This window comes from Mesorhizobium carmichaelinearum (genome assembly GCF_900199455.1).
Taxonomy (GTDB): Bacteria; Pseudomonadota; Alphaproteobacteria; order Rhizobiales; family Rhizobiaceae; genus Mesorhizobium; species Mesorhizobium carmichaelinearum.
On record NZ_FZQR01000034.1, the window covers coordinates 1 to 43491 of the forward strand.

General features: G+C 55.6%; 37 protein-coding genes and 2 pseudogenes. 11 read left to right on the top strand and 28 right to left on the bottom strand.

What is annotated here, in order from left to right:
- Positions 1-125: 125 nt before the first annotated feature.
- The 6 genes and pseudogenes from CKW40_RS36540 to CKW40_RS36570 form a co-directional block, all read left to right on the top strand.
- Positions 126-284 (top strand): annotated as a pseudogene (locus CKW40_RS36540) (MucR family transcriptional regulator); the annotation flags it as partial.
- A 72-nt stretch (positions 285-356) separates the two neighbouring features.
- Positions 357-713 carry a sunset domain-containing protein gene (locus tag CKW40_RS43320; protein ID WP_143748445.1) on the top strand — a complete coding sequence of 119 codons (357 nt, stop codon included), beginning with the start codon at positions 357-359 and terminating at the stop codon, positions 711-713.
- Positions 714-1418: 705 nt separating this feature from the next.
- Entirely contained in the window at positions 1419-2471 is a 1053-nt protein-coding gene (locus tag CKW40_RS36555) for an ABC transporter substrate-binding protein (protein WP_095204547.1), read from the top strand.
- A 31-nt stretch (positions 2472-2502) separates the two neighbouring features.
- Positions 2503-3384, top strand: coding sequence for an ABC transporter permease (locus CKW40_RS36560; RefSeq protein ID WP_095204548.1), 882 nt, complete (start codon positions 2503-2505; stop codon positions 3382-3384).
- The gene (locus CKW40_RS36565) at positions 3360-4106 is read left to right on the top strand and encodes an ABC transporter ATP-binding protein (protein ID WP_095204549.1); all 747 of its coding nucleotides are present in this window, start codon (positions 3360-3362) and stop codon (positions 4104-4106) included. Before CKW40_RS36560 ends, CKW40_RS36565 begins: the two co-directional genes overlap by 25 nt.
- Positions 4107-4154: 48 nt before the next feature.
- Positions 4155-5501 carry an LLM class flavin-dependent oxidoreductase gene (locus CKW40_RS36570; protein WP_095204550.1) on the top strand — a complete coding sequence of 449 codons (1347 nt, stop codon included), beginning with the start codon at positions 4155-4157 and terminating at the stop codon, positions 5499-5501.
- A 470-nt stretch (positions 5502-5971) separates the two neighbouring features.
- Here CKW40_RS36570 and CKW40_RS36575 read toward each other — a convergent pair whose 3' ends face one another.
- The 7 genes from CKW40_RS36575 to CKW40_RS36605 form a co-directional block, all read right to left on the bottom strand.
- Positions 5972-6208 carry a hypothetical protein gene (locus tag CKW40_RS36575; protein ID WP_143748446.1) on the bottom strand — a complete coding sequence of 79 codons (237 nt, stop codon included), beginning with the start codon at positions 6206-6208 and terminating at the stop codon, positions 5972-5974.
- 75 nt (positions 6209-6283) lie between these two features.
- On the bottom strand, positions 6284-7597 hold the full coding sequence (locus CKW40_RS36580) for an O-antigen ligase family protein (protein WP_095204552.1): 1314 nt from the start codon (positions 7595-7597) through the stop codon (positions 6284-6286).
- Positions 7594-8733: a tetratricopeptide repeat protein gene (locus CKW40_RS36585; RefSeq protein WP_244571428.1), complete on the bottom strand. Its 1140-nt coding sequence runs from the start codon at positions 8731-8733 to the stop codon at positions 7594-7596. The genes CKW40_RS36580 and CKW40_RS36585 overlap by 4 nt, the downstream gene beginning before the upstream one ends.
- 7 nt (positions 8734-8740) lie before the next feature.
- A complete protein-coding gene (locus CKW40_RS36590; RefSeq protein WP_244571429.1) occupies positions 8741-11062 on the bottom strand; it encodes a GumC family protein in 2322 nt (773 codons plus the stop codon).
- A 99-nt stretch (positions 11063-11161) separates the two neighbouring features.
- Complete coding sequence (locus CKW40_RS36595) at positions 11162-11935, bottom strand: polysaccharide biosynthesis/export family protein (protein ID WP_095204555.1); 774 nt, start codon at positions 11933-11935, stop codon at positions 11162-11164.
- Entirely contained in the window at positions 11935-12747 is an 813-nt protein-coding gene (locus CKW40_RS36600) for a tyrosine-protein phosphatase (RefSeq protein ID WP_095204556.1), read from the bottom strand. Before CKW40_RS36600 ends, CKW40_RS36595 begins: the two co-directional genes overlap by 1 nt.
- A gap of 328 nt (positions 12748-13075) precedes the next feature.
- On the bottom strand, positions 13076-13585 hold the full coding sequence (locus CKW40_RS36605; protein WP_095204579.1) for a hypothetical protein: 510 nt from the start codon (positions 13583-13585) through the stop codon (positions 13076-13078).
- Between the two features lie 900 nt (positions 13586-14485).
- Here CKW40_RS36605 and CKW40_RS36610 point away from each other — a divergent pair.
- Positions 14486-16219: a hypothetical protein gene (locus CKW40_RS36610; RefSeq protein WP_095204557.1), complete on the top strand. Its 1734-nt coding sequence runs from the start codon at positions 14486-14488 to the stop codon at positions 16217-16219.
- Between the two features lie 3 nt (positions 16220-16222).
- Here CKW40_RS36610 and CKW40_RS36615 read toward each other — a convergent pair whose 3' ends face one another.
- From CKW40_RS36615 to nusG, 19 genes are all read right to left on the bottom strand, one after another.
- Positions 16223-17506 (bottom strand): hypothetical protein, encoded by a 1284-nt coding sequence (locus tag CKW40_RS36615; protein ID WP_143748447.1) that lies wholly within the window; start codon positions 17504-17506, stop codon positions 16223-16225.
- A 319-nt stretch (positions 17507-17825) separates the two neighbouring features.
- Positions 17826-18272 (bottom strand): hypothetical protein, encoded by a 447-nt coding sequence (locus CKW40_RS36620; RefSeq protein WP_095204559.1) that lies wholly within the window; start codon positions 18270-18272, stop codon positions 17826-17828.
- Positions 18269-19612, bottom strand: coding sequence for a DUF4910 domain-containing protein (locus CKW40_RS36625; RefSeq protein ID WP_198421179.1), 1344 nt, complete (start codon positions 19610-19612; stop codon positions 18269-18271). Before CKW40_RS36625 ends, CKW40_RS36620 begins: the two co-directional genes overlap by 4 nt.
- Positions 19605-20405, bottom strand: coding sequence for an AAC(3) family N-acetyltransferase (locus CKW40_RS36630; protein WP_095204561.1), 801 nt, complete (start codon positions 20403-20405; stop codon positions 19605-19607). Before CKW40_RS36630 ends, CKW40_RS36625 begins: the two co-directional genes overlap by 8 nt.
- Positions 20406-20584: 179 nt before the next feature.
- The gene (locus CKW40_RS36635) at positions 20585-20980 is read right to left on the bottom strand and encodes a hypothetical protein (RefSeq protein WP_095204562.1); all 396 of its coding nucleotides are present in this window, start codon (positions 20978-20980) and stop codon (positions 20585-20587) included.
- Positions 20981-21264: 284 nt separating this feature from the next.
- Positions 21265-22458 (bottom strand): glycosyltransferase family 4 protein, encoded by a 1194-nt coding sequence (locus CKW40_RS36640; protein ID WP_095204563.1) that lies wholly within the window; start codon positions 22456-22458, stop codon positions 21265-21267.
- A gap of 10 nt (positions 22459-22468) precedes the next feature.
- The gene (wecB, locus tag CKW40_RS36645) at positions 22469-23599 is read right to left on the bottom strand and encodes a non-hydrolyzing UDP-N-acetylglucosamine 2-epimerase (protein ID WP_095204580.1); all 1131 of its coding nucleotides are present in this window, start codon (positions 23597-23599) and stop codon (positions 22469-22471) included.
- A gap of 109 nt (positions 23600-23708) precedes the next feature.
- Entirely contained in the window at positions 23709-24647 is a 939-nt protein-coding gene (locus tag CKW40_RS36650; RefSeq protein ID WP_095204564.1) for a dTDP-4-dehydrorhamnose reductase family protein, read from the bottom strand.
- A gap of 133 nt (positions 24648-24780) precedes the next feature.
- A complete protein-coding gene (locus CKW40_RS36655) occupies positions 24781-25809 on the bottom strand; it encodes a polysaccharide biosynthesis protein (RefSeq protein WP_095204565.1) in 1029 nt (342 codons plus the stop codon).
- 18 nt (positions 25810-25827) lie between these two features.
- Entirely contained in the window at positions 25828-26994 is a 1167-nt protein-coding gene (locus CKW40_RS36660) for a glycosyltransferase (RefSeq protein ID WP_095204566.1), read from the bottom strand.
- Positions 26995-27064: 70 nt separating this feature from the next.
- Positions 27065-28528, bottom strand: a complete 1464-nt coding sequence (locus CKW40_RS36665; RefSeq protein ID WP_095204567.1) for a capsular polysaccharide export protein, LipB/KpsS family — start codon at positions 28526-28528, stop codon at positions 27065-27067.
- Positions 28525-29589: a pseudaminic acid synthase gene (gene pseI / locus CKW40_RS36670; RefSeq protein ID WP_095204568.1), complete on the bottom strand. Its 1065-nt coding sequence runs from the start codon at positions 29587-29589 to the stop codon at positions 28525-28527. Before pseI ends, CKW40_RS36665 begins: the two co-directional genes overlap by 4 nt.
- Position 29590: 1 nt before the next feature.
- Complete coding sequence (gene pseH, locus CKW40_RS36675) at positions 29591-30145, bottom strand: UDP-4-amino-4,6-dideoxy-N-acetyl-beta-L-altrosamine N-acetyltransferase (protein WP_244571431.1); 555 nt, start codon at positions 30143-30145, stop codon at positions 29591-29593.
- Positions 30142-31269: a UDP-2,4-diacetamido-2,4,6-trideoxy-beta-L-altropyranose hydrolase gene (pseG, locus tag CKW40_RS36680; protein WP_095204569.1), complete on the bottom strand. Its 1128-nt coding sequence runs from the start codon at positions 31267-31269 to the stop codon at positions 30142-30144. Before pseG ends, pseH begins: the two co-directional genes overlap by 4 nt.
- Positions 31270-31276: 7 nt before the next feature.
- Positions 31277-31978 (bottom strand): pseudaminic acid cytidylyltransferase, encoded by a 702-nt coding sequence (gene pseF, locus CKW40_RS36685; RefSeq protein WP_095204570.1) that lies wholly within the window; start codon positions 31976-31978, stop codon positions 31277-31279.
- A complete protein-coding gene (gene pseC, locus CKW40_RS36690) occupies positions 31975-33135 on the bottom strand; it encodes a UDP-4-amino-4,6-dideoxy-N-acetyl-beta-L-altrosamine transaminase (RefSeq protein ID WP_095204571.1) in 1161 nt (386 codons plus the stop codon). The genes pseF and pseC overlap by 4 nt, the downstream gene beginning before the upstream one ends.
- Positions 33136-33165: 30 nt before the next feature.
- Entirely contained in the window at positions 33166-34458 is a 1293-nt protein-coding gene (locus CKW40_RS36695) for a lipopolysaccharide biosynthesis protein (RefSeq protein WP_244571433.1), read from the bottom strand.
- A gap of 42 nt (positions 34459-34500) precedes the next feature.
- Entirely contained in the window at positions 34501-35784 is a 1284-nt protein-coding gene (locus tag CKW40_RS36700; protein WP_244571432.1) for a sugar transferase, read from the bottom strand.
- Between the two features lie 439 nt (positions 35785-36223).
- Complete coding sequence (nusG, locus tag CKW40_RS36705; protein ID WP_280175423.1) at positions 36224-36787, bottom strand: transcription termination/antitermination protein NusG; 564 nt, start codon at positions 36785-36787, stop codon at positions 36224-36226.
- An 871-nt stretch (positions 36788-37658) separates the two neighbouring features.
- Here nusG and glmS point away from each other — a divergent pair.
- Entirely contained in the window at positions 37659-39482 is a 1824-nt protein-coding gene (gene glmS, locus CKW40_RS36710) for a glutamine--fructose-6-phosphate transaminase (isomerizing) (protein WP_095204574.1), read from the top strand.
- 82 nt (positions 39483-39564) lie between these two features.
- Positions 39565-39921 (top strand): VanZ family protein, encoded by a 357-nt coding sequence (locus tag CKW40_RS36715; RefSeq protein ID WP_095204575.1) that lies wholly within the window; start codon positions 39565-39567, stop codon positions 39919-39921.
- A 156-nt stretch (positions 39922-40077) separates the two neighbouring features.
- Here the strand turns inward: CKW40_RS36715 and CKW40_RS46205 are convergent, their stop codons facing one another.
- Positions 40078-40335 (bottom strand): exopolysaccharide production repressor protein, encoded by a 258-nt coding sequence (locus tag CKW40_RS46205; RefSeq protein WP_095204576.1) that lies wholly within the window; start codon positions 40333-40335, stop codon positions 40078-40080.
- Positions 40336-41353: 1018 nt separating this feature from the next.
- Positions 41354-41749 (bottom strand): hypothetical protein, encoded by a 396-nt coding sequence (locus CKW40_RS36725; RefSeq protein WP_095204583.1) that lies wholly within the window; start codon positions 41747-41749, stop codon positions 41354-41356.
- A gap of 164 nt (positions 41750-41913) precedes the next feature.
- On the opposite strand from CKW40_RS36725, the pseudogene CKW40_RS36730 reads away from it, so the two are divergent.
- Together CKW40_RS36730 and CKW40_RS36735 are read left to right on the top strand one after the other, a co-directional pair.
- Positions 41914-43006: pseudogene (locus CKW40_RS36730) on the top strand (IS5 family transposase).
- Positions 43003-43347 carry a hypothetical protein gene (locus tag CKW40_RS36735; RefSeq protein WP_095204577.1) on the top strand — a complete coding sequence of 115 codons (345 nt, stop codon included), beginning with the start codon at positions 43003-43005 and terminating at the stop codon, positions 43345-43347. Before CKW40_RS36730 ends, CKW40_RS36735 begins: the two are co-directional and overlap by 4 nt.
- Positions 43348-43491 lie beyond the last annotated feature (144 nt).

A 43491-nucleotide genomic window follows, 5' to 3' on the forward strand; every position in this document is an offset into this window, starting at 1 on the left:
CGGCTGCCGAATAATCCGTCCGCATCTTGATCGCTGAGCCCATGGCGCGAATCCTCCTCGCGCAATCGAATCACGGATCCGCTCATTCCGAAATCCCAAGAGAGTCAGCCGTCAGATCCTTTGGTATAAGAGCCAATTACGGCCTGACACCCGACGATTATAGAGCCAAATGGGGACTTGGTCCTGACTACCCGATGGTGGCGCCGAATTATGCGTCTCGGCGGTCCCTCCTTGCGAAGTCCGCGGGTCTCGGCCGTAGGCCAGCCGTCAAAACGCCGGGGTAAAGCCTCCCCGCTTGCTCGCGAGTTCTGGACTTTTTGCTTTGCCGGACGCATCCTCTCTTCGGGGAGATGGCGATGGGGAATGCGGCTCAGCCATGGCGCAAACGGCGCACACCATGGTGGCGAACGCCGAAAGGCCGGCTTGCAATCGTTCTTGCGCTGCTTGCGATCTCGTCTGCTGCCTATGTTGCGGCTGACAACCGGCCCCGGCTCCCGGCCGTTCACTCCTATGGCGCGTCATCGAGCGAGGTCGCTGCGCGCAAGGTAGGTTGTGACATCAAGGGCAACATCAATGAGCGCGGCGAGCATATTTATCACGTGCCGGGCCAGGAATATTACTTGGCCACGCGGATCAACACTGCGCGTGGGGAACGGTGGTTCTGCTCCGAATGGGAAGCATGGTGGGCCGGCTGGCGAAAGGCTAAGGTATGAAGAAGCCTGGAACATCCTTTACCGGAGAGGAAATCGCGGCCGAGTTGGAACGCCGCCGGAACGCTGAGAGCCAGATCGAACATGATCGAGCGCGGGTAGCCCAACGTCTCCGTGAGTCCCGGAACGATATGCAGTGCATTCATTGCGGGCAGGGATTTTCGAGCGTCGAATCCTCTGCCGCTGAGGTTGGACTATGCGACCATTGCCTTCATAGGGACTGACGCTGACGTCGTAGTCGAGGTGAGTAAGGCCAACGTGCAAAAATAAACGCGTCCTCGTTTCCCGCCTGCTCCGGCCTAGGGACCTCTCGCCTCCCCGGCGGCCAGCCGCGCCAACGCCTCTCGCCGCTGCTCCTGTGGGAGCTTGGGCTTGCGACCGAACTTAACGCCCATAGCCTTGGTGTCCAAGATCGTCACGGCAATGATGCCCTCGATCTTGAGCAACTCCTCCACGCGAGGCCAGAAGGGTTCGAGCGGATCGGGACGTGTGCGCCAGTGGCTCAACCGGACACCGTAATTGTCGCCGCGCAGGCGACGGCCCCTCCCGCCTCTGTCGAGGACGCATGCCCCCAAATGGGCATCGGAGGCGAACAGCGTTTCCCTCCGGCGGCAAAGAACAGCATCCGATACTTTATCGTCTACAAAATTGATAGACATAATAAACAGCGAAAGTAGGAAGCCATTTCCAAATTGGAGCAAGACCAGGATGTTAGCTGTGGAGAGATTTTCGAGAAGAAGGTTTGGGGCCTTCGTGGCCGCTTTTGCGGTGACCTTGGTCGCTTCTTCCTCGCCTTTCGGGGCTCAGGCGGGTAGTTCGGACGCGGGTAAACTGCCGACCGAAATCCCGCAGGGCACCGTGCTTCGCATCGGCGATCCCGAGACGCAAAGGGCGCTGGAACTCTCGGGTCTGATCGATCAACTGCCGTTCAAGGTCGAATGGGCCAATATCAGCGGCGGTCCACAGACAATAGAAGCTTTTCGCGCCAATGCGTTGGACGTTGGATCGGTCGCCGACATTCCGCCCATCCACGCGACCTGGACCGGGCTCAAGGTCAAGATCATTGCCGCGAAGTTCCGCAAGGATCCGGTTGCGCACCCGATTTATCAGCTCGGCATTGCACCCGGCGTCGAGGTCAGGACGCTTGCGGACTTGCGCGGCAAACGGATTGCTTTCAGCCCGGGTCAGGCGCAGGGCGCGCTGGTGCTGAGGGTGCTGCAGGCCGCCGGCCTGAAAAAGGAGGATGTCAATCTCATCGAACTGCCCAGCAACGGCGATGCCTATCCGGTGGCACTTGCCAGCAAGCAAGTCGATGTCGCGCCGATCTGGGGCGTCCTCATCAAACACTATCTGCACCAGTATGGTGCCGACGGCGCTACCACCATCCCGCATGGCTTGCGCGATGATCCAGCCCATCTCTATGCCCCACAGGCCGTGCTTGACGACCCGGCAAAAGCTGCCGCTCTCGGCGAATACGTGCGCTACTGGGCACTCGCGACCCGATGGGTGGAGGAGCATCCGAAAGAGTGGATCGAAGGCTACTATGTCGCCACGCAGGGGCTCAACAGCGAAGATGGCCAGTATCTCGTCGACGCCGACGGCCAGTTCGACATCCCGCCCGACTGGAACGAGGTGATCGCGCGCCAGCAGGCGACGATCGATCTCCTGGCCCGGGAACTGAACAGGCCCCCGATCAAGGCTGAGGATCTTTTCGACAGGCGCTTCGAGAAGATCGCCACAAATGCGCTGAACGCGTCATGACGCCCGTTTCTAAAGACTGGAGACGACGCAGATGAACGCATTCTCACACCCCGCCGCGGTCGCGCCCACCATTGGGTATGCATCTGATGAAAGGGCGTTGATCCCGCCCGCCGTAAAGCCCCGCAAGACCGGGACGAGGCGTCGCCTGGCGCTTGGGCGTGCGATCCCGTTTGGCGCGCTGATTGGGCCCGCACTTCTTCTTGTTGTCTGGTCCATCGGCAGTGTCGCCGGCCTGATCGATCCAAGAACGCTGCCGGCGCCTTGGTCGGTTGTCGGCACCGCCGTCGATCTTATCGCAGAAGGCAAGCTTCAGGGTCATCTGATGACGTCTGCCTGGCGGGCAGCGCAGGGGCTGGTGTTCGGCGTCCTGATCGGGACCGTGCTTGCCCTCATTTCAGGGTTGTCCCGGCTTGGCGAGGCGATCATTGACGGCCCTGTTCAGATCAAGCGGGCGATCCCGACGCTCGCCCTGATCCCGTTGCTGATGCTGTGGTTCGGCATCGGCGAGGGCATGAAAGTGACGACGATCGCGCTGGCTGTCCTGATCCCGATCTATATCCAGACCCACAGCAGCTTGCGCAGCATAGACAGCCGTTATGTCGAACTGGCCCAGACCCTGCGAATGGGCTATGGCGAATTCATCCGCGAGGTCATCCTGCCAGGCGCCCTGCCCGGCTTCTTCCTGGGCCTGCGTTTCGCGGTGACCTATGCCTGGCTGTCCCTGGTGGTGGTCGAACAGGTCAATGCCACGAGCGGCATCGGCTATATGATCGATCTCGCACGCAACTACGGCCAGACCGACATCGTCATCGTGGGCCTCGTCCTCTACGCGCTGCTCGGTCTCGCCTCAGACGGCATCGTCAGCTTCTTCCAGGAAAGGTCGCTGTCATGGCGTCGCACCTTGGCGGATTGAGCGGCGCACCCGTCGTGCGGGTCGAGAGCCTTATCAGAAGCTTCGGGTCGCGAACCATTCTCGATGGGCTCAGCCTCGACATCGACAAGGGGGAGTTCGTCGCCCTTCTCGGCCGTAGCGGATCGGGCAAGAGTACGTTGCTGCGCGCGCTCGCGGATCTCGATGACAAAGTACCCGGGTCCGGCCGGCTCGAAACGCCCGATAAGAAATCGGTGGTGTTCCAGGATGCCCGACTGTTGCCATGGAAACGAGTGCTGGAGAATGTGATTCTTGGTCTCGACCTACCGGACGCCGCCAAACGCGGGCGGGCTGCTCTCGAAGAAGTTGGCCTGGGCGGCCGTGAGAACGCTTGGCCGGTCGAGCTCTCTGGTGGCGAGCAGCAGCGGGTGGCATTGGCGCGCTCGCTGGTCCGTGATCCCGAACTGCTGCTAGCGGATGAGCCGTTCGGCGCACTCGACGCGCTGACCCGCCTGCGCATGCACGATCTGCTGCGTCAGCTTTGTGCCCGTCACCAACCGGCGGTCCTATTGGTCACCCATGACGTTGACGAAGCTGTGACGCTGGCGGACCGGGTTTTGGTGATCGACAAGGGCGGGATCGTCGCCGACATCGCAATCGATATCCCAACGCCACGCGATCATGGCGATCGCCGGTTCGGCGAGATTCGCTCCGAACTTCTGCGTCATCTCGGCGTCGAAACGAAGCCTGTGCTGCCGGTCTGACCGGTCGAAAACCTGTCGCTCAGAGTCACCACCCAAGAGGACCCACATATGCCCGCCGAATCACGACAGTTGAAGCTCAATCTTTTCATCTATCCTGGCGGCCATCATGAAGCCGGCTGGCGCTACAAGGATTCCGCCCCTGAGAGAGTGCTGGACATCGCCTATTATCAGGAACTGGCGCAAAAGGCCGAGGCGAGCAAGTTCGACGCGCTGTTCTTTGCCGATGGGCCGGCGCTCGCAGACAACATCCGTTACGCAAGCCGCTTCAGGCTTGAGCCGCTAACCTGGATTTCGGCGCTTGCCGCCGTGACGCAACGCATCGGCTTTATCGCGACCGCCTCGACCACCTACAACGAACCCTATAATCTCGCCCGGCTGTTCGCTTCCGTCGATCACCTGAGCGGTGGGCGCGCCGGTTGGAACATCGTCACGACGGGTGATGCGTCCGCGGCGTTGAATTTCGGCTTTGACCGACATCCAACCCATGCCGACCGTTACGAGCGCGCCGGCGAATTCGTTGATCTGGTGACCAAGCTCTGGGACAGTTGGGAGGACGACGCGCTCGTCTCCGACCGGGACTCTGGAATTTTTGCCGACACCGACAAGATCCACTCAATCAATCACATCGGCAAATATCATCGGGTGAAGGGCCCGCTCACGCTTCCGCGCTCACCACAGGGGCGTCCGGTCTACGTCCAGGCGGGTTCATCGGAAGACGGACGATCATTCGCAAGCCGCTATGCCGAGGCGATATTTACAGCCCATCAGACACTCGGCAACGCGCAGGAATTTTACGCTGACATCAAAGCGCGCGTGAAGTCGGTTGGCCGCAACCCTGACCACGTCAAGGTCTTGCCCGGCATCAGTCCCTTCATCGGTTCAACCGAGGCGGAAGCCCGGGCACTGCATGACGAGTTCAATGAGCTGACGCAGCCGGAATACTCTCTTCACCAGCTACGCCGCATCGTAGACGCCGACCTTTCCGGCCACGATCTGGACGGGCCATTTCCGCGCGAGCTCATCCGCGTCGAGGGCGAGCGCGGCGCGAGCAGCCGCTTCCACGTCGTACTCGACATCATTGAGCGCGAGAATCCAACCATCCGCCAGTTGCTGCACCGCCTCGCCGGGGCGCGCGGGCATTGGGTCCAGGCCGGGACACCCGAACAGATCGCCGACAAAATCCAGGAATGGTTCGACAATGGTGCGGCGGACGGCTTCAATATCATGCCGCCCTATCTACAGGGCGGGTTCGACATATTCGCCGAGGAGGTGGTGCCTATCTTGCGCAGGCGCGGACTTTTCCGGCACGATTATGACGGGGAAACCCTACGGGACCATTTCGGTCTGCCGCGTCCGCAAAACACATTCAGCGGACTGCAAAGGGCGACCGCTTGATGCATCATGAAGATCGGAGACCTGCTGTTTCCTTTTTTCAGGATTCGCTGAGAAGTCTTCAGCTTAAACCCAATTATTGTGGTCCATCTGTCATATTTTCCAAGGCCACTGCACGGTAGAGTAACAGCAACGTAGGTAAGACGGCGCAGACCGTCATGTTCTTTACAAGAGGCAAATCTCCCGAGGGATCGTCAACATGATCCGGCGGTCGGAAGGATCCGCCGGCTGAAAGAGGTCGGTGCCAAATGAAGCGGTCAGGAGATGGATTGGATGATCCACGCCAGGCATCTGCACGGATTACCTCCCCAAAATGGCGAGCCGGTCACGGAATTGAGCCACCGTCGCGAGCTTTTCGAGGCAGTGGAGGCTTCGCTGTCTGCTGTCCGCAGGGCGAAGCGCGCAGCAGATGAGAACCTGCGGCGAGTGCACGGTGCGCCGGATAGCGCGTATCGAGCAGCTCGGCTCGCTCCTCATCGTCGACGATGCCATCTCGCATCTCGCAGGATTTCGTTTGTGCGCTCGTAGAGAGCCCGAATGATTGGCTGGTCGCTGATGTCGGCGTTGGTGGCAAGCCAGCTCTGCAGGAACTCAACCTCGGCTTGATTGATCAAACCGTCAGCCGCGAGGCCGCGAGCAATCCCGATCAACTCGTCGATCTGGCACGCCGCCATACGTTCGCCGCCGAGAAGATCAAAGTCTTTCCCCATGTCGCCCCCCCACAGTGTCAAGTTCTGCTCTTGGAACTTGGAACTTACGTGCACCATTCACTGCCTGTGCGGCGCCTACGGAGACGCTGCAACGGGAACAAGCAGCTTGTCGCCATTGTGGTCAACTTCTACCAGTACCGGCTTTTGGTCCATGCGCTCCGTGATCCCGCGATGAAAGATGATGGCATTCATATAGGCGAAGGTCATCACGAGCGCGGCGGTGCGCAACGGGTAGTCGACCAGAGAATGCACAAGCAAGAACGCTACAGAAAGAAACGCTGCTTTCTGAAAGGAGTCCCGGCGAATTCTGGCAAACGCAAACAGAAGAAGGAATAGGTACAAAGCCATCAAGAGGGCAGCGATCACGCCGCCCTCGAAGGCAATTTCAAGATACTCGTTATGGGCATGGTTCACATACGATCTGAATATCATCCCTTCCTTTTCGTATATCTGGTAGGCCTTCTGAAAATTCCCAAAACCGACTCCGGCAACCCAATTCTCTTCTATTCCATCGATGGTCGTGCGGGCAAACTCCGCGCGTCCGAAGGCAGAATCTAGCTCCTTTGCATCGATCGTCGTCCATGCTCCTATCGTGTAGACGGAAAGCCCAACGAAGAGTGCAAATACGCTAAAGCCCCTTATACTCGAGCGAGCCGAGAGAAAGATGACGGACACCAGGGTGATGGCCAACCCGATAAGAACGCCGGCACGAGACCCTGCCGCCAAAAGGAGCAGCAGAAGTGCGATCAGACCAATCGCCCCGGAGAGGAGATGTCCACGGAACAGGCCGTAGTAGATAACGAAGGGAATGGAGACGAAAAGCAAAGCCGAAAAATGGTTTCGGTTGGCGAAAAGTCCTGCATTGATCGTGAATGGCAACAACCCCTCGATCGCGATGTTATCTGAGAGCGAATATTGAATCGCTCCTGCCAATCCATTGCAGATTGCACCCATGAAAAAGAAGGGGAGCAGACCGTAGACTTGGTCGGAGCGCAAACGCATGACACCCAGGAAAAAAGCTGCCGATGCTACCACGTACAGCAGACACTCGATCGTTCGCCCCACCCCGACGCTGATGAACCGAGTTTCATCAGTCAGCCAGGGACCACCGAGCAGCAGTCCCGGCCGCAGACCAACAAAAAGGCTTGCCGGCAGCGGAACGATTTGAAGTATAAGCAACGCCGCCGTCAGGAAAAGCAGCCAGAGAACTGACCCGGGCGTTGTTTGGGTTGACGTTCGAGACAAGGCAACCGCCGCAGAGATAAATGCCATGATCTCGATCAGCGTATCGGTATACAGGCCGCTGGCCGTACCGCCACCTATCAGCAAGGACGTGAACAGGACCGAGCCGAGGAGATATTTGTCCCATTCCGACGGTCGCGCGCTCAAGGTGAGATTCTCTCAATGTTCAATTTGTGCATGACCAACGTACCGATATAGCGAAACCGCCAACTGTCAGCTATTGCCGCGGTTTCCAACCGCAACAACTGCATGGGGCATACGTCCGGTCCAACAGAAAATTCCTGGCTCAGACTCTGACGATTGAACGTGCCTTCAGGAATGTTAAACCGCGCTATTTCGCCCACCGAACCCACACATCTAATGGTCCAGAACAGTTCTTTGGGGAGCTTCAGGTTTCGTCCGGATGCGACCAAGGAAATTCTGTAGGAGCCGGGCGGCAGCTCGATATATTGTTGGAGAGCAGTGTTCTTCACCGGCGTGTCCAAAAACCGAACCGTCGCCCCTCCCTCCCCTTCAACAGCATCCTGGGATGTCACGAACGTCACTTCGAGGCCTGACTGGTCGCGAACCTGCCAATCGAAAGGCTTCCCCCCGTACCCGGGTTCAAAGGTACTGTTAAAAACATATCCACCCAGCTTTCGCTGGTCATCGGTCAGACTGAAGAGAAACAGCCGATAGGCCTCTTCATATTCCTTCTGCGCGATATACCCGGTGATTACGGAGGACAGTTCGCTCGATTTCGGTGGCGCACCGGATCCGACCAAGTCAAGGAGCAGCTGATTTGCAAAATCGAGCCCCGGGCGTGTTTTTCCAAGAGCGGAAAACAAGCTGGCCCGCCACGGTGCTCCCGCTGCAATTGATGCCAGCACGGCGTGATATCCGTCAGGGTTAGAAAGCATTGCCGGAAGGCCCTCGGCGACGGCCGGAAACTGATCCGGCCAGCGCCGCAGAAGTGTATCGAGCTCGTTTACAGCCTTCGACAGATCACCGATCTCGATCGAATGACCTATGGATCTCTGGAGCGCATGGATCTCCGTTTTCGACAGCCTTCGTGCCTGATCGAAGAGCGCGTACGCGTCATCCTTCTTGCCCTGCCGGTATTCTATCTCGCCGATTAAGCTATAGAGGCGTGCATCTCCGACATTAAAGCGAAGTGCGCCTTTTGCCCTGGCGGCAAGCGCGTCAAGATCAGGGGGATTGGCGGTATCGTTCAGGTCATCGGAAATTTCGCCTATCAACGCGTCGACATTCACCGGATCCAGCACCATTGAAACGGCTGGCATATCTGTCTCAAGGAGTCGACTTAGCCCTATCGACGAAGCCACTAATACTAGAACGGATGCGACGAACCAAATGCCTGAACGTCGAAGATCTTGGGCGAGTGGGCTGGTCTGCGCCGTCATCAACTTTACCCTCAAGTTTCGGGGCACTCGTGCCATAGTTATAATATTGATAGTTCATGTACTTATAGGCATAATTGTAGTCAAACTTGTTCACCGCAAACTTCGACATTGCTGCTCCAACCACGTTGGCGCCGGCAGCACGCAGACGCTTCAGGGCTGTCTTCGCCGACTTGCGGGTGACCTGCTTCGTCGAAACGACCATCAACGTACCCTCGGCTAGCCGGCTGAGAATAGGAGCATCCGACAGGCCGACGATCGGTGGAGCGTCGATTATCACCAGGTCGTACCGTTTACTGAGATTGGTCACGATCAACGCCATTTTCGGCGAAGACAGAAGATCCGCAGGATTGGGTGGAATGGTACCAGATGTCAGAACCGTCACATTGGGATATTTAGTTGACCGGAAGAGGCCAGCTAGGTCTTCCTTGCGGACAGTGTTAGTCAGCAGGTTGCTCAACCCGATCGTATTGTCGAGACCAAACAGTCGGTGAAGGTTCGGCTTTCGAAGATCGCCGTCGACAAGCAGCACTCTTGCTCCAAGTGCCGCAAAATCTTGACCAAGCTTGAACGCCGTCGTCGACTTGCCCTCCGCCGGCTCAGAACTCGTGACCAGAAGCGAACGCGGCGCACCTTCAGCGCCGGAGAACTGTAAAGATGTTCGAAGCGACCGATAGGCTTCGGACAGACCTGACTTATGGTCCGCAATGCTGGCTATGAGCTCGCGATCATCGACGTGGGGCAAGATACCGAGCATCGCCAGTCCGAGTTCCTTTTCGATCTGCTCGGGATTGGTAAACGTGTTGTTCAGCAGCTCGATCACATAAATAATCGAGCTGCTGATCGCCATGAAGAGAGCCAATGCAATTGCGAGATTGATGCTCAGGCGCGGAGAATAAGGCGCCGTTGGCTGCGTCGCAAAATCCACGATCGCGGCGCTCTGTGTCTTGAGCTCGGAACTGACCCCGACCTCATTCAACTTGGCAATAAGACTGTCATACTGAGACCGGTTCGAGTCGACTTCACGCTTCAGGATCGTATATTTGATATTCTTGTCATTGAAATCGACCTGCTGCCTTTCCATATCGACAAGTTTGGTTCTAAGGTCCGCTTCCTTGTTTTGAGCTTCCTGGTACTTGAGCCGCAGCGAATCAGAAATCGCCAGCACGCCGTTGTTATAAACGCGCTGCAGTTCTCTGATCTGGGCCTGCAATTGCTGCATTTCCGGAAAACCGGGCTTCAATATGCCGAGCTTCTGCTGATACTGGCTGTTGAGATCAGCCAACTTATCACTAAGTACCTGCAGGCCCTTGCTTTCGAGCACCGGGCCAAGGCTCGCACCGCGTCCCTTGTCGATCTGATCCACAACCGATCCGGCGTCGGACCGCTCCTGGGTTGCCGTCTGGAGCGCCGCATTGAGGGCCTCGATGTTCGTTCCGATAAGCGACTTGTCGCTACCGGTGATCGTAATACCCGCATCCCTCGCGTAAGCGACGAGATCCTCCTCGGATTTCTGGAGCTTCTGCTTGACCTGTAAGACCTGCTCTTGGATGAATTGCCGCGCTAAATCAGACGTCGCGCTGGTTTGATCCAACCGCTGATCGATATAACTCTGTGCGACTTGGTTGGCCACGTCACTAGCATATTTCGGCTTCTGGTCCAAAAAGGTGATCGACAACAGACTTGTGTTGGTTACCAGATTAACCGTGAGATCGCTCAAAACGCGCTTGATCGCAATGGCTTCACGTTGTTCCGGAGTTTTCTCTTCGATTGAGGGAGCTTTTGAGATTCTGAATGCACGATAGAAAATGTTGCTTATCGAAAAATCCGGTGTCGGAAACAGAAAGTCCGGCTTTTCGCTAAGGCCCAGTTGGAAGACAACGCGTTGCGCCAATGCTCGGCTCTTCAACTTTTCACGGGCGGTCTGAAAGGCTCGGATATCGCTGCTTTCGGAAACCACCTCGATGTCCTGGAAGACCTTCGCCGAAGGGACTAAGACCTCCAGCTGCGTCGTTGCCTGATATTTGGGTGTCTGCATCATCGTCACGACGACGCCGGCAACAAGCCCGGCAGCCATCATCATGGCGATCAGCCATCGATAGTGGACAGCGTAGAAGAGCAGCTTGAGCGGATTAAAGCCCTGATCCTGTTCAGCATCGCGGCCGTAGGGGCTATAGTTTTGGCCGCCGTCATAGTAAAGATCCGAAGACAAGGCTTGGCCATGTCCCGGACCTGCTATTTGGTGTTGCCTGCTACGATCGAGCATAGTGCGGGCGGTCCTGGTTCATAAGGAGTTGACATGCCACCCGCGTCACGGCGCGAGTACGCCAATTCTCACTGCAGTTGACGCAACTCCGAGGGCGTCCTTCAGGTTGTTCAAGGCGATTTTCGATTTTGAAGGAAACACGACCACCTTGTCGCCACCGTAGATGCGTGGATTGGGGCTTTTACCAGCGCGAATGTTCTCGACATTATAGTTCGTCACGAGCGTATTGTAACCAATATTGCGATAAACAAAGACTTTTCCTGCGTCGCCAATAGTATTGAACCCACCGGCAAGAGCAATCGCGTCGATCAATGAAGCGTTGCTCGATACGGGGTAGATGCCGGCCTTGGTGACTTCGCCATCAACGGTTATGCGCTGTCCAATCGATTCCTTGACGAAAATTGTCACGTCCGGGGATTGCAGATATTGCGCGCCGTAAGCCGCTTCGATTTCCTTCTCCAACTGACGGACGGTTTTTCCTGCCGCCATCACTGTTCCGATCAGTGGAAGCGAAATTTGCCCGCTGGCGTCGACCTGAACCGTCCTGTTCAGATTGTCGACTTGGAACACATCGACCTCGAGCACGTCATTCGGCGACAACGGCTGCTCGCTGCCGTTCTGGCTATTTTGAGGAGCAGGAAGATCCTTCACAACTCGCAGAGCGCCACCGCCCGATAAGGGAACCGACGACGATGATGTGAGTTGCAGCGCGTCGATCGACGTCGGTGCCGTCGGCGAGGTGCTGGTGCAAGCCGACATGGTGAGGGAACCGAGCATCACGGCTATAGCGGTCATGGCGCAGTTCATCAAATCGCGCATCACGAGGATACGCCCTTTAGCAAACGACTTATCCCCCCGAAGCGGCCGACCTTGTCGGGGCTTGGCGTCTTTGCAAACGTAGTTTTTCCAACAGGCTCAAGCGGCCGGTTCGCCAGTATGTCGCTCGGCCGCCTCACTACCATATTGTAAGCCTCATCTTCCCCACACCGCTTCGCGGCGACATCAAACGCTTGCGAAAGGCCAGGCCGACGGCGCTTAGCACCATGAGTATCAGATGCGATAATATCGACCCGGCCTTCGCCTATCAGCTTTTCCGAGTAGTAGTGGGCGGTACGCCCGAAAGCGCCAACAACCGAGTCTGCAGTAAGCTGAATAAGGCACCCGAGCCTATTCAGCCGTTCGACCACGTCATAATTCGACTTGATCCAGGTTAAACGCTCCGGGTGAGTGAGGATGGGGACGAACCCGGCCTCTATGAGGCGCATAGCAAGTTCTTCCAACCGCGGCGGTAACACGTGGTGAGGCGGCTCGAATAGAAAATAGCGCGACCTGTTTAAAGTCGGCACCTTGCCGAGGGTCAGCTGATTAGGAAGATCTGGAGTTATATGGACGTCGGCACCCACATAGAGAGCGAGCGGTATGTCAGCGCGCCGCAACGCTTGCTCCAACGAATGGACCGCTCGAACTATATTCTCTGTCCCGTTTTCGTACATGCCGGGTACGACATGGGGCGTGCACGCCATATGGGTCGTCCCGTCGGCCACCGCCAACCTCGCCATTTCCAGCGATTCGGCAATATTGGGCGAGCCGTCGTCGAGACCAGGCAAGATATGAGAATGCAGGTCGATCATAAGCGTTTCTGGCCACGTGGGGGCAATACTGCGATTTCGCTGCGAAAAAATATAAACGTATCCGCAATTGACAAGGCTGATGACCGCAGAGTGGCGGCCGCGAAATTCCAGCTACCTGCTGACAGACTTTTCGTCACCTTGAAGGCTTAGGAAGGGTGCTGCTGCACAACCCACAGCTACATCGCCCAGCAGAACGGGCACGAGCCGAGGGCTGGTACTAGCAGGAGTGACTGTCGCCCCTGGAGCATTGGGCGACACGCACATACCGGCCTGCATTTGATTGACGTTCACTGACGCAAGACAATGAACTCATTGCCTCACAATCGCCCTATCGGCTCACGCCATTATTATCATCCTGCGTTGCCGCAAGAACTCCGGCAGTGAGAAGCGCGCCTGCAAAAAATTGCGCAGGCAAGCCAAATGCAAACTTGCGGGACGGGTCAATGGCACCCGTCTGCTCGGGACTTACCGCGGTAGCAGTGTGTTCGGGATTCACGACCTTGAGACAGACATTGTTTTCGATACGCGAAATGTCGAGACTTGCATTCGCCGGCACGCTCAGCCTGCAATCACCAACCTGAACGGACGCCGAGCCCTTGGCGCCAACCACCAAGCGACTGCCGAAGTCCAAAGCGCTTCCGGCTTTGGCAGGCACATAACCGGCCGTCTGCGAAACCATCACGTTGCCAGTTACATTTCGGATCGATCCGATCGGATTTGCTGGACCCTGATAAGCCGTCGCACAACTGCACGCTGCATCCTGAGCGAAAACTGGGACTGAGCCAAAACCGACCAATGTGACCAAACCGGCCAACGCACACTTTAAGATAACGTTCATCTGCTTCGATCCTTTGTTTGCGTCGTCAAGACGCTCCCAAGTCAATGTTTGCGATTAGCGCGTAACAGTTTTTGGTTCTGATTCCAACCTATTTCGCACGTGCGAGATAATCTTTTGATTTCAGCCGTGCCTGTTTGAGCACACTCTATTAGCCATAATGAATTAGACATTTCTTTGTACACATCAAGTAGATAACGCTTTTTCTCGGCTTGGTATAACGGCTTTTCACTGCGATCATTATAATGTTAAAATTTCGAAGCATCAAAAACGTCGCATTTCGATAACGATTCACGCTACAGACAGTTATGTTTCAGTTATTCACCTAGATGCGGCCTTTTATGGACTTAGATTGCTTATCGTAAACGTGACAATTAAGCAGTATATCATTTTATTAGAAATTCGCAGGACTTTCCTGTAATCGCGATGCGCAGCGCGGCCAATTTTAGTGGTTACTATTCTTGATATATTCTCGGCGTCATTTTTGGCACTCACCGGGCTGCATCGCCGGTATTCTTCACCATACGCGCGTTGGCGAGACGGAGCCTCTATTCAACCAGAAGCCAAGGGGGAACATCTCACAGAATGTCGTCGTGGAGAGCTTGTAGACGCTCCCGCGAGCGACGTCCGACTAAGATCTGCCTAATTCCAAGGAACATACTATGGGTATTGGGCATCGGGCTGCCGAGCGGCACTTGGACGGCGAAGCGCCATCATTATGTACTGCGCTCGCCTCACAAACCTGCGACAAGGGAACGAAATATGGACCGTCGGCAATTTCTCAGCGCTACGCCGGCTCTTGGTCTAGCGACGTCGATCCCGACTGGCCCACCGGAAGCCACAAACGCGAAGACATCACCCCCATCCAGCTTTGCGACTGTCGCAGCCTGTCTGGCTGATACCATGCTTCGGTATTCAGACGGCGTTGGCAAGGCGCAGATCCGCGCCGGTGAAATCGTTCGGGCTCAAGGCTTCCGCTACCAGGTAGCGCCGTCTACTGCCAGGGACCAGCACATAACAACAGCAGGCGGAGTGAATCTATATGTTCTTCCAGGAGAGGGAGGTTTCAATGTCCTAGCGTTCGGGGCCACGGGCGACTACAACAATTTCACAGGTATCGGCACGGACGATACATTGCCAATACGGGCAGCCTTCAAGGCCGCCATGACGCTCGGCCTTCACGTCCACCTCCCAGGTCGCCAATACCGGATCACCGACACCATATCCATGCCGGACGCTGATTATAAGCTCGCGTTCAAGGTCACTGGCGAAAGCGGCAACTCGACCCGCATCTGGTTTGACAATGCGGTGGCCCACAAGAACATGTTTTACGGTGACCTCGACGTCAACTACATCAATTTTGAAGACATTGAGCTCCTGGACAAGACTCCCGGTACATCAAGGGCAATTCAGTTGGTTGGCACCGTGTCGGGCGGCCCGGCGTGGAAGCACCTCTTCAAGGGTATTCGTATTGTTGGGTTCCGTGAGGGAGTGCGGTTCGACGGCGGGGCAACTATCGTTGCAGATGCATATCAGTCAGAGGTGATGTTCCTGCACAGCAAGTTCAAGAATTGCAGGAAGAGCCTCATCTACAATAACATCCAGGCCGTCAATCACCAGTTGATTGGCCTCGACATCGAGAACGATGAGGCGGACGACGCAACCGAAAAATGGCCGATGATCGTGTTCGAACGCGGTACCTTCATCAACCACGTAGGCGGCTCGGTGATCGGCTATGGTCCTTATGTGTCCTTTACTTACCCCGATTTCGGTGGTGCGTTCCAGGTAACCGGACAGTTTGCAAGCAGAGGTGTTCGGATGGAGGCCCGTGGGGACGGCCCCTTTATCGACCACAATACCGCGAGCGTGATCACGACAAGCAACGCCTTCCGGCTGCACTTCGAAGACATGGGCATCATGGGGAGCCACTCCACAGCTCCCGTTCTGGCTAGGTTTGGCGGCCGTGTGTATGCTCGATTTGACAATGTGCACACCAACGTTTCCATGGAGGTGCAGGCCTACATGACCGTTAACCTCGGCGCGAACTCCGAGAACGGTAAAATTGAACTCAATCGGTGCCGGCTCTTGAATTACAAGCGCGTGGCAGACCAGACGGCCTATGGAAGCGGCGCTGTCCTCGCCTCCGATCGACGGGCTATTCCGGCTGAGATCAGCATGCAACAGGAGGGCCATGCAGGGGCCGTGGTGGATGGCTATTACCAACTCATTGCCGACCGGAAGACAATCTACTCCGGTAACTGGCAAGTCGCCGAGCTCAAAACCTTGACGTGGGCACCAAACGACGTCAGCGGCTTTGGTAGTGGAAGCAACCCTGCCACGTTACAGGTTGTCCTCCCGAAGTACGCACGGCCCTGTAAGTTCCGGCTGTTGCGTGATGACGTTAACGCCGGCTTGACCTACGTATTGGAACTCTACTTTGTTGTGGCCGGCAAAGACATTTTGGTGGCCACGCTCGAACCAACGGATGGAGGACACTTCGAAACGAACATCAGAGGCGCCTCAAAGGCTCTGGTGAACTGGATCGCCGACGGCCTTGACTGGGACGGCAAAATGAAGATTGTCAAATCAGGAGCGCGCGACGGTTTTGTCGGCCTGATCATGGTCGACTATATGTAGTTTCTATCCGATGCGAGGCCGGGGCTGCCGGCCGCCTGGCTCCCAAACTTTTCCTAAACGTGAGAGGGCCAAGATTGGGAAAATTACGAACCACGCACGGGCCCCAAACGCAGCCATGCCGCCCCAAAAATAGGTTAGAAGGGTCGCATCAAATGCGATTAGAGCCGCTACGCTGTCATTTCCTGAAAGCCAAGCGATTGCTCTCCTCGTCAGGATAATTGCTGTAAGTATAACCATCAATCCTATGGGGTAGGCATCGCCCAGGGTGAACAGCTGATCACCTACAAACCCTAATGACACATTGTAATCGTCCCCTACACCAATACGACCCCAAAGGAGGTCAACAGAATAATATCCAGCCCCTACTGGTTTGCTAAGCCATTCGTCGCGCGGAAACCAATTTAAAAAAAACAATTCCAGTTGCTTAAGATAAGGTACCATCCCAACGTCGCCATAACGCAAACCCGATCGAAGATACTCTGTGAACCTCATATGGTCAGTGACACCGATGGCGGCGGCACTGGTTATGCTGTTAACCTCTTCACCTCTCACTACCATTGCCCACCCCAGCAGAGCAGGCATAGCCAGCACGAGATATGAAAACTTGATGCCGATCCGGTGGTACGAACACAACATCGCAAACGGCATAATAAGATATGCGGCAACGGCAAGCCTCCCGTAGCCTCCCCAATACAAAAGGAGGTTCCCAAAAATGGCGATCTCAAACAGTAGAAATACGAAAACGGATCCACGCCTTTCCTGACCGCGCTGAATCAGCGACTCCTGGAAATACAACGCAATACCAATGGGTATCATCAGGCTCATTTCTGGCCGAGGTGCTACAACTCCCACCAATACGATGGACAACAGGCCAACAGCGAGTCCGCACCACTGAAGCCATGTATTTCTCTCGTATAAGATCGGGATAACGTCAGGCGTATTATCGAACCGGCGCAGAACGTCAGTAAAAATAACGAAAATCGAAATAATTAGCGACGCATCTATTCCATCAAAAATAAGAAGGTTCGGAGCGAACGGCACGTACAACAGCAGGAACGAAACTCCAATCGCCAAATCAAGAGATGATCGAAAGTACCTGAGACAAAGCCTGGCGGTTTGGAACGCAATTAGAGCGAATAAATACTTAGATGTATATATCTCGATGATTGACTGCCCCACAAAGCAAAGTGCAATCGTAACGTAGGTTAGTATAGTGAATGCCGAACTGAGCGCCGATCCCTCATCTTTGTTGCCTACACCGGTAGGATTATACATTGCTGCTGACACGCCTGCCGTCCCTCAATCGCTTTTAGCCGGTTCGAACATAGGCCTTCGTTATCGTCCAGCAGGGATCCAAGCAAACAGCGGGCGGAAAACGCCGTCGCCGGAGCCACCGCTTGCACACCAAGCCACCCGGAACCTCACTGCTGCGGCATCAACTCCGAAAGACCAACAGTTCGAGGTCCAGCTTTTTGACCTTGGCGCAATAGGCTCGATTGCAATTTTCACCTCAAACACCAAGCGAGCTCGCGTGGTCGGCGTTGAACAAGGAAAGTGTCCGTAGCTTCCCTTTTCGTCGTTCCGCCGCTCTTCATATCAATCGAGATTAGCAAGCTTTGTAAATCGCCCCAATCTGACCAGGTTGGCCACAGAGTAGGCCCTTTTGAGTGAAAACAGCAGCCAAGTCACCACCGTCCGGCATTAAACACTGGACGACCACTGCATCCCCCAACATGGTTCCGGTCTTCCCATCGCAGGGAGTTCCTGAGCCGACCGGCTTGCAATTCAAAACCATTCCCTGAAAATCTCGCCGCGCTGCGTCCGTAACCATTCCACGTAAGGCCATCGGTTTTGTTGACGCGGCACCGCACAGGACAATCTTGCGGCCCCCAACCCGAAGATCGTCTATCGAAGGAATGTTTAGGTGCCCGGTGAATGGCGAAAGCGTGACGTATGGCGGTGGACGTGGTCTGCCTTTCTGCGAGACAATGACAGCCATGAAGCCAACCACAAACACCAGCCCGACAATGGGAATAGCGATCAACTTATTCATCGATCTTCCGTGGTGCAGGCGATGCGATGAGCATCCAGTCTGGCCCCGTGAAGCCGGAGAGGATTCCCCAACACAGGCTTGATAAGATCATGCTTGTGAAAAATATCCGCCAACTCAATGCATGCGCCGGGCGCCACACCGATCAGATCCGAAATGGCGATGATGTCATTCGTTCCATCGCAATAAGCCAAGAAGTTCATCCGTGTCCGCACCTCATCTTGTGCACTGCCGACACGAGAAAGACTCGGATAGAGCCCCCGCTTCCCGAGTTGCGGTTCGCCGAAAGTGGTAGCTCGCCATCGCTCGTTGTTCTCAATCAGTTCGATGCAACTGCGGTAGGCTTGAAAGCTTTCCTCCAGCCCATTTTGGGTTACAAACTTTAGGTCATCTAGAGAGGTGTGGTATTCTTGGAAGGTTCCGTATTTCGATCGCATGATCGATGCGACCGGAAGGTTTACAGTCGGCGCGCAGTATTGTCTTTCGTCACTCCCTCGTTCTAGAAAGCTGTAAACCTTGTGTTCGCGATCCCGTAAGACGGCCAGCGCTGCGCGATCAGCAAGTGTATTCCCCGATCGAGAGGGTAAGAAGGACCACGCGCGCTCGTCGCCTACACAAGTGACGATATAGCCTGCAATCGTCCGTTCCTGCATCGCCTCCAAGTGTTGGCTGAGGTAAATTATCGACCCGATCGTCTCTGGGATGAAGACGATACGATAGGTGTATTTGCGATTGGGAAGAGACGCAAGCCAGCGGGCCAGCGCTGTCGTCACCACCGGCCCGGATAGTTCGTTATTAGCCATGGACGGATGGCAAATATAGGTGGAAAGAAGAACTTCCTCTTTCCGTTCACCAGGCAGGATGACGTCGGCGAAGTCGAGGACACCATCGCGCAGATCGCTGTCGATCACGACCTTGTATCGGTCGTCGGTCAGTGCGGCTCTTTGGACTTCGGACAGGCAAAACCCCCATCGCTCGCTGTAATAGCTGGTGACATATGGGATGGCGGAGGGCTGATCGGGCAGCGTGTAGAGATGCTTGTCTAAGTCATGGCGCGAAATGACGGCGTTGATGGGGGTCGAATAGCCGAGCACGTGCAGATTATTGCGCTTGAAATCGATTGCTCGGTTGCCGCTCATATCCTCGATGTACGCATCGCGGATCGTCCACTCTTTCGGCACAGTCCAATCGAATGCCTGATAGCCTGTCGGAACAAAATGTCGCCGCATCCCCGGTATTAGCTTGCCAAGGTAGTCCAGTGTATCCCGGACACCCTGGCCGGTCAGACTCCGGCACATAGGCCAAAGATCCTGCGCCCACTGATGCATACTCTGGTTATTCACTGTCGGTTTCCTTGCGGTAAAGCATACCGTGCGCGCGGCCTGAAGTGATGACGGACTCGGTTGCATCGAACATTGCCCTGGCGCTAATTACCCGAAGCCCGGTGCCCTCGTTCGGGCGGGAACCTGAATACAGGCTGCTATTCCAAAGCTCCTCGCCCATGGGATCGACGTACGTCTTGACGCCTTCCTCGATGTTCCTAACAAAAAGGCCGAAAGTTCGGCTTTCAGTTACGCCCGCGGCATCGGTATAAGGACCAGTGAAGGCTTTGTGGTATCTATATGGAACGGCGCACATTTCCTCGACGTAGTGGTAGAAAGTCATCGAATGCTGATCGGGGAGATCGAGAGATGCGATTTTTGCATCCATCTCTCGTAAGACGGCAAACGGGCTGTCAGGGCCGTACCCGCTGAAATTTGTGATCCCTTCGAACTCGGCAGCTCTCTTCCCAATGGCAACAAACGAATAGATAGGATGGCCTGTTCGAACCGCGCCCGGATGAAGCCTAGCAGCTTCCGTCAAAGCCCCCATTTTGCTCGGGGACGACCTGATATCGAACGGCAAGCCTGTCGTGAAATCGAAATTGAACAGCGGGAACACCAACGTTCCTTCGAGGCCCACGGATTCTAAAAAGCTCTTCAGGATAATCTCCGTTGAAGGAGAGACTCCGGCAGCCTTAAGTCGCCCGAGAGTGCGCCTTGCGCTGGAATGAATTAGTACTACATCACGATTTTCGAGGCCGCTAGATCGCCATCCGTCAGCTAGACTACGCGTCGCAATATCGATTGCAGACATAGAGTTCCCTCTCCTCGTGTTTAAACATCCATCTGACGCGGCTTCGGATTAAAGCTGCTTGGGAGGTGCTTGACAGCGGCGGGTCAGGGCGCCCGCCGCTGGCCAAGAAGAGTTGAGAGCCACCGCATAGCTTGATCACGGATTCGGGATCCACGACAGCAATTTGGCTCTAGGAGTCGCTATTTGCCGTACCGGCGCTCCAGCGCGTCGGCGATGCGTTCGCAAAGCAATTCTGACGTCACGACTGTGAGGTGGAGGCGGAGACGGACTCCGTCTGGATCAACCAGGGTAGCGACAATACCACGATCAGAGTACTCGTCGAGGTCGTGAACATCGTGGAGGATGAAGTCTTGTATTTCTCGAAGTCTCTTAGGGCGCTCATCCACCGTGTTCTCCCCCCAAATTGGTGGCTTTCCGGGCAGGCCGAGTCTCATTCGCTGGAGCTCGGCGTAGCTCTGGGCAAGGTCTTGAGCGTTGAATAAGCGCAGAGTTACTTTGCCGTTTTCGACGACCTGAACAATCCATTGACCGTCGACATTTTTCAGCCGCACGTCATTCGGTTCTCCGGCAACCATACTGGCGATCCGTCTCAGCGATCAAAAAAGAGAAATGACAGAGGAAGCCCCAAGTCGCTGTGAAGACGGCATCGACAAAACCTCGGCATGTCGTTGAGCGCAGGGCGCCTGGTCACGCACCGCCGAACCCCCCCCGCAGAAAATCGTCTCCCGAAATCATAGTTCGCCGCAGGCCTGGCCTATAGCCGAATGGTCGCGGTCGGCTATTGCGGGAGACAGGGAGCAGTCCGACCGCGAAGGGGAAGCCAGCGCCCTCCCCTTGAGACCAAGATCGCGCGCAATAATTATGGCTTGGAAAGGGCTTCTGCGATTTGAGACACCGCTTGCTCGGCGGAAAACTGGCGATCGAACAATTGCCTGCAACGTCCGGGCAGGTCGGCATCCGTTTCAACTTGTACCAGTAGCCTTTCCGCCTTTCCCACCAGTTCATCCAGTTGATCGCTCTGGCACTCTTCGCCAACCCGCTCGTTTCGGATCAGCTCGGCCAAGTCGTTGCCTGGGTTCAAGCGCACGAGTGCAGGGAGGCCGTTTTGCATATATGTCAGGAACTTGCCCGGTATGTTGTGCGATCTATGGCGAAGATCCAACGAAACGATCCCAATCCGGCACTGTGCGTAGAGATCCGGAATTTCGTCGGGGTGGATCTCGTCGAAAAAGACCACGTTGGTGAGGCCGAGAGCTTGCGCCTTTTCCCTAAGTCTTCGGGCCTCACTGCCCCGACCGACCAGCAGGAAACCTACGTCGATCCGTGAGGCCATTCTCTGCGCCAAGTCCAGTACAATGCCGACGCTTTGAGCCACCCCCATGTTGCCCGCGTACACGAACAGCTTACGCCCGGCCAACGGTGTCTCGCTGACGCGGATTGAACAACGTACGTTTGAAGGCTTGTCCAGCCAGTTCTGCAGCACCTCGAGGACGCGCCCCGACTTCCGCCGCCACCGGTCGAAGTAAACAAGGTTGCCCGGCGTCTGGACGCCGATTACGTCAGCAACCGAGTACTGGTAGCGCGCGATAGAATCAAAGAAACGGTAGGGCAGACCGCGGCCCATCAGGCCCATATCAACCGCCCATTCGGGAAAGATGTCGCGAATGATCAGATATCCCTTGCAGCCGCTTTCGCGCTTAAGTGCGCTCGCCATAGGCCCATGGAAGATAGAGGGAGCATACCAAACGATCCCGTCCCATCGCTGCCCCGCCAGCGGGCTTTTGCGCAGATTGCGCAACATGGCAAAAGGCATGACGAACTCATTCCAGGTCCGCCTCACATAGCCAATTTCCTTGGTAGGCGGCGCTCGCAGGCGCAGCACCGTTACACCGTCAAGCTCCTCAATTGCCCAGGGGCGGCCCAGATCGGCCGCCGGCAGCATGACCGTCAGCCGATGCCCTTGCCGCGCAAATTCGCGCGAAAGATCCCTCAGTTGTACCGCGCCCGACGTTCGCAGCGGCGGGAAAGTATCCGCAATCAAAGCGATCCGCATCTGGCGCCGCTCAGTACTTCTTCCACACAACTCGATTCACATAGTCAGTATAGCTGTGGATTATGCGAACCACCTTTTCGCTGACATTGGGGATGTTATAGTCGGCAACCAGGCGAAGCCCACGCTCCGCGCCACGCGGTTGGTTTTCCAAGATTGCAAGGCCCTGACATACCCGGTCGACGTCCAAGCCCACCATCATTACCGTACCTTCCTCCATCCCCTCGGGACGCTCATGCGCCTCGCGCAAGTTGAGCGCCGGAAAATTCAGGATGGAGGACTCTTCCGTGATCGTACCACTGTCGGACAGAACCGCTTTTGCATTCATCTGCAGATGCACATAGTCCAAGAAGCCGAAGGGCTTCATAAAGTGGATCCTCGAGTCCATTTGGAGGTTCAACGAGTTCAGCCGCGAACGGGTGCGCGGGTGCGTCGAACAAATCAGCGGAACGTCGTGTTCCTGCGCTATGTAATTGGCGATGTCAGCAATCCGGGTCATTTTATCCGGTGAGTCGACGTTCTCTTCGCGATGAGCACTGATTACGAAGTACTTCCCTCGTTCAAGAGAGAGCTGACCCAAGACATCCGATTTGTTGATTTCATCCATATAGTAATTTAGGACTTCAAGCATCGGGCTGCCCGTCTTTATGATCTGATCCGGGGCAATCCCCTCTCGTAGCAGATAGTTTCGCGCGATGTCACTGTACGTGAGATGAATGTCGGCTACATGATCAACTATTCGGCGGTTTATCTCCTCCGGAACCCGTGAATCGAAACAACGATTGCCGGCTTCCATATGAAAAACAGGAATCCTCAATCGTTTGGCCGCAATTGCCGCGAGACAGCTATTTGTGTCCCCAAGCAACAAAACCGCCTCTGGCTGGCGCTCTCGGAGCACTTTGTCGGTCGCCTCGATTACGCGACCAATCGTTTCGGCGGCAGTGTTTCCTGATGCTTCAAGAAACACATCGGGGCGGCGAATCTTAAGCTGCTCGAAAAAAATTCCATTCAACTCATAGTCATAGTTCTGGCCCGTATGCACGAGACATTGGTCGCACGATTGATCCAACCGGTCGATGACACGCGACAATCGGATGATTTCGGGGCGCGTCCCGACGATTGTCATAACCTTCAGCTTGTTCACCAATCCACTCCCCACTTGAACTCTCCGGGCCGAGCGATGTTTTAGACCACCAGCCGAGGAAGCGAGCTACGTCGCAAATCCCCAAAGAGAAACAGCTGTAATTCGCTTCCTAGGAGCGATCCTGACCTGTCAAAGCGTCAAGCTCTTTACTGCCGACGACCTGCTGGTTGTACTTGAGATAGCTCTTATGCATGGTCGACACGAGGTCCGGCCACGGATCGGGTAGAAAGCCCGTCGTCCTCCTAAATAGGTCAGAATTCAGGGAGCGATCGACCCTGACGGACGTGTCGGCAATAATATCTATTTCCTTGCCGTAGACCCTCGAGACCAACGACAGAAGATCGAATTTGTTGATAGGATCAGCTGAAACATGAAAAAGACCCCTCAATTCGGCATTTGACACGACAAAATCTTTGATCACGCGCGCTATCTCTACCGCGGGCAAGCCAGAAAAAACAGCATTCTTGTAGCCCTTCACCTGGCCTTTCTGACTCAAAAACCAGTCGACCAGACTTTTTGAGCTCTCCAGCTCGTGACCGATGATTGACGTGCGGAGTGTCACCGCATTCGGGTAATCGACCTCACCCAGAAACTTCGTTCTCCCGTACAAATCGTTGGCATCGGCAAAATCGGATTCCAGATAATTACCCTTGCTACCTGAGAAAACACAATCCGTGCTCACATGTACCAAACGGGCCCCGGCCACGCGGGAAAGCTGCGCCAAGCGATGGGGGAGAGAAGCGTTGATTGACAGCGACGTGAGATGGTTTCGCGAAGCCTCAAGCTGCTTGATGACTCCGACGCAGTTTACCACGACATCCGGTTGGATTTCGGCGAACACGGCCGTCAGATCTCCGTCATTCCGAACATCAAGATTGGATATGAGGGTACCATGCTCGTGAGGCAGAAAATGGCGCTTTTTGGTCGATGATCGGAGGGTTCCAACGGTTGCGTAACGATGATCGGCCGAGAAGAACCGGAAGACCGCGTTTCCCAGCATACCTCCAGCGCCCAAGACAAGGATTCTGTTCGTTTTCACGTTACGCATCGCCTTTCTGGTGCGAACCTAAAACCATACCGATAAGAGATCTTAGTCTTAGACGCAGGCGGTTTGGTCCTCGCGAGCAAACAGCCAGCTTTCAACGACCTTTTCAAACGGAACCAAGGGCATGTCATCTGGCTCACTCTTCGGGTTCGACATGCTCGCCACGGACAATAGCTTGCACAAACCGAAGTTTCATCAATAAGGCCTGCATCTCCGCGACGTCCAATCTTGTGGTGTTGTGCGAGTTGTAATCTGTCGATTGCGAAATCTCGATCTCGCCTTGCTCGAAGAACTTTCCATAGTTCAGATCGCGCAAATCTGGTGGAACACGGAAGTAGTTGCCCAAGTCCTGCGCAGCCACTCTTTCCTCTCGGCTGAGCAGAGCCTCGAACAATTTCTCGCCGTGTCGCGTACCTATAATCCTGATCGGATGCTCAGGGGCCCCCAGCAGGCCGGTCAGGGCCCTGGCCAAGGTCTCAATCGTAGCTGCCGGGGCCTTCTGCACGAAGATCTCACCGGGATTGCCATGCTCGAAAGCGTAGAGCACCAGGTCGACCGCGTCGTCCAATGTCATCATGAAACGGGTCATGGCCGCGTCAGTGATTGTGATGGGCTGGCCGGCGCGAATTTGATTTGTGAACAATGGAATTACCGAGCCGCGCGAAGCCATCACATTGCCGTAGCGGGTAGCGCATATGGCGGTTTTGTTGCTCGATCGCGACTTCGCGACGATGACCTTCTCCATCATCGCCTTGCTGATACCCATGGCATTGATTGGATATACCGCCTTATCCGTGCTCAGGCAGATCACACGCTCCACACCGCAGTTTATGGCGGCTTCCAGGGTGTTCTCCGTACCCAGCACGTTGGTCTTGACGGCCTCGAGCGGGTAGAATTCGCAGGACGGCACCTGCTTGAGTGCGGCGGCGTGATAAATGAAATTCACCCCTCGAACGGCGTTGAGGACGGACTGATAGTCGCGCACGTCCCCAATATAGAATTTGACCTTGGGGTTGTTGTATTTCTTGCGCATGTCGTCCTGCTTCTTCTCATCCCGGCTGAAGATGCGGATTTCAGCTAAATCGGAATCGAGAAATCGGCGCAAAACGGCATTTCCGAATGAACCAGTGCCGCCGGTTATGAGGAGGGTCTTGCCGGTAAACATCGAGCATCCTTTTCTACTTCAACTGGCTGCGACAGAACGGAACATTGCCAGAGTGTCAGATCGCGCCGCGTCTGATGCGGCGTAGCGTTTGGCGAATTCAATCGCGGCCATTTGGAGCAATCGTTGCTCTTGGGAATCTCTGTCCGCCGCGACCGACAGTTGCTGTCGCCATATGTCGATAGAACCGAGCGGGACTACTGTGATTGCGCCAGATGAAACGGCCCGCCAAGGGGTCCGATCACTAACCAAAACGGGCGTACCGGCGCGCAGAGCCTCAAAGATCACATGCCCGAAATTTTCCCCCAGCGTGGGAAAGGCGAACAAATCAAATGCCGCAAACGTTGCGGAAACCTCATCGGGCTCCAGCATTCCCCGATATTCGACCGCTATGTGGGACGGGAGGCGTTCAATCATGGCCTGGCAATTCTGCCAGTAGGCAGCGTCCTCTATAGGGCCAAAAATGGTGAGTTTGATTTTGCGGTCGACTCGGGAAAGTATCTCGAGTAGGCCAGCCAGATTCTTCATTGGTGATATACGCGATATGAAGGCGATCGCCAGTTGGCCCGCTGTTTTTCGCGAATGTTCCGGGGGCATGGAGTATTTACCTGCTGCGGACACCGGATCGGCGGCAAGATGGATTTTCCCTCTTGAATAAGGAAACTGACGCTGAATATCGTCAGCCTCCAATGGGGTGGAAGCGTGCCAATGCACACTACGATACAGTCCCACCAGCTTGGCGCAGCTTAGATACATCCGTTTTTTGAGGCGCTTGATCGAGAGGGCACCGGCAGAAAATTCGCCTCGTGGCGCAATGCAGACATTCGCGCCATTTCCCTGGACCAAACGTTGTTTGAGATAAATCGAAATAGACGATCGGTATCCAAAGAAGCTGTTCAGATACAGAACATCGAAGCTATGCAACTCCGTTGCCTTGACCATATGACTGGCGTTAAATTTTCTTGGGTCGGCATAATAAATAAAACCATTTGGTGAGCGCAGCCACTTATTGGCACGGACTCCCGGATATGGCTCATCGGAGCCCAAATCACGATCCCGTGTAAAAATGAAAAACTCAACGTTACTGCCCAGAGCTTCACACATATTGGCAAGCGTGCGAATCGGCCCGCCACCCCTGAAACCCGGCAGATAAAAGTCGACGACACAAAGAACTTTGATCTTTTTCATTTCCGCACACGCAACGATATGCCTGCCTCCGCACCTTAAGGCGGGAGCCGTAGCTACTTAGGCGCGCCCTTTAAGCTGCGCTCTTTACCGGTGGGTATCCGTGCAATCGCCCAGACTTTAGCAACTCACGATAGATGTGCTCGGCAGCTTGAGCGGCTGGCTCACGATCGAGCATAAGATTAAGTGCTCCTGGCAAGGTCGACAGCCAATAGGCGCAGACGAAGTCATGATTATACTGGTCGTCCCAGCTCGTCGTAGAGGCCAGGCTGTCTGATATAGTGCGACGGAGATTGGCAGGATTTACTACCGGGACGACGCCCTTGTGAAATTCGTAAAATACACGCCCATAGAGAAACACCTGCTTTTTAAGCAGAAGCGCCTCGTAACCGACAGTGCTTGTGAGAGTGATGACTCCGACAGACGATTTGATCAGTTGCTTTGTCGGTTCGTCCGGCCCCAGCAACCTTACATTGGGAAGAGACCGAATACGTTGGTAAAATTTGAGCGAGGGGTATGCCCAAGCGCTCATATGATCCTTGACATACAAGCGGACGCCCTCGGGCAGACTGAAGGCAATGTTGCGGATGACTTCATATTCGTCGAGGTAGGCCCCAGCGAGGATGGATGTCGAGGCTTCAGGGTGGAAGTGGATCGGGTACAAAAGAAACCGTTCACCAGCCACCGCTTTTTGATACATGCTGCGAACCCTGCCGACTTTGAGACGACGACGCACATTGCGCAGAAAGAGGCTTACATGTGTGCGCAGGGGATTGCCGATCTGGAACGAATTGGTACGGCTGTCGGACGCGTGGCGTACGAGTGCCTTGATCCTACCGAAGCGGCCACGCCGAAAGTACCGCTTAATCAAGGCGATACGTTCCAGCCCATTGATTTTCATGTAATCGGGAACGATCGTTTCTATGTTGGTGATGTAGTTCTCTACCCACTGGTGAACATCCGGCGCCACTGTCTTTTGACCATTTCGAATTCCAGCAAATGCTTTCTCGACAGAGTCATCCGCCAAAGGATCTGCAGAAACGGAAAAGCGACCGGGTAGGCGAGAGCCGCCTAAACCAAAATAAACGGCGTGCCGTTCCTGGGCTACGAAAAGCGCGAAATGCGCAAACGTGTTGGAGACATTTTCATACAAGACGAGCTCTGTGCCATGCTTGTCGAATATCTCCTCGAAATACGTTAGCAGGGCGCTTTTTAGGTGATCGAAGAAATCGAGGTCGGCACCCTCTCCCCAGATCCCGTAGACCTGCGCACGCTCGAAGTCGGATAGTAGGGCAGAGTTCAAATCATATCCGGCATAGCGGGCTAGAATATCGAAATCGACATGATGGTTCGCAAAGAAGGACGAGAAGTCATAGATCGCAGCAAAGCCCGCGGAATCCAAGCCGTTCTCTTCGCGAGAAAACGCGCTGTCTACTGCAACAGCTACGGTGGCGCCGTCGTTGCTGAACCGCGCCGCGAGTGCGTTGAAGAAATGAAAGTAGTTCGGCGCGCTATTTGACAGAAGGAGAACGTTCATCGTGGCGGCCAGCTATCGATCAGTTCAGGGAGTACGGCCGTCGACGAACGAATGTCCCGGGTCACTGTACGGCCCAACACTGCTTCGAGATTCTTAGGCGCAAGCCCAAACCCGGGTCGGACGCTGCGTACGCTGTCTCGCGTAATGACATCCCCTGCCTTTAGGTCCCGTACAAAATACAGCGACCGGCGAAACTTGACGTTCCCCTGCTCGCTCGATTTGCGCCCGTAGTCCACTTTGCCGAGCGCCTGCCAGGCCGTTTTCGCGCCGGCGCACAAGGCCGCCATTTCGGTAGGTTCCAGCGAGAAGCTATCGTCTGGCCCACCGCCGCCGCGGTCGAGGGTGAAGTGCTTTTCGATGATCGAGGCCCCCAAGGCCACACTGGTAATGGCGGTAGTATTGTCCAGCGTATGATCAGAAAGGCCCGTGACCAGTCCGAACCGCTCAATCATGTCGCGCATCGTGTGCAGATTGTAGTCATCAGCCGGAGCCGGATAACCGCTGACGCAGTGCAGAATGGCCAATTCCCTGCAGCCGCCTTCCCGCGCAGCGTCGATGGCTTCCCGAATCTCCTCCGCATCCGCCATGCCGGTCGAGATGATCATCGGCTTGCCTGTGCTGGCGGCGTATTTGATCAACGGCAGATCGACAGCTTCGAACGAGGCGATCTTGTAAGCTGGCGCATTCAGGTCTTCCAGGAGATCAATCGCCGTACTGTCGAAGGGCGAGCTGAAGATGGTAATGGCCGCCTTGCGGGCATGATCGAAGAGGAGCTTGTGCCAATCCCAGGGCATATGCGCTTCCTGATAGAGATCATAGAGCGTGCGCCCATCCCACAAACCGCCCTTGATGCGGAACTCCTCGCCGTCGCTATCGAGCGTGATCGTGTCGGGTTTGTAGGTCTGCAGCTTGACGGCATCTGCTCCGGCCCTCTTGGCCTCCTCGACGATGCGTAACGCCGTTTCGATTCTGCCGTTGTGGTTGGCTGACAGTTCGGCAATGACATAGGGAGGCTGATCCGGGCCGATCCGGCGCCCGGCGATCTGGATTTCGTGGCCCATTTCACCGCCCCGTTTGAGTTTCAGATAGCTTGGCGTACAAGTTGTTACGGATGCTTGACCATTCCGGCGCGAGTAACCCTAACCTGTAGATATCGACATATTTACCATCGATCGAATGATGCTGGTGAAATACACCTTCGACCCGAAAACCAAACTTCTGATGCAACTTGATCACCGCCTCGTTAAAAGCCAGAACCTCGCAGTACAATTTGTGCAATCCCATCTGACCAAAAACATACTCTAACGCGAGGTATTCCATGCGGGATCCTACGCCCTTTGGCGCGTCCGTTGACGCATAAAAGGCCCACGAACAATTGGCATTAAGAACATCTATTGACGTGATCCCTACAATACCATGTCCGATGCCGTTGCACTCGTACATAAAGTATTTTTGATCGTCACATCCGCTAGTTTGTTTCCACCAGGAAAGATGCTCCGCTTGTGAGATTTCATGTCTGGTATACATGTTGGCGCGTACAGCAGGTGCATTGCGCCAAGAACGCATGAGTTCAAGCTCGTCATCCTCTATGGCTCGGAGTTTTCCCAAGCTGCTCACGTGCCCTCCAACGTTTCGAGCGAAAGTCGCAAGAGATGGTCCGCTACGGTTGCCGCTCCCCCGCCGGCGCAGACCAATGCTGAAGAGCTTACGAGTGATTTTAACTGATCTGTGCCGAGTATAGATAGCAAGTTTGGAAGATCGGCTGAAAGGTCCTCTTTAGAGGCGGTGCCGATGACCGCACCTCTTTTCGCGAGGACTGCGGCCATTTCTTTTTGGTTGTCAGCTAACGCGATCTGTATTGTAGGCAAACCCAGACTGCAACGTTCCCAAGTGGTGCTCCCCGCCGCACCGATCGCCAGATCACTGCCCACCATCAGCCGAGCCATGTCACGTACGCCTGTCAGTACTTGGGTGGGCCTCTGCATTCTAAGGGCTCTGGCACGCACCTGCGGCAACCAAGGCGCATGCGGCCCCATGACGACCGTGATCCGCAGATTAGAGGGTGAGGTGCAGAGATCGAGCGCATCCAATACAAGGCCCGTGACGTTCTCCCTGTCTACACCGCCCATGGTTACGAGTACGTGCTCGAGTTTCGGTTGAAGCCGACGAGCAAGACTTTCTCCGCGCAGCTCTGCGAACTCAGGCCGCAGTAGCGCATAGTCCGGTCCGAGCAATGTGATGGCGTGGGCACTCAGCAGGCCATTGTAGTCCTGTTCGGTGCGACCGAGGCTCTGGTCGAGCAACAGATCGCAATTGTGCGGGCGGTCAGCCAGGTCGTCAATGATCATCAGGTGCCGACAGGCAGAACGAAGCTCTTCCTCCCAGCGGCGGTCTAGCCCGTAGTGATCTACGATCAGACAATCCACAGCCGCGATGGCCTGGCACGTCTCTTGCGCATCTCGAGCCCAGTCCGTCCCCAGCCAGTAGGCATGGGGTGGAACCGCACACGTCTTAATGGCCTCCTTAGGCGGCTTGGGCAGCGCGACGGCCATGTATCCGCGCTCTGCTATGAGATCCATAAGGTGGCCATTGTGTAGACGGCAAATGAACTGGCATTCCGCCCCGCGCTCGCGAAGCGCGTCAGCCAGCGTAAGACAGCGCATGACATGACCAGTGCCAATCTCGATCGAGGCATCAGTTCGAAAGGCGACCTGCACGCGTTTCAATCGCCGCGGGGACATTTTTGGATCATTCCGGTCCCGTGTCCTGGTTTAGGATCTGGAACATAAGTTCCGCCCGCTTCCAATCCTCGGGTGTGTCGATGTCTTGCACACGATGGCGTGGCAAGAACACAGGGACGCTGCCCTGCCCCAACACAGGCTTGTTCTCGAGCCAAGCCTCAGCGCGACCCCAGTAGAATTGACCCGCATCGTGCCAGGCCTTCTCAAGGTCTTGCGAGCGGCTCCCAAGATGCTCCGGCTGGAACATCGCCACGCGTTGACCTGACGTGATACGCAACGCCCTGTGAATGGGAAAGGCGTAACTCGTCACCGAGAAGGCGAAGTCGGCCTCGGTCGCCCAAAGGATCTCTAGACCCTGTCGCAGGTCGCTCGCCTGCACAAATGGCGCAGTGGCATAGATGCAACAGACCTGTCTGGCAGGAGCACCCTCCGTCGCATGCCATTGGATGGCATGTGCCACAACGGGAACAGTTCCAGTGTGGTCGTCAGACAGTTCGCTCGGGCGCAAAAAAGGCACTTCTGCGCCGTATTCTTTTGCGACCTCGGCGATCTCAATATCGTCCGTGCTGACAATGATACGATCGAAACAGGCGCTCTGTACGGCTGCGCGAATTGACCACGCAACTATCGGCAGCCCGCAAAAGGTGCGGATGTTCTTGCGTGGGATGCGCTTCGAACCGCCCCGTGCAGGAATCACGGCAAGCCTCATAGCCCCATAGCCTCGCGTAGCACCTTAACCACGAACTCCTGGTCCGCGTCGGTCAATGCCGGGTGCATTGGGATACTGATAGCCTCCCGGTAATAGCGCTCAGCCTCCGGGTAGTCGCCGTTCCGGAAACCCATCTTCTGATAATAAGGTTGGGTATGCACCGGGATGTAATGCAGGTTGACCATGATGTCCCTGGCGCGCATTGCCTCGAAAACCTCTAGATGCGACACGCCTATCTCCTCCAGCTGCAGCCGGATCACATACAAATGATAGGCAGAGTAGCTATCTGGATGTTGCCACGGCAGCGTCAGCGGCAGGTTGGCCAAGAGCTTGTTGTAACGGTCCGCGATCTCGTGTCGCCGCTTCACGTAATGGGTCAGGCGAGCAACTTGGCTCACGCCTAGGGCAGCCTGCATGTCCGTCATACGGTAATTGTAGCCGAGAGCCACCTGTTGATAATACCAAGGGCCATCCATTTCCTGCGTCATGAGTGCTGGCTCTCGCGTGATGCCGTGACTTCGCAGTAGGCTCAAGCGCGTTGCCAGCTCATCATTGTTCGTTAAGGCCATCCCACCTTCAGCGGTTGTGATGATCTTTACTGGATGAAAACTAAACACGGTGATGTCGCTGTATTGGCCGCTTCCGACCGGATCTCCCTTGTAGCGGGCGCCGATGGCATGCGAGGCATCTTCGAGGATCTTGAACCCGTACTTTTCACCAAGGGCGTGAATGGCCTCCATGTCGCAGGGCTGGCCGGTGTGGTGAACCGGGGCCACAATTTTCGGCAGGCGGCCGACCTTTTCAGCTTCAATGAGCTTTTCCTCCAAGGCCCGAGGACAGAGGTTATAAGTACGCGGGTCGACATCCACGAAGCTCACTTGAGCGCCGCAATAGAGCGCGCAATTCGCCGTGGCCACAAAAGTGTTCGGCGAGGTCCAGAGAAAGTCTCCAGGCCCTAGGTCCAGCGCCAGACAGGCGATGTGAAGTGCCGAGGTTGCGCTGTTGACGGCCACCCCATGCCTGGCACCAGTGCGCGCTATCACACTCCGCTCAAACTTCGGAATATTGGGGCCTTGAGTAAGGTTGGCGGACGTCAGAACGCCCACAACGGCATCGATGTCAGCCTGCGTAATATCTTGCTGTCCGTAGCGGATCATAGGTTCGCCTGTATTTAGCAAAAGTTTGAATTATGCCGACGACTTTGGCGGTAAGTGATTTGTGTCGAGGCGGTGGTAGGCGACCGCTTTCCAAATCATGATCAGAGTGAACGAGATCGTCATGCTGATGGGAACAGCTAGTTCGGCGTGGCTTTTGCTGAGGCACCAGGTGGATATGACAAATACCGGCAATGCGGCGATATGACTGTAGATGATGGGTTTGTCGAACCCACGGGCATAGAGAGCATAGTGAGGCACCATACCGACGGCATTGGTGATCGCGGCAAGTAGCACCCATGGGTATAGGCCGACGGCATCTTGATAGACCGCCTTTCCCACCCAATGTAGCAGGTAAGGCAGCAACGCCCAGCTTACGAGGCCAAACGCAACCGACATGGCCACGGTCTGAAAAAACATTTGCTGAACCGTCTTACGGGCCAGACTGTATTCCTGCTTGTGGCTGTGACTGATCAGTGCGGGATAACTGAACGAGAACACGCCCGCATCCAGAAAGACCATAAGCGTTCCTGCAACTCCGAGGAACAACACATAAGCGCCGACCGCTTCAATGCCGCCCAGGCTCTCCATCCAATATCGATCGGCTGTCTGGATACCGCGCAAAGCGAGGGTCGAAACCAGGAAGGCCGCGCTGACCGAGATCCCTTTTCCGACCCAGCGCCAATCGATCGGTTTCGACCAACCACCAATCGGGAGTTGCCTTAGTCTCCAAATACCCAGCGCTCCTGCAGCAAGCCCCGCGCATGCCCAGAGCGCCATAATGACGTTGAGGTTCCGGCTTTCTGGAAATCCGATCATCAGGGTTACAACGGCGATCGCCCAGCTGCCCTGGCGCACGAATAACGTTATGCTCGCCGCAACCTGGTCCGACAACACGACCAGCAGACGGGACACTTCCTGGTTGAAATGCTCCAGTGCCAGAATTGGAACGAACCAGCATAGAAGGGACGTTGACCAGCCCTCGAGCATTAAGATCAGGACAAAGGCTGGCAGTACAATCACGTAAAGAAGGCCGCATAACGTCAATTGGCCCTTCAGCATGGCCCCTCGCTGGTCGTCAGAGACTTGCAGTATCTCCCTCGAAAGGAAGACATAAAAATCCAAGCCGACCATATATAGACCGTAACTGACGGTGGCTGTGAAAAGCCCGTAGTATCCGACCGACGTCGGATCGATGTACCTGGCCAGGAAGAATACGAACAGAAACCGGGTCAACAGAGTGCCGAAACGCAAACCTATATTCAGCAGACGGGCTGCTCCGGCAACCAAGCGCTCATCTCCCCGCTGCAGGGGCGCCGATACCATGTTCAACGCCCAGCCTCGGCTTGACCTTGCACTCCCAGCCATTCAACGAGCGCCAAAGCCGGTCAGGACCGTCCTAATTGTCCGGAACACAATTAGCAGATCCAGCCACGGCGAGAAGTTCTTGATATAGTAGAAATCGTAGTGAAGTTTCTCTAGGACCTCTCCCACGGCCGCAACATGGCCCTGATTCACTTGTGCCCACCCTGTAATTCCCGGCCGAACGATATGCCGATACCTATAAAAAGGTAATTCAGCCTCGTACCATCTCGAAAGAACGAGCGCCTCGGGTCGAGGTCCTATCCAGCTCATTTCTCCGCGCAGGATATTGATAACTTGTGGCAGTTCGTCGATCCTCGACTTTCTCAACAACCGCCCTAATCGAGTAATACGCGCGTCACCGTCTTTTGTAATTGCCTGTTCCTTCTCATCAGTACCGCGAGCGCCAACTCTCATCGTCCTAAATTTGTAGACCCTATACACGTTGCCTCTGTAGCCCATCCGCTCCTGTTTAAACAACGCAGCTCCACTTGACTCAAGTCTGACCAACACGGCGACCAATAAGAGCGCCGGCGAAAGAAGAATCAGAGCAGCCAATGCCGCAGCCCAATCGATCACCTGCTTTATCTTCAAATAGGCCTGATTCGGATTTAGAGAGCCCAGAGTGTTTTCTGAAAGGTGTTCGATCTCGACACGCCCTGTCAGGGACTCGCTGATCTGCTTGATATGATAGACCGGCGTGCCGGAAAGCGCTCGATCGGCAATATAGCGCTCCCACTCGTCTGAAAGATCAGCCCGAAGGTCTGCGACCACTCCGCTTGCATGTTTTACAATTTCGTCAGACGAACGTATCCAATGCCAGGCCACGCCGGGTATATTTCCGAGCCGATCGACGTTTCCCCCAGGGACTACAGCCAGTCGGTACGGATCGAGCCGCCGCGTCACCACGCTTATCGCAAAGTACCAAAATGTTGACTGAAAGAAGCTGGCGGCCGCCTGGAACCGGCTGTAGTCAATTCGCAAAAAGAAAATCGTCAAAAACACGAGGCCGTAGGCTAACGCAAAGGTAGGCAGAATGTATCCAGTTGCTGCTACCCCGGGAAAATTCGCGATCCGGCGGTATGACATGTAGCCAATGATATGTGCGATAACCGCAGCGACGATCGTGATCTGCATATTTGATGAATAAATAACGCCGTACCCTATCGAAAGACGAATCAGAGCAGGCACAACGATGGCAAACATCAAACCGCCCACCAATTGAAAGCGCATCCGCAACAGAAGATGTCTTTGGTTTGGCAAATTGACGGCGCGAACATTCATGTTCATAGACTATCTGTCCGGTTATTTTGTCTTGAGATAGTTGTTGTCATGGCAGCATGAAATGGCACAAGCCGCGAAGTCGTTTGCCGACTTCTTCCCAGCGAAGAAGTGGAAATCGGGTATTTTGCCGCGAGAGCGGGAACGATTGACGCCTTTTGTCACCCTGGTCTGTGCCGATCGGCAAGCCGATCAGACACGACATTCCAGCTACTGCCTTAAATGACAGGCACAACATGCTCCGTCTGAAGGCTCATCCATGAAATCTTCAAATGAAATCCAACCAGTGTGTAGTCCGTCCAGCCCGGACTAACGGTCTTGTTCTGCCCGCGCCGAGCAAAGTCCTTTGACGAATGTGCAAGACCACGGCTACCGCACTCCCGGGTGAAGCGGGGAGTTTTCACATGCAACGAGGGGGATCAAGCAAGCGACCAATAAAGCGCTTTGATCACGCAATTACGACAAGACCGCTCGATTCCAGATCAATAGGAATTTCGCCATTCATGATGGCGACGAGAACGCGGGCCCGCCCTGTGGAATCAAGCCGATCAAGGCGACCTATCAACTCCGCGAAAGGTCCCGATAGAATTCGAACAGAAGATCCCGGTTTGAGGCCACCGCTGAAATCAAGCAGGCCATCTTTGCCGGTTAATGCAATGAAGCGCTCGACCAACCCAATAGGGACCGGCGATGGCCTATCCCCTTGCATGATCAAAGAACGAATGCCGATAGTTCCGTTGATCGAGCGCCAGCGTTGAAGGGTAACGTCTATGGCGACAAACATATACCCGGGAAAATATGCTGCCGTCCGCGTTGAGAGCTGTCGAGCGTGACGAACTGTTCTCTTGCTACGCGGCACGAATGAAACAAAGCCCTGTCTGTTGAGGTGTTGTTCAGCTATGGTCTCTTTGCCCATAGATACACCGGCAACATACCACCTAACGCCATTATCTGTGGCTGGAGAATTCTGAAAGGCACTCCACTCGGTGCTCGCCAGTCCTGAGAGAGTCACAATACTGATTCCACATTTCTTTGACCGCTATGGGCGGATCATTTATTCTACATCTTCCAGACTCGCAAGGAACTATTTTCCTAACAAGTGGCATTGTTGGAAAGATTATGAAATACTTTTGTTATTCATGACGACAAATTAGCTGGCACTAATATTTCATCTATTCCCTGTAGCGATTGTTATGCACGGTATCTCATACTCGTGTGATAGCTGCGTTTGTCATATCGCGTTGTCGCATTGTAAGCGCGCCAAAGCTTTGGGTAACAAAAAGTTCGGCCTTGTCGATATTGCGGAGCCATATGATGCTTGTACGTGAAACGCAAGTCTTGACTGATACGCTTTGTCGGTACAATCGATTAAATAATAATCGCGTCAAGGAAGGTTTGTGGCGGGCTTGACAGGGTTTCCACGCGTTGTTAAGCGCCGGCTCGCGCTCCTCTGCCTCAGCACTACATCTTCAATCTCTGACTTTGTTTTTCATCCGTTCTTGTCGGTTGTAAAATGATGCGCTAAGGCCCATTGCCTATGGTAGAGTTTTAAAAGTGAGTGACTCGTTTCAGCGCGTGAGACAGCATCGTTTATGGCGCTGTGTTGTAGCGCTCGACTGTTTATTCTTTATAATCGCAAAGAGAGGCGACTTGTCACGTTTCTGTCAACGTAATGAACTATCGGTTGTTTCAGACTTGGCGTCTAGGCAGGATTGCCTAATTCTGTTGTGTGGTTCTGTTGTTGTTCTTTCCTAACATTTGTTGGTTATTTATAGCAACACGTTGTGCAACTGTACGGTCGGGCTCAGTTTTCCACATGGCCAGAGACTGACAACGCTGCGAGCTAGGTCGGCTTTCTGTAGTGAATTGAAGGAACTGTCTGCATGTGCGGTATCATTGGAATTGTCGGCCAAACGCAGGTTGCGTCGCTCATTGTCGATGCCCTGAAACGGCTCGAATACCGCGGCTATGACTCGGCCGGCGTCGCTACCATCGAGAATGGCGAGCTCGGCCGCCGCCGTGCCGAAGGCAAGCTGATCAACCTCGAGCGCCGGTTGAAGGAAGAGCCGCTCGACGGCACGATCGGCATCGGCCACACGCGCTGGGCGACGCATGGCGTGCCGAACGAAACCAACGCGCATCCGCATTTTTCCGACGGGGTTGCCATCGTCCACAACGGCATCATCGAGAATTTCGCAGAATTGCGCGATGAGCTGATGCGCGACGGCTATACTTTCTCCTCGCAGACCGACACCGAGGTCGTCGCGCATCTGGTGGCGCGTGAACTGGCCAAGGGACTGAAGCCGGTCGCGGCGGCGCACCAGGCACTGAAGCGGCTGCACGGCGCCTTCGCGCTGGCGGTCATGTTCAAGGGCGACGAGGATCTGATCGTCGGCGCCCGCAACGGTCCGCCGCTCGCCGTTGGCCACGGCGACGGCGAGATGTTCCTGGGCTCGGATGCCATCGCGCTCGCGCCCTTCACCAACTCGATCACCTATCTGGAAGATGGTGACTGGGCGGTGGTGCGCCGCAACAGCGTCGTGATCTACGACATCGACGGCAACAAGGTAGACCGCAAACGTCAGCAGTCGCTCTCCACCAGCTTCATGGTCGACAAGGGTAACCGCCGGCACTTCATGGAAAAGGAAATCCATGAGCAGCCGGAGGTGATCTCGCACACGCTGGCGCATTATGTCGATTTCGTCTCCGGCGTCTCGAAGCCGCTCGATCTGCCGTTCGATTTTGGCAAAATCGACCGGTTGGCGATCTCGGCCTGTGGGACCGCCTATCTCGCCGGCCTGATCAGCAAATACTGGTTCGAGCGCTATGCGCGGCTGCCGGTCGACATCGATGTCGCCTCGGAGTTCCGCTACCGCGAGATGCCTTTATCCTCGAACGACGCGGCCTTGTTCATCTCCCAGTCGGGCGAAACCGCCGACACGCTGGCTTCGCTGCGCTATTGCCGCAAGGCGGGCATGAAGATCGGCGCGGTCGTCAATGTGCGGGAATCGACCATGGCGCGCGAATCCGACGTCGTGCTGCCGACGCTCGCCGGCCCCGAGATCGGCGTCGCCTCGACCAAGGGCTTCACCTGCCAGCTTTCGGTTCTGGCTTCGCTGGCCGTACGGGCCGGCGTCGCCCGCGGCACCATCTCGCCCGAGCAGGAGCGGATGCTGGTGCGCGAACTCTCCGAAGCGCCGCGCTTCGCCAGCGAGGTGCTGAAGCTCGACGGGCAGATCGAACGGATTTCGCGCGATCTCTCCAGCCACAAGGATGTGCTCTATCTCGGCCGCGACACCAACTTCCCGCTCGCCATGGAAGGCGCGCTGAAGCTCAAGGAGATCTCCTACATCCATGCCGAGGGCTATGCCGCCGGCGAATTGAAGCACGGGCCGATTGCGCTGATCGACGAGAACATGCCGGTCATCGTCATCGCTCCGCATGACCGCATTTTTGAGAAAACCGTGTCGAACATGCAGGAAGTGGCGGCGCGCGGCGGCAAGATCATCCTGATCACCGACAGCAAGGGTGCGGCACTTACAAGCGTCAAGACGATGGAGACGATCGTGCTGCCGGACGTGCCTGAAATCATCTCGCCGATCATTTATGCGTTGCCGATCCAGATGCTCGCCTATTTCACCGCCGTGTTCATGGGCACGGATGTCGACCAGCCGCGCAATCTGGCCAAATCGGTGACCGTCGAATGATCCTTTCAACCCAGCGTTCACCGCAGTCGTCCTTCTAACCCGTAGCGAACGGTGGTCAGGGTTCAGACTTGGGCGGAGCAGAATGAAATATTACAAAGTCGCCGAACGGGTCGCTTTTGGGGTTATGCTGGTTGTCGTCCTTGCACTCGCGTTGTTGCCGTTGCCTCGCCTAAAGGATTTTGGGATCGACATCGGCTTTCACTACGACAAGTTGAACCACATCACGGCGTTCGCCGTCCTGATGTTCCTTGGAAGCCTCGGCTGGCCCGAGCGAAAGATGAGGCTGATTATCTTCCTTGCGTTGGTTGGCGCCGGCATCGAGGTTCTCCAGGGGTTGCCGTTGATAGCTCGCGATGTTGATTTGCTCGACTGGGTTGCTGATTGCGTCGGCGTGGCATGTGGCCTCGCCGCCGCGATCTGGGGGGAAAGGACTGCCTGATGATCCACAGTATTATGCCCCGGGCGTCGGAAAACGCGCTATTGTCCGGCTTGTTGCCCTCGACATTGGGAAGGCAGCCTCGTTCGCGGCGGATGCAGTGGTTGCCTCGAACATTCTCGCCAAAACGGTTCCGAAGGTCATACGCCTTCAACGGTATCAGAGTGATATGCCGTCCCGCCTGATGGGAAGCGACCCAGTTTCATCGCCTGTGCTAGAATCAATTGTCTCGGCGGGTTTGGACACGTCGAGATAGATCAATAACACTACAGCGGCAAAATACCCTATCTGGAGAATTGTAGCGATGAGCATCGCCCAGCCTACCGTACGCCAGATCGAATCGGTTGTATGGTAAACCCAGATCACGACGACCAGCAGAGTGATCGTCGCACCGACAAGAAACCTTGGAAAATACATATCCCCAACCCCAACGCCGCGCTCTCGCGAAGCCCTGCCCGCCGGCTGCACAAGCGAACTAAGATATTCATGTTTCGCGCGAGCTTGCAAGCAAGCAGTCTACGTTTAGTTGCTTTTGTCTCAAGCATTGGAGGCATCGCCTGATCATTGATCATTATGTCTTATTGTTTCCGTATAAAGATCGCGAGGGTGAATGATTCTACTGCCGAACCAATGCACTGCGTAACGTGACCGCCATAGAAACTAAATTTGCTACCGATACTATTGCAGCGTTGCCTATCACCACGTTGGACTCTTTCACTCCTCGCGTCTGGATTATCGCGCCGCGTATTGTTTGGTCGATATCACGTATCAAGTACACCTGCTGCCGATAACGCAAAAGTTGACACCAAAAGTCAGCGTCAAAACATACTTCGCCGTTCATAGGTTTTAAATACGTGTCTGTGCAATGATTTCCGCCGGAAGCTCGATCTGCCTACACATCTTAAGATCTGTCTGGATTTACCTCATCCGAGCTTATTTTTTTGGTGATCGCCTGTATAACATTACTGCGCGGCACGCGCCATTCGCACGAAAGTGCCATGCCCTTCGCCAATCACAACGCATGGCTTACCTCTTCGAAGCGATCACAGATGCCTCCGTCAGCCTAGCGGTTAATCGTCGATTGGCTTTTGCCTATTGGACCACCAAATAAGGTAGATTGGGCCGAGCTTGACTACGGGCATCCGCCTCTGACGTTCTCGAGCGCGCAGTTCACGATAATTCTTGACCTTCAGCGTGCCACCGGGAAGCCTTATTCGAACAGTCACTGAAGAACCCCTAGCCTGGGAGCAAGAGACGGCTAGACAGCGCTTCCCAATCCAAAAGTCAAGACATACCTTTCAAAGTAAGTTACGTGCGTGAGCAATGTTTTGTGAGCCGGCGCTCTTATAGTTTGGGCGCGCTTGTTTGATCACTTCGGCTTTTGCGGAAGTTTCGCGAGCCTTGCACAAATAATAAAGCGATGTAGCCTCGCTGCTTACCCTTTGCGGTAGTAGGCATCCCATGCCAGCCTGATATCGGCGAAAGACCATTCTCTGCGGCGGCCATAGGCAGGACTTGGACGGGTGAAGCACTCGTTCAGTCCGGTCTCCCTCTGGAATCGCATAAACCACGCCGTGGATTTTGGCTTGCCGCGCGCCGTCGGCTGAATCCCGCGGATGAGCTCGCTATGCTCCCAATGGTCTTGCGGATTGGCAAGGCAGGCCGGGTCCGCCAGGTAGGCCCGGAGTTTCTTGAGGGTGGCGTCGTCGGGCGTCTGATGGAGTTCCGCACGCAATGACGCGACGGCCAAACTCGCTCCCTCTCGAGCAGCTTCCGTCAGCATGTCGCGCAGCTGGGTGCTGGTCAACACAAGCGCCTGCATGACTTCCATGGGCATAGCTTTCGTTGTGGATTGTCGCGGCTGAAGATCGCCGCAAGCCCATTGCCTCACAAACGAAAAATGACGTCACCGCCCTAGCAGGCTGTTGAAAAAGCCACTCGCAGCCGGATTGTGATCGTGATTCACTGTCACCGAAGGAACTCGGAGGCTGAATCGTGCGCGGCGGCGACAATCGAACTGGCGAACTGTTCAGCTATGTGGACCTCGAGGCGCGGGTTCGGCGCGATCATCCACTGCGCGCGATCCGTCGGATCGTGAACGAGGCGCTGGCCGCGTTGGAGCGGGACTTCGCGGCGCTGTATTCACCGATCGGGCGGCCGTCGATCCCGCCGGAGAAGCTTCTGCGGGCGATGCTGTTGCAGGCGTTCTATTCGATCCGCTCGGAACGGCTCCTGATGGAGCGGCTGGAATACGATCTTCTGTTCCGTTTGGTTCGTCGGCATCGGCGTCGACGACGCGGCCTGGGATCACTCTGTGTTCTCGAAGAACCGCGACCGGCTGCTGGAGGGCGACATCGCGGCGAAGTTTCTGAGCGCGGTCCTGGCGCAGCCCAAGGTGAAGAAGCTTCTCTCCACGGATCACTTCTCAGTCGATGGCACGCTGATTGAGGCTTGGGCCTCAATAAAGAGCTTCAAGCCGAAAGACGGCTCGGATGAGCCACCGTCGGGTGGCGGCGGGCGCAATGAGGAGGCGGACTTCCACGGCCAGAAGCGATCGAATGAGACGCATGCCTCGACGACCGATCCCGATGCGCGGCTCTACCGCAAGGGGAAAGGCAAGGAAGCCAAACTCAGCTTCATGGGGCATGGGTTGATGGAGAACCGCCACGGTTTGCTGGTCGATGCCTGCCTGACGCCGGCCGACGGGCATGCCGAACGGGTGGCGGCGCTGCACATGATCGAACCCCGAGCCGACCGGCCGCGAGCAATCACGCTCGGTGGCGACAAGGGCTATGATGCGCAGGACTTCATCAACGAACTGCGCTCGATGAAGGTGACGCCGCACGTGGCGCAAAACACGAACGGGCGCCGTTCCGCTATCGATCGCCGCACGACCCGGCACGGCGGCTACGCCGTCAGCCAGCGCATCCGCAAGCGGATCGAAGAGGCGTTCGGCTGGATCAAAACGATCGCCGGGCAGGAGAAGACGAAGTACCGTGGCCGAGATCGTGTCGGATGGGCCTTCACCTTCGCTGCAGCCGCCTACAATCTGGTGCGGCTGCCCAAGTTGATCGCGGTGCCGACATGAGCGCGCCGGCGGACTGCAAGCTGATTGACCGCTGGCGTATCGTCGAGGCCGATCTGTGGGATTGCGGCTATCTCAACCTCAGCGGTCCCGCCATGGTCACCATCGGGGCCGACAATACCGGTGAGATCGCCTTTGGCGCTCTGCAAGCCGGCCTCGATCTGAGCTACAGCCTCTCGACGGTCTGCTTCACATGGACCGGCTTCGACGAAATGGACGAAGCCACTGGCGATGGCTCCGCCGAACTGCTCGAAGACGGCTCCATCGAGATCACATTCGCCTATCACAACGGTGATGAGGCAGTCCTCAAAGCCAGACGGGACACTTCTTCAACAGCCTGCTAGCCCGGAAAATTCATGGGGGTTGGCGGATGTGGTGCAAGCCGTTGAAATGACGTAGGATTTGGTTGCTTAAGCCGATCCGAACCATTTCCCGGAGACCACACCCGCCATGAATGATCTTACGCTGCCGCTGAGCGGTTTGTCATC

What these genes read in the sequence shown, in the direction of transcription:
- CKW40_RS43320 (WP_143748445.1), top strand. Translation starts at nt 357, where the DNA reads ATGGGGAATGCGGCTCAGCCATGGCGCAAACGGCGCACACCATGGTGG.
- CKW40_RS36555 (WP_095204547.1), top strand. Translation starts at nt 1,419, where the DNA reads ATGTTAGCTGTGGAGAGATTTTCGAGAAGAAGGTTTGGGGCCTTCGTG.
- CKW40_RS36560 (WP_095204548.1), top strand. Translation starts at nt 2,503, where the DNA reads ATGAACGCATTCTCACACCCCGCCGCGGTCGCGCCCACCATTGGGTAT.
- CKW40_RS36565 (WP_095204549.1), top strand. Translation starts at nt 3,360, where the DNA reads ATGGCGTCGCACCTTGGCGGATTGAGCGGCGCACCCGTCGTGCGGGTC.
- CKW40_RS36570 (WP_095204550.1), top strand. Translation starts at nt 4,155, where the DNA reads ATGCCCGCCGAATCACGACAGTTGAAGCTCAATCTTTTCATCTATCCT.
- CKW40_RS36575 (WP_143748446.1), bottom strand. Translation starts at nt 6,208, where the DNA reads ATGGGGAAAGACTTTGATCTTCTCGGCGGCGAACGTATGGCGGCGTGC.
- CKW40_RS36585 (WP_244571428.1), bottom strand. Translation starts at nt 8,733, where the DNA reads ATGCCAGCCGTTTCAATGGTGCTGGATCCGGTGAATGTCGACGCGTTG.
- CKW40_RS36595 (WP_095204555.1), bottom strand. Translation starts at nt 11,935, where the DNA reads ATGCGCGATTTGATGAACTGCGCCATGACCGCTATAGCCGTGATGCTC.
- CKW40_RS36600 (WP_095204556.1), bottom strand. Translation starts at nt 12,747, where the DNA reads ATGATCGACCTGCATTCTCATATCTTGCCTGGTCTCGACGACGGCTCG.
- CKW40_RS36605 (WP_095204579.1), bottom strand. Translation starts at nt 13,585, where the DNA reads ATGAACGTTATCTTAAAGTGTGCGTTGGCCGGTTTGGTCACATTGGTC.
- CKW40_RS36610 (WP_095204557.1), top strand. Translation starts at nt 14,486, where the DNA reads ATGCTTCGGTATTCAGACGGCGTTGGCAAGGCGCAGATCCGCGCCGGT.
- CKW40_RS36620 (WP_095204559.1), bottom strand. Translation starts at nt 18,272, where the DNA reads ATGAATAAGTTGATCGCTATTCCCATTGTCGGGCTGGTGTTTGTGGTT.
- CKW40_RS36630 (WP_095204561.1), bottom strand. Translation starts at nt 20,405, where the DNA reads ATGTCTGCAATCGATATTGCGACGCGTAGTCTAGCTGACGGATGGCGA.
- CKW40_RS36635 (WP_095204562.1), bottom strand. Translation starts at nt 20,980, where the DNA reads ATGGTTGCCGGAGAACCGAATGACGTGCGGCTGAAAAATGTCGACGGT.
- CKW40_RS36640 (WP_095204563.1), bottom strand. Translation starts at nt 22,458, where the DNA reads ATGCGGATCGCTTTGATTGCGGATACTTTCCCGCCGCTGCGAACGTCG.
- CKW40_RS36650 (WP_095204564.1), bottom strand. Translation starts at nt 24,647, where the DNA reads ATGCGTAACGTGAAAACGAACAGAATCCTTGTCTTGGGCGCTGGAGGT.
- CKW40_RS36655 (WP_095204565.1), bottom strand. Translation starts at nt 25,809, where the DNA reads ATGTTTACCGGCAAGACCCTCCTCATAACCGGCGGCACTGGTTCATTC.
- CKW40_RS36660 (WP_095204566.1), bottom strand. Translation starts at nt 26,994, where the DNA reads ATGAAAAAGATCAAAGTTCTTTGTGTCGTCGACTTTTATCTGCCGGGT.
- CKW40_RS36665 (WP_095204567.1), bottom strand. Translation starts at nt 28,528, where the DNA reads ATGAACGTTCTCCTTCTGTCAAATAGCGCGCCGAACTACTTTCATTTC.
- pseI (WP_095204568.1), bottom strand. Translation starts at nt 29,589, where the DNA reads ATGGGCCACGAAATCCAGATCGCCGGGCGCCGGATCGGCCCGGATCAG.
- pseG (WP_095204569.1), bottom strand. Translation starts at nt 31,269, where the DNA reads ATGTCCCCGCGGCGATTGAAACGCGTGCAGGTCGCCTTTCGAACTGAT.
- pseF (WP_095204570.1), bottom strand. Translation starts at nt 31,978, where the DNA reads ATGAGGCTTGCCGTGATTCCTGCACGGGGCGGTTCGAAGCGCATCCCA.
- pseC (WP_095204571.1), bottom strand. Translation starts at nt 33,135, where the DNA reads ATGATCCGCTACGGACAGCAAGATATTACGCAGGCTGACATCGATGCC.
- CKW40_RS36695 (WP_244571433.1), bottom strand. Translation starts at nt 34,458, where the DNA reads ATGGTATCGGCGCCCCTGCAGCGGGGAGATGAGCGCTTGGTTGCCGGA.
- CKW40_RS36700 (WP_244571432.1), bottom strand. Translation starts at nt 35,784, where the DNA reads ATGAACATGAATGTTCGCGCCGTCAATTTGCCAAACCAAAGACATCTT.
- glmS (WP_095204574.1), top strand. Translation starts at nt 37,659, where the DNA reads ATGTGCGGTATCATTGGAATTGTCGGCCAAACGCAGGTTGCGTCGCTC.
- CKW40_RS36715 (WP_095204575.1), top strand. Translation starts at nt 39,565, where the DNA reads ATGAAATATTACAAAGTCGCCGAACGGGTCGCTTTTGGGGTTATGCTG.
- CKW40_RS46205 (WP_095204576.1), bottom strand. Translation starts at nt 40,335, where the DNA reads ATGTATTTTCCAAGGTTTCTTGTCGGTGCGACGATCACTCTGCTGGTC.
- CKW40_RS36725 (WP_095204583.1), bottom strand. Translation starts at nt 41,749, where the DNA reads ATGGAAGTCATGCAGGCGCTTGTGTTGACCAGCACCCAGCTGCGCGAC.
- CKW40_RS36735 (WP_095204577.1), top strand. Translation starts at nt 43,003, where the DNA reads ATGAGCGCGCCGGCGGACTGCAAGCTGATTGACCGCTGGCGTATCGTC.